Source organism: Loktanella salsilacus, assembly GCF_024206795.1.
Taxonomy (GTDB): Bacteria; Pseudomonadota; Alphaproteobacteria; order Rhodobacterales; family Rhodobacteraceae; genus Loktanella; species Loktanella salsilacus.
The window spans coordinates 290,514-348,184 of record NZ_CP072995.1 but is presented as its reverse complement, the minus strand read 5'-3'; the positions used below and the strand labels follow the sequence as shown (position 1 = coordinate 348,184).

At 58.7% G+C, this 57,671-nt stretch carries 44 protein-coding genes and 7 pseudogenes (2 of these 51 cut by a window edge); 22 read left to right on the top strand and 29 right to left on the bottom strand.

What is annotated here, in order from left to right:
• Nucleotides 1–40, bottom strand: partial view of a Gfo/Idh/MocA family protein gene (locus tag KBW81_RS18005; protein WP_254249145.1) — the 5' end (the start) only. 1,031 nt of this gene lie to the left of the window's left edge; the window shows 40 of its 1,071 coding nt (coding positions 1–40); the start codon lies at nt 38–40; the stop codon falls past the left edge of the window.
• A gap of 407 nt (nt 41–447) precedes the next feature.
• Between KBW81_RS18005 and KBW81_RS18000 the strand changes: the two genes are divergently transcribed.
• The 4 genes from KBW81_RS18000 to KBW81_RS17985 all read left to right on the top strand — a co-directional run bounded on the left by KBW81_RS18000 (nt 448) and on the right by KBW81_RS17985 (nt 4,554).
• Nucleotides 448–1,449: a TRAP transporter substrate-binding protein gene (locus tag KBW81_RS18000; protein ID WP_254249144.1), complete on the top strand. Its 1,002-nt coding sequence runs from the start codon at nt 448–450 to the stop codon at nt 1,447–1,449.
• Nucleotides 1,450–1,664: 215 nt separating this feature from the next.
• Nucleotides 1,665–2,036: a TRAP transporter small permease gene (locus KBW81_RS17995; RefSeq protein WP_254249143.1), complete on the top strand. Its 372-nt coding sequence runs from the start codon at nt 1,665–1,667 to the stop codon at nt 2,034–2,036.
• Nucleotides 2,033–3,343 (top strand): TRAP transporter large permease, encoded by a 1,311-nt coding sequence (locus tag KBW81_RS17990; protein WP_090191630.1) that lies wholly within the window; start codon nt 2,033–2,035, stop codon nt 3,341–3,343. The genes KBW81_RS17995 and KBW81_RS17990 overlap by 4 nt, the downstream gene beginning before the upstream one ends.
• Nucleotides 3,344–3,450: 107 nt before the next feature.
• Nucleotides 3,451–4,554, top strand: coding sequence for an AGE family epimerase/isomerase (locus KBW81_RS17985; protein ID WP_411914392.1), 1,104 nt, complete (start codon nt 3,451–3,453; stop codon nt 4,552–4,554).
• 4 nt (nt 4,555–4,558) lie between these two features.
• Here KBW81_RS17985 and KBW81_RS17980 read toward each other — a convergent pair.
• The 3 genes and pseudogenes from KBW81_RS17980 to pepT all read right to left on the bottom strand — a co-directional run.
• Nucleotides 4,559–4,660: pseudogene (locus KBW81_RS17980) on the bottom strand (transposase); the annotation flags it as partial.
• 356 nt (nt 4,661–5,016) lie between these two features.
• Complete coding sequence (gene yidD, locus KBW81_RS17975; protein ID WP_254249142.1) at nt 5,017–5,421, bottom strand: membrane protein insertion efficiency factor YidD; 405 nt, start codon at nt 5,419–5,421, stop codon at nt 5,017–5,019.
• Nucleotides 5,422–5,708: 287 nt separating this feature from the next.
• Nucleotides 5,709–6,965, bottom strand: coding sequence for a peptidase T (gene pepT, locus KBW81_RS17970; RefSeq protein WP_254249141.1), 1,257 nt, complete (start codon nt 6,963–6,965; stop codon nt 5,709–5,711).
• Nucleotides 6,966–7,343: 378 nt separating this feature from the next.
• Between pepT and KBW81_RS17965 the strand changes: the two genes are divergently transcribed.
• Nucleotides 7,344–8,099 (top strand): SDR family NAD(P)-dependent oxidoreductase, encoded by a 756-nt coding sequence (locus KBW81_RS17965; RefSeq protein ID WP_254249140.1) that lies wholly within the window; start codon nt 7,344–7,346, stop codon nt 8,097–8,099.
• Between the two features lie 89 nt (nt 8,100–8,188).
• Here KBW81_RS17965 and KBW81_RS18845 read toward each other — a convergent pair.
• Nucleotides 8,189–9,354 (bottom strand): annotated as a pseudogene (locus KBW81_RS18845) (transposase family protein).
• A gap of 112 nt (nt 9,355–9,466) precedes the next feature.
• On the bottom strand, nt 9,467–10,459 hold the full coding sequence (locus KBW81_RS17950; RefSeq protein ID WP_254248964.1) for an IS30 family transposase: 993 nt from the start codon (nt 10,457–10,459) through the stop codon (nt 9,467–9,469).
• Between the two features lie 272 nt (nt 10,460–10,731).
• Between KBW81_RS17950 and KBW81_RS17945 the strand changes: the two genes are divergently transcribed.
• The 4 genes from KBW81_RS17945 (at nt 10,732) to manD (ending at nt 15,568) form a co-directional block, all read left to right on the top strand.
• Nucleotides 10,732–11,487 (top strand): GntR family transcriptional regulator, encoded by a 756-nt coding sequence (locus KBW81_RS17945; protein ID WP_254249139.1) that lies wholly within the window; start codon nt 10,732–10,734, stop codon nt 11,485–11,487.
• Between the two features lie 83 nt (nt 11,488–11,570).
• Nucleotides 11,571–13,124: a type 2 periplasmic-binding domain-containing protein gene (locus KBW81_RS17940; RefSeq protein WP_254249138.1), complete on the top strand. Its 1,554-nt coding sequence runs from the start codon at nt 11,571–11,573 to the stop codon at nt 13,122–13,124.
• Nucleotides 13,125–13,189: 65 nt separating this feature from the next.
• On the top strand, nt 13,190–14,317 hold the full coding sequence (locus KBW81_RS17935) for a Gfo/Idh/MocA family protein (RefSeq protein WP_254249137.1): 1,128 nt from the start codon (nt 13,190–13,192) through the stop codon (nt 14,315–14,317).
• A gap of 24 nt (nt 14,318–14,341) precedes the next feature.
• A complete protein-coding gene (manD, locus tag KBW81_RS17930; protein ID WP_254249136.1) occupies nt 14,342–15,568 on the top strand; it encodes a D-mannonate dehydratase ManD in 1,227 nt (408 codons plus the stop codon).
• A gap of 96 nt (nt 15,569–15,664) precedes the next feature.
• Here manD and KBW81_RS17925 read toward each other — a convergent pair.
• Nucleotides 15,665–15,867 (bottom strand): annotated as a pseudogene (locus KBW81_RS17925) (class II aldolase/adducin family protein); the annotation flags it as partial.
• 12 nt (nt 15,868–15,879) lie between these two features.
• Nucleotides 15,880–16,357 (bottom strand): annotated as a pseudogene (locus KBW81_RS17920) (TauD/TfdA family dioxygenase); the annotation flags it as partial.
• A gap of 120 nt (nt 16,358–16,477) precedes the next feature.
• On the opposite strand from KBW81_RS17920, the pseudogene KBW81_RS17915 reads away from it, so the two are divergent.
• Together KBW81_RS17915 and KBW81_RS17910 are read left to right on the top strand one after the other, a co-directional pair.
• Nucleotides 16,478–16,675, top strand: a pseudogene (locus tag KBW81_RS17915) (ABC transporter); the annotation flags it as partial.
• A gap of 123 nt (nt 16,676–16,798) precedes the next feature.
• Nucleotides 16,799–17,785, top strand: a pseudogene (locus KBW81_RS17910) (NAD(P)-dependent oxidoreductase).
• Nucleotides 17,786–17,856: 71 nt separating this feature from the next.
• Here KBW81_RS17910 and KBW81_RS17905 read toward each other — a convergent pair.
• The 3 genes and pseudogenes from KBW81_RS17905 to KBW81_RS17895 form a co-directional block, all read right to left on the bottom strand.
• Nucleotides 17,857–19,299, bottom strand: coding sequence for an aldehyde dehydrogenase family protein (locus tag KBW81_RS17905; protein ID WP_254249135.1), 1,443 nt, complete (start codon nt 19,297–19,299; stop codon nt 17,857–17,859).
• Nucleotides 19,296–20,506: pseudogene (locus tag KBW81_RS17900) on the bottom strand (mandelate racemase/muconate lactonizing enzyme family protein). Before KBW81_RS17900 ends, KBW81_RS17905 begins: the two are co-directional and overlap by 4 nt.
• 27 nt (nt 20,507–20,533) lie before the next feature.
• Nucleotides 20,534–22,135, bottom strand: a complete 1,602-nt coding sequence (locus KBW81_RS17895) for a GMC family oxidoreductase (protein ID WP_254249134.1) — start codon at nt 22,133–22,135, stop codon at nt 20,534–20,536.
• Between the two features lie 162 nt (nt 22,136–22,297).
• Here KBW81_RS17895 and KBW81_RS17890 point away from each other — a divergent pair, with 162 nt between their 5' ends.
• A complete protein-coding gene (locus KBW81_RS17890) occupies nt 22,298–23,179 on the top strand; it encodes a LysR substrate-binding domain-containing protein (protein WP_254249133.1) in 882 nt (293 codons plus the stop codon).
• Between the two features lie 279 nt (nt 23,180–23,458).
• On the opposite strand, the gene KBW81_RS17885 is transcribed toward KBW81_RS17890, so the two are convergent.
• From KBW81_RS17885 to KBW81_RS17855, 7 genes are all read right to left on the bottom strand, one after another.
• The gene (locus KBW81_RS17885) at nt 23,459–23,935 is read right to left on the bottom strand and encodes a hypothetical protein (RefSeq protein WP_254249132.1); all 477 of its coding nucleotides are present in this window, start codon (nt 23,933–23,935) and stop codon (nt 23,459–23,461) included.
• Between the two features lie 54 nt (nt 23,936–23,989).
• The gene (locus KBW81_RS17880) at nt 23,990–24,997 is read right to left on the bottom strand and encodes a YHYH protein (RefSeq protein WP_254249131.1); all 1,008 of its coding nucleotides are present in this window, start codon (nt 24,995–24,997) and stop codon (nt 23,990–23,992) included.
• Between the two features lie 158 nt (nt 24,998–25,155).
• A complete protein-coding gene (locus tag KBW81_RS17875; RefSeq protein ID WP_254249130.1) occupies nt 25,156–25,803 on the bottom strand; it encodes a PEBP family protein in 648 nt (215 codons plus the stop codon).
• A gap of 32 nt (nt 25,804–25,835) precedes the next feature.
• Complete coding sequence (locus KBW81_RS17870; RefSeq protein WP_254249129.1) at nt 25,836–26,438, bottom strand: YbhB/YbcL family Raf kinase inhibitor-like protein; 603 nt, start codon at nt 26,436–26,438, stop codon at nt 25,836–25,838.
• On the bottom strand, nt 26,435–27,412 hold the full coding sequence (locus KBW81_RS17865; protein ID WP_254249128.1) for a YHYH protein: 978 nt from the start codon (nt 27,410–27,412) through the stop codon (nt 26,435–26,437). The genes KBW81_RS17870 and KBW81_RS17865 overlap by 4 nt, the downstream gene beginning before the upstream one ends.
• A gap of 260 nt (nt 27,413–27,672) precedes the next feature.
• The gene (locus KBW81_RS17860; protein WP_254249127.1) at nt 27,673–29,508 is read right to left on the bottom strand and encodes a sensor histidine kinase; all 1,836 of its coding nucleotides are present in this window, start codon (nt 29,506–29,508) and stop codon (nt 27,673–27,675) included.
• Between the two features lie 215 nt (nt 29,509–29,723).
• The gene (locus KBW81_RS17855) at nt 29,724–34,592 is read right to left on the bottom strand and encodes a GEVED domain-containing protein (RefSeq protein WP_254249126.1); all 4,869 of its coding nucleotides are present in this window, start codon (nt 34,590–34,592) and stop codon (nt 29,724–29,726) included.
• Nucleotides 34,593–35,137: 545 nt separating this feature from the next.
• Here KBW81_RS17855 and KBW81_RS17850 point away from each other — a divergent pair.
• From KBW81_RS17850 to KBW81_RS17815, 8 genes are all read left to right on the top strand, one after another.
• Nucleotides 35,138–36,109 (top strand): ABC transporter ATP-binding protein, encoded by a 972-nt coding sequence (locus tag KBW81_RS17850; RefSeq protein ID WP_335641987.1) that lies wholly within the window; start codon nt 35,138–35,140, stop codon nt 36,107–36,109.
• On the top strand, nt 36,106–37,215 hold the full coding sequence (locus KBW81_RS17845; protein ID WP_254249125.1) for an ABC transporter ATP-binding protein: 1,110 nt from the start codon (nt 36,106–36,108) through the stop codon (nt 37,213–37,215). The genes KBW81_RS17850 and KBW81_RS17845 overlap by 4 nt, the downstream gene beginning before the upstream one ends.
• Nucleotides 37,212–38,717 (top strand): ABC transporter substrate-binding protein, encoded by a 1,506-nt coding sequence (locus KBW81_RS17840; RefSeq protein WP_254249124.1) that lies wholly within the window; start codon nt 37,212–37,214, stop codon nt 38,715–38,717. Before KBW81_RS17845 ends, KBW81_RS17840 begins: the two co-directional genes overlap by 4 nt.
• A gap of 76 nt (nt 38,718–38,793) precedes the next feature.
• Nucleotides 38,794–39,738 (top strand): ABC transporter permease, encoded by a 945-nt coding sequence (locus KBW81_RS17835; RefSeq protein WP_254249123.1) that lies wholly within the window; start codon nt 38,794–38,796, stop codon nt 39,736–39,738.
• Nucleotides 39,738–40,625: an ABC transporter permease gene (locus KBW81_RS17830; protein WP_090188902.1), complete on the top strand. Its 888-nt coding sequence runs from the start codon at nt 39,738–39,740 to the stop codon at nt 40,623–40,625. Before KBW81_RS17835 ends, KBW81_RS17830 begins: the two co-directional genes overlap by 1 nt.
• A 12-nt stretch (nt 40,626–40,637) precedes the next feature.
• The gene (locus KBW81_RS17825) at nt 40,638–42,425 is read left to right on the top strand and encodes a gamma-glutamyltransferase family protein (RefSeq protein WP_254249122.1); all 1,788 of its coding nucleotides are present in this window, start codon (nt 40,638–40,640) and stop codon (nt 42,423–42,425) included.
• A 3-nt stretch (nt 42,426–42,428) separates the two neighbouring features.
• Nucleotides 42,429–43,163 carry a DUF1028 domain-containing protein gene (locus KBW81_RS17820; protein WP_254249121.1) on the top strand — a complete coding sequence of 245 codons (735 nt, stop codon included), beginning with the start codon at nt 42,429–42,431 and terminating at the stop codon, nt 43,161–43,163.
• Nucleotides 43,160–43,843 (top strand): FadR/GntR family transcriptional regulator, encoded by a 684-nt coding sequence (locus KBW81_RS17815; RefSeq protein ID WP_254249120.1) that lies wholly within the window; start codon nt 43,160–43,162, stop codon nt 43,841–43,843. Before KBW81_RS17820 ends, KBW81_RS17815 begins: the two co-directional genes overlap by 4 nt.
• A gap of 20 nt (nt 43,844–43,863) precedes the next feature.
• Here the strand turns inward: KBW81_RS17815 and KBW81_RS17810 are convergent, their stop codons facing one another.
• The 9 genes from KBW81_RS17810 to KBW81_RS17770 form a co-directional block, all read right to left on the bottom strand.
• Nucleotides 43,864–44,427, bottom strand: a complete 564-nt coding sequence (locus KBW81_RS17810; protein WP_254249119.1) for a TetR/AcrR family transcriptional regulator — start codon at nt 44,425–44,427, stop codon at nt 43,864–43,866.
• 6 nt (nt 44,428–44,433) lie between these two features.
• Nucleotides 44,434–45,528 (bottom strand): flavin monoamine oxidase family protein, encoded by a 1,095-nt coding sequence (locus KBW81_RS17805; protein WP_367305334.1) that lies wholly within the window; start codon nt 45,526–45,528, stop codon nt 44,434–44,436.
• Nucleotides 45,529–45,531: 3 nt separating this feature from the next.
• Nucleotides 45,532–46,200 carry a cupin domain-containing protein gene (locus KBW81_RS17800; RefSeq protein WP_254249118.1) on the bottom strand — a complete coding sequence of 223 codons (669 nt, stop codon included), beginning with the start codon at nt 46,198–46,200 and terminating at the stop codon, nt 45,532–45,534.
• Nucleotides 46,201–46,523: 323 nt separating this feature from the next.
• A complete protein-coding gene (locus KBW81_RS17795; RefSeq protein WP_090188915.1) occupies nt 46,524–47,852 on the bottom strand; it encodes a TRAP transporter large permease in 1,329 nt (442 codons plus the stop codon).
• Nucleotides 47,849–48,415, bottom strand: a complete 567-nt coding sequence (locus KBW81_RS17790) for a TRAP transporter small permease subunit (protein ID WP_254249117.1) — start codon at nt 48,413–48,415, stop codon at nt 47,849–47,851. The genes KBW81_RS17795 and KBW81_RS17790 overlap by 4 nt, the downstream gene beginning before the upstream one ends.
• An 86-nt stretch (nt 48,416–48,501) precedes the next feature.
• Entirely contained in the window at nt 48,502–49,554 is a 1,053-nt protein-coding gene (locus KBW81_RS17785; RefSeq protein WP_254249116.1) for a C4-dicarboxylate TRAP transporter substrate-binding protein, read from the bottom strand.
• Nucleotides 49,555–49,587: 33 nt separating this feature from the next.
• On the bottom strand, nt 49,588–51,969 hold the full coding sequence (locus tag KBW81_RS17780) for a xanthine dehydrogenase family protein molybdopterin-binding subunit (protein WP_254249115.1): 2,382 nt from the start codon (nt 51,967–51,969) through the stop codon (nt 49,588–49,590).
• Nucleotides 51,966–52,466, bottom strand: a complete 501-nt coding sequence (locus KBW81_RS17775; RefSeq protein ID WP_254249114.1) for a (2Fe-2S)-binding protein — start codon at nt 52,464–52,466, stop codon at nt 51,966–51,968. The genes KBW81_RS17780 and KBW81_RS17775 overlap by 4 nt, the downstream gene beginning before the upstream one ends.
• A complete protein-coding gene (locus KBW81_RS17770; RefSeq protein ID WP_254249113.1) occupies nt 52,463–53,296 on the bottom strand; it encodes an FAD binding domain-containing protein in 834 nt (277 codons plus the stop codon). The genes KBW81_RS17775 and KBW81_RS17770 overlap by 4 nt, the downstream gene beginning before the upstream one ends.
• 137 nt (nt 53,297–53,433) lie before the next feature.
• Between KBW81_RS17770 and KBW81_RS17765 the strand changes: the two genes are divergently transcribed.
• Nucleotides 53,434–54,042, top strand: a complete 609-nt coding sequence (locus tag KBW81_RS17765; protein ID WP_090188925.1) for a TetR/AcrR family transcriptional regulator — start codon at nt 53,434–53,436, stop codon at nt 54,040–54,042.
• Nucleotides 54,043–54,238: 196 nt separating this feature from the next.
• On the opposite strand, the gene KBW81_RS17760 is transcribed toward KBW81_RS17765, so the two are convergent.
• Nucleotides 54,239–55,441 carry a M24 family metallopeptidase gene (locus KBW81_RS17760; protein WP_254249112.1) on the bottom strand — a complete coding sequence of 401 codons (1,203 nt, stop codon included), beginning with the start codon at nt 55,439–55,441 and terminating at the stop codon, nt 54,239–54,241.
• Between the two features lie 294 nt (nt 55,442–55,735).
• Between KBW81_RS17760 and KBW81_RS17755 the strand changes: the two genes are divergently transcribed.
• A complete protein-coding gene (locus KBW81_RS17755) occupies nt 55,736–56,950 on the top strand; it encodes an AGE family epimerase/isomerase (RefSeq protein WP_254249111.1) in 1,215 nt (404 codons plus the stop codon).
• Nucleotides 56,951–57,036: 86 nt separating this feature from the next.
• Here KBW81_RS17755 and KBW81_RS17750 read toward each other — a convergent pair whose 3' ends face one another.
• Nucleotides 57,037–57,671: the 3' portion of an MFS transporter gene (locus KBW81_RS17750; protein WP_254249110.1), read on the bottom strand. Its footprint extends 598 nt past the window's final position; 635 of the gene's 1,233 nt are visible here — the last part of the coding sequence; the start codon falls outside the window, past its right edge — the gene reads right to left on this strand; it ends in the stop codon at nt 57,037–57,039.

Below are 57,671 nucleotides of genomic sequence, written 5' to 3'. Positions count from 1 at the left end.
GGGCGACACCTGCCCGATCCTGCTGAATGAACTTTGCCAAGGCTATCTCCTCATTCTCGATTGTTAGGCGGTACGAAACCTTGTGTTTGCGGCACCCAAACCGCGACTCTTATTGGGTGCAGGGTAGGGGCCTGATCGCATCTGCTCCACCATTTTTTCTTGGCACCTGTGGGGGCCGCCGCTCGCGTAGATCGTCTCTGGCAGGTTCCCGGGACCAGCTTCAATCCACTCCGTTGATTGCTCGGAACCAGTCGGTTTGCGCCGGGTTTTGCGGCCCAGATTCGCGGCCACCGGTCGCCAATTTCACCGTCTAGTATACTAGGATACAATCTGCTAGCGTCAGCTTCGGGAGATTCGACTATTACTACAACTTAAGCGCCGTCTCGGTGCGTGCTTTCATCATGCGCGCGGGAGCTATGCGCACTGAAATTGTTCGAGGAGGAACACATGAAAACTTTTAACACTGCGAAAACCTTTTTTAAGGGTGCTGGCGTTGCTGGCCTTTTGACAGCGGCGGCTTCGGCGGCCAGTGCGCAGGATATGACGTTACGCGGCGCAAGCATGTTTGACGAGGACCATGCGTTCACGAAAACAATGGTGCGGTTTGCCGAACTTGTAGACGAAAAATATGACGGTGATGTTACGTTCGATTTGCGGTTGAATGGCGAACTCGGTGTTGAAGCCGACTACGTCACGTTCCTGCAACAAGGCGTTGCCGTCGATTATACCATCATGGCACCTTCCAATATGGCAACCTTCGCGCCGTCTATTCCGCTGATGGATATGCCGTTCCTGTTCCGCGATCAGGCCCACTGGGAGGCCGTGCTGTCTAGCGATGTACTGGCCCCGCTCGAGGCAGAGTTGCTGGAAAAAGCCGACATCATGGTCGTCGGTTATACCGGTGGCGGTGTGCGTAACATCATTTCGAACGCACCGATCGCGAACCTAGAAGAGCTTAACGGCTTCAAGATGCGGGTGATGGGCGCGCCTATTCAGGCTCAGATTTTCTCTGCCTTGACAGCGGCCCCGTCGGCGATTGCCTATAACGAGGTGTATAATGCCATTCAGACCGGCGTGATCGCTGGATTTGAAAATGAAGCGGCCAGCATTCAGAACCTGAAGTTCTATGAGGTCGCGCCTTATCTGACGCTGACTCGCCATGCCATCACGGTGCGTCCAATCGTCATGAGCGGTAAAACCTTCCGCAAGCTGCCCGAAGATCTGCAGGCTGCGGTTCTTGCTGCCGGTGAAGAAGCCGGGACATTCGGCCGAGAGCTGGAATCCCGCGAAGATGCGCAAAAACTGCAGGAAATGGCAGACGCCGAACAGTTGACCGTTCTGGAATTCGAAGGTCGTGAGCAGCTGCTCGATATGGTTGTGCCTGTGCAGGACAGCTATGCCGAAAGCCTTGGCGCAGTCGAATTGCTGACAGCCATTCGCGACATGTGATCCCGAAAAAACATGAAGGCTGCGTTACCCGAAGGTATTTCGGGTAACGCAGCCCTTTTTTACTGACCTAAAGAAGCAACGAGCGGGGACTTATTGTGGGACGCATATTAGAAGCATTTTGCCAATGCCTGCGCATCCTGTTGGGCGTATTGACTGCGGCCTTGGCAATTCCCGTCGCGATGCAGGTTATCGCCCGGTATACAGGGATAATTCCTGTGTTTTTGTGGACCGAAGAGCTTGCGACGTTTATCTTCGTTTGGGTCGTGATGATCGGTTCTATGGTTGCCGTTTGGGAAGGCACCCATTTCGACGTTCAGGTTATTCCCACTGCGACAAAGCCACTGTCGATCTTACTACAGAATGGACTTGTTCTGGTGCTTATCGGCGGCTTTGCCGTCGTGTTCGCATGGTATGGTATCGAATACGCGAAGTTCGGCTATTTGCAGAATTCTGTTATGATGCAGGCGAATAAACTGATTACATTCATCTCTGTGCCGATTGCCGGTGCGGTCTGGGCGGTATTCGCCTCTTTCCGTTTGTACGAGGCAGTTACTCTATATCGCAAATCGCAAAAGGTCGCCTCATGATTATTTCTACAGGACTGGCCTGCGCCATTTTGGTCGGCGGCTTCCTCTTGCTCGTGCTGCTTCGGGTACCGGTGGCCTTTGCTTTGGGGATCGCAACAATTCCTGTCGTCGTTCTGGACATCCGGCTGACGCCGTTCATCGTGATCGACCGGATGTTTCAATCCTACAACTCGTTCATTCTGCTTGCGGTGCCATTCTTTCTGTTGGCCGCGAACCTCATGAACTCTGGCAAGATCACCGACAAACTGATCGAGCTGGCGCGCGTTTTGACAGGCTGGATGCCCGGGGGACTAGGCCACGTAAACGTGGCGGTCTCTATGCTATTCGCCGGTATTTCAGGGTCATCGACCGCCGACGCTGCCGGTTGCGGCAAAATCCTAATCCCGGCAATGGTCCGCGAAGGATACGACACGCGGTTCGCTATCGCGATCACAGCGTGTTCGTCCGTGATGGGCGTTATTATCCCGCCCAGCATTTTGATGGTGGTCTGGGGCGGCGTCATGCAAGTGTCTGTTGGTGCGTTGTTTTTGGCCGGTGCAATTCCGGGGCTACTGATCGGGCTTGCGCTGATGGCGACCGTCTATGGTTATGCCAAGGTCTATGATTACCCGACAGCAGGGCGGCCGAACTGGGCAGAATTCTGGCATGCGTTCAAAGGCGCGGCGCTGGCGATGCTGACGCCCGTGCTTGTGATCGGCGGTATTGTAGGTGGCATCGTGACACCGACGGAAAGCGCAATTATTGCAGCAGGTTATGCCTTAATCCTTGGTATGTTTGTCTACCGCACCGTGAGCCTACGCGATCTTGGCGGCATCTTCTATGACACGGGCCGGTTCGCATCGATCTCGCTTTTCGCAATTGGCACCGCTTCTGCCTTTGGCTGGATGCTGGCGTTCTTTAATGTGCCGCGCCTGATCGTCACCTTTATGACGAGTCTCGAGTTTGGCTACTATGGCACGGCGCTGGTCATCGCGGGGCTATTCTTGTTCTTCGGTTTGTTCATCGACGCAATCCCGACGATTATTATTCTAGGCACAGTCCTTTTACCTGTCGCGGCGGCTGCCGATATCCACCCGGTTGTGTTCGCAATCATCGGCATCGTCTCTTTGGCTTTTGGACTTGTCACACCGCCCTATGGATTGTGTTTGCTTATATCGGCGTCAATTGGCGGGATGAATGTCGTGCAGGTTATGCGTGATGTGGTGATTATCCTTATCCCGATGCTTTTGATCCTACTCCTGATCATTATTTTCCCCGAAATTGCGTTGTGGCTGCCAAAGACCTTGATGCCGACAACCTTTCGCTAAGGCCAATCACCGATCTACGGCCGCAATTCAGCGCTTTGCCGTGTATTGAAACACTATCACTTAGGTAACGTATGACCCGAAACGCGCCGTGGTTCGTGAATGACTTTATGCCCCGATGGCTTGATCATGTCATGACGCCTTGCGGCGCGGTGGTAGAAGCGCTGGATATTAAGGGCCAGGCCGATGCCGCGTCGCCATCGACCTTAACACAGGCCCGCACAATATTTGCTCTGGCGCAGCTTTATTTGGCGACGGGCGATGAACAATTTCGATCAGGTGCCTGCACCATATACGTGTTTATGGACGATGCGTTGCGCGATCCATCCGGCGGCTATTGGGCAAATTGTGACAACACGCTGCGGCGGACCTATGACCAGTCATTTGCGCTGCTGGCCCTGACGACATTGCGAAAAATTTCGCCGCAAACCGTTCCGGAATCCCGGACCAATGACCTGTGGAATTTTGTTCAGGGCACTTTGACCGATCCTGAAACGGGGGCGCTTTGGGAAGATAGCGCAATGGCGGCGCAGGGCGCGCGGGCAGGTGACCTGCGCGCGCAAAACCCGCATATGCACATGCTGGAAGCTGTGCTTCAGGCTTTTGAAATGACAGCCGATCCCGTTTGGATGGACCGTGCGACGCATTTGGTGCAGCTCGCCGCGCGCTACTTCGTTGACCCCCAGACCGGCGCGATAATGGAATTTGTCGGGCCGGATCTCGCCCCGCTTGCGACTACGGAGGGCGGGCGTCGAGAACCAGGTCACCAGTACGAATGGGCGTGGCTTTTGCACCGCTACGTTACTTTCGGCGGCGATGACATGGCCCGCGCAATGGCAGACCGTATGATACATTTCGTAGAGGCGACCGGGCTGCGCGGCGACGGAGTTTTGAAAGGGGCGCCGTTCGACGCCTTGGATGCTGCCGGATGTGTGACCGAAGCGAGCCACTTGCTATGGCCGCTGACCGAGGCCGGAAAATACGACGCGGCCACTGGCGCTGCGGACCGCGCCCGCGACATCGAGGCGATTATATTCGAGAGATACTTTGCCGCAGGGCCGGATCCAGTCTGGTGCAATCAACTGGACAGCGAATGCAGCATCCTTTGGCCCACCGCGCTTAGTCGCCTGATTTATCACATCGTGCTATTCGTCACGGAAGGGCAAAATGCGGGGCTGTGGCAACTAGGGCCAGGACCTATCAATCGGATTTAGGCTCTGCGGCCTGCATGCCGTTATACTTTGCGCGCCACTTATAGAAAGACGCCGTGCTCATGCGATGCTGACGGCACAGCTCAGCCATCGACATGCCTACGTCCATGTTGCGACCATTTAGAAATGTCACCCGCTGCGCAAGGCAGGAATGTCACTAGGAGCGCCGGCGGCAGCAAGGCTTAGCCGCCCGGAGACCTCAAATATCGCAGGGATGATAAGCCTTGCAGGATCGCTCAGCGGACGTTCGGGCGAGACGCGGCGAAGGTCCTGAAAGAGCCCTCTCTACCAAATTTCTGCAACGCAGCTAATGTCAGCTATCAGATGACGGTCAAAAACCTTCAACAACTGCTTGAGTTTTGAACAGGGTTTTTGGCAGTCGGAATTAGACCGTTTTTCAGCTGTGCCAAAAAGGAGGGTTTTTGGAACGCATGTTGTGGTGCTTTTTTTCCTAAAGACGGACATTCAACCGCAGCTACAAACGTCGCAATCCAAGTCGCAGTTCTTTGAGGCTTTGACTGTAGCACGGCCAAAGCAAGACGAGCCACAGTTGCAACCTTCGTAGATAGCGGCATCACAACAACCATCACGCATTTGCTTACTACAACTGTTTGATTTCTTACTTTTGTCTGATCGGTCTGGCTGGCTTTGATCACTGTGTAGGGTGTGGTACGCGATCTTACACTCTTTAAACCGCTGCCTAATTGAGGGTATTGCGTGAAAAAAACCTTGATTTCGAATCACATGTTTGGCGTATCCTGAGCAACCCGTTCCGTTATGTAAAACGGAATGCGCACAGCGGAGCCCTTTTCGAGGTGAGATATAAGTCTGGTATATCCAAATGCCACCAAGTGCTGCGCGAGTAATCATGATAGAATCTTTTGGTAGATTGTCGTCACAATGTTTGTGATAGGATCGTCAACTTAAAGCCGTGGACTTCGATTTTTGGTCAACTGGACGAAAATCCGCAAAGTTACTCACACAAGACCTGCGGGCCACTCCAAAAAGGACCGTTTTTGGGAGGGTTCGCTGAACGGAACTTTGATCCACCTGCAGCGAAGGTTCACTCTCTGCCCCTAATGTCCATCACGATGCTTTAAATTAAGCCTCGCGATATATGAAATGGAGCTTGTTTCACATCCGGATGAAATTGGTGATCATGCTGACGCGCCCAGTTCCACGGCGCCTGTTGCAAGGTTCAGCGCCACGTGTGTTGCCTTGGCCATATCCTGCACTGAGACCCATTCCAGCGGGCCATGCACGTTTTGCATGCCGCAGAAGATGTTGGGGCACGGGGTGCCGAATTCGGTCAGGCGCGACCCATCCGTTCCGCCCCGGATTGCGCCGGACACAGGTTCCATTCCGGCCTTGCGCACGGCAGCAGTGGCCAGATCGACGGGGGTCATGTCCTTTTCGAGCCAATAGCGCATGTTGCGATATTGGTGGGTGATGTCGCAGGTGATGCGAGCGCGGGGCTCTGTCGCTGCAACGGTGTCGCAGACCTGCCGCAAAAGCGCGCCTTTGGCTTCCAGCCCTTCCATTTCAAAGTCGCGCAGAATGAAATGCATCTCGACCTCGGCGGCGCTGCCGGTCATCGACACCGCGTGGATAAACCCTTCGCGGTCTTCCGTCGTTTCCGGGGTCATGGTCACATGGGGCAGTGTCATCAGCACCTTGGCCCCCAGATGCAGGGCGTTCACAAGCTCGTCTTTGGCCCAGCCGGGATGGATTGATACGCCTGTGATCTTGACCACGCCCGCGTCTGCAGAAAAGCTTTCGTATTCCACAACGCCCGGCATCGATCCGTCAAAAGTGTAGGCGAAGTCTGCTGCCAGATCAGCAGGCAGGTTTGGCGTCACGCCGCGTCCAATTTCCTCGTCTGGGACAAACGCCAGGCGGATCTTGCCATGTGCAATGTCAGGGTTTTCCAAAAGGTGCCGTGCGGCGGTCATGACCACGGCGACGCCGGCTTTGTCGTCAGCGCCCAGCAGGGTGGTGCCGCTGGCGGTAATGATATCCTCGCCGACCTTTTCAGCCAGAAATGGGTATTCCTCTGGCGATAGCCGCAGATCGGGCGCGTCGGCAAAGCTGATGTCGCCGCCGTTATAGCCACGATGCACCACTGGTTTCACGCCGCTTGCGTTGAACTGAGGGGCGGTATCGACATGGGCGAGCCAGCCCATGACCGGGGCACTGACCCCATCTGTCGCGGGGATCGTGGCCAGCACAACGCTGTCCTGGCTGAGGGTCACATCCTGCGCGCCCATCGCTGTCAGTTCTTCCATCAGCAGGCGCGACATATTCAGCTGGATCTGCGTGCTGGGAACGGTCGGGCTGTGCGCGTCGCTTTGGCTGTCGATCACGGCATAGCGGACCAGGCGATCTTCGAGCTCTGTATCAAATTCGGTGCGCATGGCGGCTGTCCTGTGTCGGAAGGGAATTTTGCCGCATCTGAGATTGCGACGACACGCAAGTCAAGAGACCTGGCCTGATGGGCGTGGGCCGTGCGACGTGACCTGTATTACCTTGGTGGCCGGGCGGGTTTGCCGGCTGCACGTCATGTGATGGTTCGCGTTATTTAAAACGGTCGTTCAGGCTGGGCGTAGCCGGCGGCCCGTAGCTGCCGTTCGTCCACGTTGCAACGCATGTCGTGTTTCGCGATTTTGAAAAGGAGTCTCAGTCCCGTTTTCATCTTCTTGAATTACGAACCTTAAAGGCTCTGACATAGATCAAGGCGCTGCAGTGCAAACTGTGCGACCTCTCGCGGTAGTCCATTTTGAGGAGCAATCGTCATGAATTTCGATTTCAACGATAAGACGGCCATCGTGACAGGTGCGGCGTCAGGCATTGGTGCCGCAATTGCGCGCGATCTGGCGCGCTTCGGGGCCAAGGTTGTCTTGGCCGATATGGACGAGGCCGGAATGTCCGCCGTGGCTGATGAGATCAAGGCATCCGGCGGCATAGCTTTCGTGCAAAAGACCGATACAAGCGTCGCCGCTGAAGTAGAGGCCCTTGTGGCGTTCGCCGTGGCGCAGACGGGCGCGCTCCATCTGCTTGTCAACAATGCAGGCATTGGCGGCCCGCCGAACCCGGTTGGCGAATATCCCTTGGATGGATGGCAAAAAGTTATCGATGTGAACCTAAGCGGCGTGTTTTATGGCATGCGCTTCGGTCTTCCTGAAATGGTCAAGGCGGGCGGCGGGGCGATCGTCAATATGGCGTCCATATTGGGCTCGGTCGGTTTCGCGACGGCCGGGGCCTACGTCGCTGCAAAACATGGCGTCGTCGGGCTGACAAAAGTTGCAGCGATCGAATACGCTAAGGCTGGAGTCCGGGTAAACTCGATCGGTCCGGGGTTCATCGCAACGCCGCTTTTGGAAAAGAACCTTGATGAGGCGGCGCTCGATGGCATCGCCGCGCTTCATCCGGTCGGGCGTCTTGGTGAGGCTGCCGAGGTCTCGGCGCTGACCTGTTTCCTGCTTTCGGATCAGGCCAGTTTCATCACTGGAAGCTACCACCTAGTCGACGGAGGCTATACCGCGCAGTAGACACAGGGCCGGCGTCCAATGCGATGCCGCCCTTTGGCATTCCCAAGGCGCGGGATCAATACGACAGTGCGGGCGTTAGGGTGCCAATGTCAAAACCGGGCATTGGCGCAACCGCAGCGACATGGCGCTTTGTCCGCATAGCCGCCCTCTGGCCAAATTATCCAACGTCGGCTTTCGGACCCGGTCTGTGCCGCCGTTGCGCGTTTTGCCGCGTAATGCAACTCCAGTTTGGACGGTCGGCCTGGTGAGCGACCATTCTTGGCGTAGCCGTTTTTGGCACTGACCGGTTTGACCTTCGGCTTTGGTGCAGCCTTGTCGTGCTCCGCCTTGATATGGGCCAGCACGGCGCTGAGGTGCTTGTTCTCGGTGATTGCGGTATGGGCGATCCGGCGCTTGGGGTTCATGATCGTGTAGGGCAGGGCGACACCTTTGGCGCGGACCTGAATGCGTCCGTCGGCCAGTTCGTAGACATCGACATATGTCCCGGCAAGGTCGCGTGTCAGATCGTTCACCGCCAGCTTGATCCGTTTGCGGTCGTATTTAAGCATCAGATCTTTGGTCACATGGCGTTTGTCGCGCAGGCAGTAGACTTCGTTCAACTGGTTAGGTGCAATGTTCAAAGCCCGGTGCAGATTGTCTGATCTGGCTGGGGCCTTTGCGAATTTGGCGTTGTAGCGCTCGAGGAAGCCCGGAAGAAATACGTTTCCGTCTTCGATTGAGGATACACCTGCGAGACGCAGCTCCTTGACCAGCCGATCCTGCAGGGAGCGATTGGCGCGTTCTACACGGTCCTTGACCTGGCTGCTGTTGGCGCACAGAATCTCGATGTTCAACTCACCAAAACATTCACGGCGTGATCTGGGCTGATGAAACGTGCGGCGCTGTTTGCGGGACAGCCACAGACCTGCGTCCTGCATCCATTTGCGCAATGTCTCACGCGAGACCTTGAACCCGTGGTGTTCCGCAGCATCTCGGCCGCCAGTGTCGGTCCGAAATCCTCATACTTTTCTTTGACCAAGGCTACGGCATAGTCGCGCTTGACGTCATGAATCTGGTTGTTAGGTGCCTTGCCGCGCGCCCTATACCGGATCCCGGCGCCGCCCTCGGTACGGTACGTCTTGAGCAACCGAAACATCTGCCGCCTGGTCACGCCCAACAGGTTCGGGCCGTTCTGGACACTTAGCCGTCCATCATCGACCTGCGCCAACACCTCGATCCGGTGGAAGTCGCGCTCGCTCATCATCACCCATCCCATGTCCGTTCTCTCTGTTTGCTTTCCTCTGCAGGGAGAGTGACATTCCTGAATTGCACATGGGTGACACTTTAGCTTTGCGGTGGAATCTCAAGGTACGTTGCGACAGGTCCCGCTATCTCAGTTTCATCAGTTCTTCCCTGAATGCTTCAGTTGGCGTTCTCCATCCAAGGCACTTTCTGGGCGTGCCATTCAAGCGGTCGCAAATCGACTTCATATCTCGATTTGAGAGTGCGGCCACGGGCGCGTCCCTTGGCAGATATCGCCGTGCGCGCTTGTTCAGATTCTCGACAGATCCCTTCTGCCACGGCGCCTGCGGATCACAGAACCATGCCTCCGTTCCGATCCCTGGCTTGAGTTTACGCCAGTTCCTAAACTCGATCCCACGGTCAAACGTGATCGATTTGCGCGCCAATTGGGGCAGGGGTTCGATCACGCTCATCAGCTTGTTCATCAGGTGCGTTGTGCTGCGGTCGTTGTTGCGGAACAACACGGCAAAGCGCGTCTTGCGTTCGACCAACGAAGCGACATTAGTCTTGCCCTGCGCGCGCTCAAAGATCATCAGATCGCCTTCCCAATCGCCAAATGTCTCACGCGTTTTAACGTAGTCTGGCCGTTCGTGGATTGACCGATCGGGCGGGAAAACAAGGCCACGCGGTGTGCGTCGGCGGCGTGGCTGCCGTTTCTTGCGCCGATGCGGAAGGTGACGAGCCAACTCTTCCGCCTGGCCATCCGGGCCGTAAACATAGGCATAGATCGTCTCGTGGCTCACACGCAATGGTTGGCCATCATATTGCAAACGACCGGCGATCTGTTCCGGTGACCATCCGGCCACCAGCTGCGTGATCACGTGCTTTCGCAAGTCCACAAACCGCACCAGCTTGCGACGCCGCGCACGCCGAGTCATTGCTGACCGCTGCGCATTCATTCCGTAGTAGCCATTCAGCTTCGGCAACTCATGATCGACGAACCTGTTCCGTTTGATCTCTCGGAACACGGTTGAACGATGCCTGCCGATCTCAGCAGCGATTTTGTCTACCGACATCTTCGCATTCAACATATCTTCAATTGTGCGTCTCTCACGCAAACCTAACTCTGTGTGGGCCATCTTCCGTTCTCCTTGCTTTCCAGCAAGATAGGGGATTTGTCGCAACCCAGTTTAGAATGTGCCCTGGCTACAGCCCATTGAGCGCATAATCAGAGTTATGTAATATTATTTATCATGATTTTCTTATCACGCTCTTTAGGTACCGACCAAACCCAACCTAACCCTGATCTTTTAAAATCCGTAATTGACATATCAATTCTAGTATACAAGTATCCCAGTAGCGCTGGCCACTTGGCTTGCTTGCAACTGGGGGCGATGTTTTGTTGATAGATATGACCAACACCGACGATCAGCCAACGGCAGAGTTGACGATCCTCCAGCTGTTGGCTGGTACTGTCTTAGACGCCAACCAAAACATCACGTTTCAGATCTTTGATATTCTGCGCGATCTGATCGTCTCGGTCAGGCTGCGCCCCGGACAACGGCTGTCGGAAAAGGAAATTGCGGCTGCGCTGTGCGCTAGCAAAACGCCAGTGCGTGAAGCGATGATCCGGCTGGACGAGATAAAACTGGTGCGGATCGTGCCACAAAGCGGCACCTATGTGACCAAAATCTCGGTGAGCCGCTACAGAACTGCGTGCTTTATTCGACTACAGCTTGAACTTGGCGCTGTGCGCGGCGCGGCTTTGACGCCCGATCCACACCAATCCATAGCGGTTCTTGATGGCATTTTATCCCAGACGGCCAAAGCGATTGCGCAAGAAGACGACGCCGCATTTTATGCCCTTGATGACGCCTTTCACCGCCAATTATTCATCATGGCCGGCTTTGAAGACGCATGGTCGACCGCCCGGCGCACCCAATTTGACGTCAACCGGGTCCGCCACATCCGCCGTATGCAGCGGATCATCGCAGGTCCCGCGCAGTTAGCCGACCATCAGGCCATCGTAGATGCCATTCGCGCGCAGGATGGTGCCCGCGCCGAGGACGCCTTGCGGGCGCATATCGGCGACCTGGATCGCCAAATCAGCGCACTGGTCAGAGATGACAAGATGCGCGGCTTCATTGCCCTTGAGGACCCAATTTAAACGCCGCGATTGAATGACCGCAATTCGGGCGGTGTCGCAGGCCTAAAACCAAATTTTGCAATTATTCTTTGGGAGGAGAAACAATGCAATTTAGAACAATGGCAACTGCGGCGCTGGCGACCTCGGCGCTGACAGCGATGGGCCCCGCTTGGGCTCAGGACAGCTTTCGGATCGTGGATGAACCGCTCGACCTGACCATCCACATGCACTGGGACCGCGCGCAAGGCTACCGCGAGGATTATCCGGTCGAGCTAAAAGCGCGCGAGCTGACGGGCATTAACCTGATCGATGCCACGTCTGGCAAGAATACGACGGACACTGCCGAGGCGATGAACCTGTTGCTGGCCGAAGGCGACATGCCCGATATCGTCGGCAGCCAGTTGATCAAGCAGCCGGTGAACGAATTTGGACCGCAAGGGGCATTCGTGCCGCTGAACGATCTGATCGACGAATATGCCCCCAATATCAAAGCCTTCTTTGACGCCCGGCCAGAGCTGCGTCAGGCGATTTCGGCCTATGACGGCAATATGTATTACATCCCATATCTGCCTGACGGCAAATATGGTCGCGCCTATTTCGTACGGCAGGACTGGCTGGATCAGCTGGGGCTGGACCAACCAGACAACGTGGACGCGCTGCACGACGTGCTGGTCGCGTTTCGCGATCAGGACCCCAATGGCAACGGCCTTAAGGACGAAATCCCGTTCTTTGTGCGCGATTGGGAGGAGGTCATTCGCCTTGTCACCCTGTGGGATGGCCGCTCTTCCGGGTCAGACACGCCGCATGATTTTCTTGTCACCGATGCGGGCGAAATCGCGCATCCTTACGCGCAGGACACCTATCGCATTGGCCTATCGCATGTCGCCGACTGGTATGCTGAGGGACTCATCGACAACGAAGTATTCACGCGCGGCGTATCTGCGCGGGACTACCTTTTGTCAGAAAACCTTGGCGGGATGACCCACGACTGGTTCGCGTCGACCTCTGGCTACAATGCAGCCTTGATCGATAAAATTGAAGGCTTCGACTTCATCCCCTTTTTGCCGCCCGCCTCTGTCAGTGGCAAACGGATCGAGGAGCACAGCCGTATTCCAATTAAGCCTGACGGCTGGGCCATCAGCCACACGAACCAGCACCCCATTGAGACGATCAAGTACTTCGACTTTTGGTTCACAGAAACGGGCCGCCTGCTGTCGAACTTTGGTGTCGAAGGCGAAACCTGGGACATGATCGACGGCGAGCCCGTCTTTAAGCCAGAGGTCCTGAACAGCGACCGCGCCGTCAACAGCCAGCTGTGGGAAGTCGGAGCCCAGATCAAGAAGGGGTACTGGCAGGACTACCGCTATGAATGGCAATGGACGGCAGAGGCCGCCCGCAAAGGGATAGAGCTTTACGATTCCGAGGACCTTTTGGTCGATCAATTCCTTGGCGTCGCTTTCAGCAAGGAAGAGCAGGAAGTCTATGATCGCTACTGGCCGTCCATTGGGACCTATATGCTGGAACGCCAGCAAGCTTGGGTGCTTGGGTCCGGCGATATCGATGCGGACTGGGATGACTACATCAGCACCCTGAATAAAATGGGCTATGACGACGTGATCAGCGTGATGAACGCCGCCTACACCCGCCAGTATAACTAATCGCAAAAGCAGTGCGGCTGTCATGGCCGCGCTGCGCCAACGATATCGCTAAAAAGGTAAGACACTTGAAGGTTCTCATTGCAGGAACTGGCTTTGCTGGCCAAGGACACGCCGATGCCTTTAGGGCTGCAGGCACCGATGTCGTTGGCATCGTCGGACGCACGCCGCACGTCGTGCAGGATGTCGCGGCCAAAATGGGCATCCCCTTTGCTGGTTGCGATTGGCAAGAGGCGCTGGATGCCTGCAAGCCTGACATCGTATCCATCGCAACCCCCGGCGGCGCGCATTACACGCCAATCAAACAAGCCATCGCCTTTGGCTGCCATGTTTTTTGCGACAAGCCGATGACGGACGACAGCGCCACGGCCATCGAACTGAACGCGCTTGCACAGGCCAAAGGCATCAAAACCGCCTATGCGGCTAGCTTTCGCTATGCGCCCAGCGTGCTGCACGCCAAACGGCTTGTCGCCGCCGGCGCCATTGGCGAGCCGACGGAAGTTGAGTGTATCTCTCACTTCAACCTAGAGCGCGAAATCCCCTTTGGCTGGTCACATCGCAAGAAAGACGGCGGCGGGCGGTTGAACAACAACTTCACCCATACGCTGTCGATTGTGGCCTCTGTGGTGGGCGAAAAGATCCTGAACATCATCGGCGAAGTGCGTGATGATCTGGGCCGCGCGCCCATCGTCGAAGGCGTGCATAACTTCGCCACCCGGCGCGATTTTATCCCAAAGGACCTGAACGATCCTGTGCTGAAATGGGGCATCAGCGATGTGGAATGGTCCTATACCGTGATGGCGCAACTCGAAAGCCCGCTGGCAGAAAAGCCCGTGTCGGTCCTGTTCAAGCACGGCGGTTTGGTGCCGCGCTTTCATGATGACCACATCGTATTCTATGGCGCCAAAGGCGCGATCTATATCAAGGGCCACTATGGCAGTGGCCAGTTGTCCCATTACGGCGACGATAAAACCTGGCGCGACCTGCCCCTGCCCGCTGATATTGCTGCCGCAGTTCCGGACGTCGCTGGCGAGACAGAGCAATGCTGGCACACGCTGGCACGTCTTTTCGTGCGCGATATTCGCGGCGAGGCAACAGAGCCCTACCCCACCTTCGCGGAAGGCAGCCAGTATCAGCAAATCATCGATCTGATCCGCAAGAACGACAATTGGACCGATGTGTCGGGCCTCGCCTGAAGCGCAGCAAAAAAGGTGTAAGCCATGAAAATTACTGATGCAAAAGTCTTCGTCGGCGGCCCCGGCAAGAATTACGTCACCCTGAAAATCATGACCGATCAGGGTGTCTATGGCCTTGGCGACGCGACGTTGAACAACCGCGAAACGCTGCCCGCCGCATATTTGCAGGACTATCTGATCCCGAACCTGATCGGCATGGACCCCCGCAACAGCGAGGATATCTGGCAGTTCTTTTATCGCGGCGCTTATTTCCGCCGCGGCCCCATCGCAATGGCGGCCTTTGGGGCCATCGACATGGCGCTATGGGACATCAAGGGCAAGCTTGCCAATATGCCGCTCTATCAGCTTTTTGGCGGCAAAAGCCGCGAGGGTGCGATGGTCTATGCCCATGCGACGGGCGCTGATCTAGAAGATCTGATGGACTCTATCGCCCATTATGTCTCGCTCGGATACAAGGCTGTGCGGGTGCAATGCGGCATCCCCGGCATGCCCACAGCCAGCTATGCCGTTCCTGAAACGAAGGGGCAAGGCAAGCATTACATCAGTGATTTCAGCGGCATACGGCCGAAAGTTGAAGTGTGGGACAGCGCCCGTTACATGCGCTACATGCCCGGCGCACTGATGGAAATCCGGGACAGGTTCGGCCCTGACCTGCACATCCTGCACGACGTGCACCACCGCCTGACCCCGCGCGAAGCCGCGCAATTTGCCAAAGCAGTAGAGCCAGCAAACTTGTTCTGGCTAGAAGACCCCACGCCCGCCGAGGATCAAAACGCGTTGAAACTGCTGCGCCAGCATTCCACCGTGCCCATCGCCATAGGCGAGGTGTTCAACTCTGTTTACGATTGCAACCGCCTGATCGAACAAGAGCTGATCGACTATATCCGCATCGCGGTGACCTACGGAGGCGGCATCACACCGGTCAAACGCATCGTTGATCTTGCCGGACTGCACAACGTGCGCACCGGATTTCACGGCGCCCCCAGTCACTCGCCTTTATGCATGGCGGCGCAGGCGCATTTGAACGCCTGGGCCCCAAACTTTGGCATTCAGGAATATCTGGTTCTTGGGACGCCCGCCTGCGATGCCATGTTTCCATCGGACCACAAAATGGAAAACGGTATGGTCTACGTCAGTGACGCCCCCGGACTTGGCGTCGATTTCGACGAAACAGAGGCCGCGCGCTACAGCTACGCCCCCGGCAGCCACCCCATTGTGCGGCTCGAAGATGGGACGATGTGGAACTACTGAACCGCAGTTGTCACCATCGGCCCACCTGCGGCGGATACCGCTATATCAGCGCTGGCAGCTGCGCCCTTGGGTAATCGAAATGCCGCGCCGCCATGCCGCGATCCCACCGAAGGCCAGATCATAGGCCGTGCGCCCGTAAAGCGCGCCGTGTTGTTGTCGATCGGTACAATCGCCGGGTCCTTCAGGCAGGCCAGCGCCGTTGCATAGGGCGAATGGCAATGCAGCACGACCTGCGCCTCTGGCAGGCGGCGGTGGATCGTGCCGTGGATACACCAAGCCGACGCATCGGGCGCATATGGCCCTGATGCTGCCGCCGCGAACCTGCCTTGGTCGACCCGCGCACGATAGGTCGACTGCATTTCGCCCCGGTCGGTGTAGCAGCCGCGCAGATAACGCGAGCCGCTATCGGCCGAATAGGCGCTGCGGCCATACACGATATGGTGGTTGTAAAAGACCATGCATTCGCCCGCCTTCATCAGGAAACCCATCATATAACGATCTTCTTGTAGCATTCGGCCAAAGCGGCAGAACGCGGGGTAGTAGGCGTCGAGCATGGTCTGATCCAGATCGAAAATATCCGCCATGTGCCGACTGATCGTCAAGCCCGTCACGTCGCCCCGCGCGTCAAGCGCGATCACGGTCTGACGCGACCGCATATCGTAGGTGCAGTGTTCACAATAGAACGGGATCGCGCTCGCGAAAGGCATTCGCAACGGCAACGCCGTCGCTATAGATGCTTTGTCCGCCAGCGACGGAATTTGCGCGGCAATACAGAAACTGGACGCCGGGGCGTGCTCTTCGGCGCTGGATGTGACCACCTAGATTGACGTGCTGTCGGCGATCAAAAAGGCCATTCAGGACACCGGCGTCGCCGCGCTTTACATCACCCACGACCTAGCCACCGTCAAAGCCACCGTCAAAGCCATCGCCGACTAAATCGCCGCCATGCACCGCGGCAAAGTCGTCCGATACGGCCCCAAATCAAAGGTCCTCGCGCCGCCCTTCGACGACTACACAGACCTGCTGCTTGCGTCCGTCCCAGAAATGAAAGTCGGATGGCTCGAAAACGTCGTCGCATCCCGCAAGATTGAGAGCGCGGGCAGGTAGGGGGGGGAAAGCCACCAATGGATACTGCCCCATTGGGCCAAATGCGGTTGCTTTACTGACATTTCGAACTGCCGCACCTTGGGCGCAATATCGATCAGAGTCTCAGATAAGGATACATACCGGATGAAAATCGGCTTCATTGGTCTTGGTAACGTGGGCGGTAAACTTGCGGGCAGTTTGCTGCGCAACAAATTCGACCTGACCGTGCATGACCTGAACCCCGCCCTTGTCGCGACTTTTGTCGGCCGCGGAGCCCATGTTGCGACTAGCCCGCTGCAGATGATGCAAGACTGTGACGCGGTCATTACCTGCTTGCCTTCCCCCGCCGCCTCTGCCGCCGTGGTCGAGTAAATGCTGCCTGCCGTCACCGCCGATAAAATCTGGATGGAGATGTCGACGACGGACGAAAGCGAGGTCAAACGCCTGGCCGCTTTGGTCAAGGCTGCGGGCGGCGCGGCGATGGAATGCCCGGTGTCAGGCGGCTGCCACCGGGCGGATACGGGCAATATTTCAATCTTTGCGGGCTGTGACCGCGCCACGTTTGAACGGATGCTGCCAACGTTGACGACACTGGGCCGCCGCGTGCTGCACACCGGCGATATCGGCACCGCGTCGATCCTGAAGGTCATGACGAACTATCTAGCGACCGCTAATCTGCTGACCTGCTGCGAGGCGCTGGTCACGATGAAGGCCGCCGGTCTGGATATGAATACGACCTATGAGGCGATGAAGATTTCCTCTGGCACGTCTTTTGTGCACGAGACGGAAAGCCAGTTGATCCTGAACGGATCGCGCGATGTGTCGTTCACCATGGACCTTGTGAAAAAGGATATAGGCCTGTTCCAGAAGATCGCCGATCAAGCTGGCGTGCCGTTGGAAATCAGCCCGCTCCTGGTCGAAATCTTTAACGACGGCATCGCGCGGTTCGGTGAACGGGAGTTGTCGCCCAACATCATCCGCCGTCTGGAAGAGGCGACCGGCCTCGATATCCGCGGCCCCGGTTTCCCAGCAGAGCTGACAGATGATGAGCCCGAAGAACAAGGCTATGAGGTCATCCCGACCGGCCTGACCGCCCCGGCGGGTGCGGCAAAGCCTGTTCCGGCTGAATAGACCGGACATCTGAAACGGATAAGGGCCGCCTGCATAGCGCTGGCGGCCCTTTTCATGCGCTAAGCATAACGTCAGAGCGCGAAGGGCGGGCGCACTTTGATTTCCAGATAATCGTCTAGCCCGAATTTTCCGCCTTCGCGGCCATTGCCGGACTGTTTGAACCCGCCAAACGGGGAGCCATAGCCAGAGGCGCGGCCATTGATGTGGATGCCGCCTGCCCGTAGGCGCCGCGCGACGCGCAGCGCGCGCGCTTCGTTGCCAGTCCACAGGTATGCATCAAGGCCGTACTCTGTGTCATTGGCCAAGGCGATCGCCTCTTCCTCGGTGTCGAAGGGCGCAATGATCAGGACAGGGCCAAAGATTTCCTTTTGCCAAACCGTCATGTCGGGCGTCACGTCACAGAACACGGTTGGCCGTGCGAACCAACCTGTTTGCAGCGCAGGCGGCAGGTTGTCCGGGCGACCAAGGCCGCCAGCCAAAAGGCGCGAGCCTTCATTGATGCCGGTCCCGATCATCTCTTGCACGCGGTCATACTGGATCTGGTCGAACAGCGGGCCGATGTGATCACCCTCTAGCGCCGGATCGCCGACGGCTTGCGCATCTGCGGCAGCGCGGGCGATGGACAGCGCCCGATCATAGACGCTGCGTTCAACCAGCATCTTGGTCGGTGCGTTGCAGGACTGGCCGGTGTTATAAAAACATTCCGCCACACCGCCCGCGACGGCAGCCGCGACATCGGCGTCGGCAAAGATCACGTTGGGGGATTTGCCGCCCAGTTCTAGTGTCACGCGCTTGATCGTTGCTGCCGCATCCACCGACACCGCGCTGCCTGCGCGGGTTGATCCGGTAAAGGACATCATCGCCACATCCGGATGCCGCGACAGCGCTGCCCCGACCGAAGGGCCATCGCCGTAAACCAGATTGAACACACCTGCAGGGTAGCCCGCTGCGTGGATCAGTTCGGTATAGATCTGGGCGGACAACGGCGTGTGTTCGGACGGCTTCAGCACACAGGTCGACCCCGTCGCAAGCGCCGGAATGACCTTCAGCGCGATCTGGTTGATGGGCCAGTTCCACGGCGTGATCAGGCCGCAAACGCCGATTGGCTCGCGGCTGACGATATCGCCATTGGGCAGGATTTCTTCTTCGTCATGCGCCTCGAGTGCGGCAATGAAAGCCTCCAGATGGCCAAGGCCCGCATCGGCCTGCGCGTCGCGCGACATGGTGGCAGGGGCACCCATTTCCATCGTGATCGCCGCCGCCAGATCGCCCAACCGTGCGCGCGTCAGCTCTGCCAGCTTGCGCAGCAGGGCAAGGCGTTCGTCCTTTGTGGTCAGGGAAAACGTCTCGAACGCTGTCTTGGCGGCAGCGACGGCGCGGTCCACGTCAACGGCATTCCCAAGCGATACCGTGCCGACCTGCGCATTGGTGGACGGCGTCAGGATCGGCATGGTTTTGGGCGCGTCGGGGGCAACCCATGCGCCATTGATATAGAATTTATCAAGCGTAATCATTGTATTCCTCCACGAGGGGTCACATGAAACTGATCCATCGTCAGATGCAGTTCGGTATCGGTATAGGGCATGTTTGCAATCGCGGCGTCGTCCAGTTCCAACCCCAGACCCGGCGCTTTGGACGGGATGACATAGCCGTTGTCCCATTCAATCGTGCCTTTGACCGCGCTCATGTAAGGCCCGTCAAAGGTGCCGATGCTTTCGAGGATCAAGAAGTTCGGCGAACAGGTGGCGATCTGGATATTGGCGGCGGCGACGATGGGGCCGCAGTACAGGTGCGGCGCAATCTGGACCTGCCGCGTTTCGGCCATACCAGCGATTTTCTTCGCTTCTAGCAGGCCGCCGACGCGGCCAAGGTTCATTTGCAGGATCGACGCCGCCCCGGTTTCCAGCAGGCGGGCGAATTCGTATTTGGTGCACAACCGCTCGCCCGCCGCCACGGGGATCGAGGTGAAGGCCGCGACACTGGCCATGTCGGCGGGGCTTTCAGGGGGCACGGGTTCTTCGAACCACAGCGGATCGAAAGGTTCCAGCGCACGGGCCATCCGCTTGGCCCCCGACACGGTGAACTGACCATGCGTGCCAAGCAGCAGATCGGCGCGATCGCCAACCGCGGCGCGGATTTCGCGGCAGAACGCGACGCTTAGACTGATATCCTCCAGTCGGGGTTGGTGGCCGAGGGCCCTGCGGGGTCGAATTTCAGGGCAGTAAAGCCCTGATTGACCATATCCAGTGCCACCTGCGCTGCGATATGCGGGTCGTTGTAAGCGTTGGGCAAGGAAGGGTCAGGATAGACGTCGCCGCTGGCGGGATAGATATAGGAATAGCTGCGCAGCTTGTCGTGCACGCGCCCGCCCAGCAGTTCATAGACCGGCTTATCCGCCGCCTTGCCGACGATATCCCAGCAGGCCATCTCTAGCCCGCTGAACACGCCCATCACGCTGACATCAGGGCGCTGGGTGAACCCGGCGCTATAGGCCTTGCGAAACAGCAGTTCGATGTGATGGGGATCGGCCCCTTCAAATTGCCGCGCAAACATATCCTGCGCCATCGCGCAGCAAACCTGCGGCCCGAAGGTCGCGTTGTAAATTTCGCCCACGCCAGTGATGCCGCAAGCCGTCGTCAGGCGCACAAAGATGAAATAGCGCCCGCCATGACGCGGCGGCGGATTTCCGACGATAAACGTCTCTAACTTTTCGAGGCGCATGTGCCCCTCCTTTTGAATGGCAGCAGGTTATCCTGCATCTTGTAAAATCAGATCAGCCGCACGCATGGCGAGCATCATCGTTGGCGCATTGGTATTCCCCGACGTGATATTCGGAAAGGCCGAGGCATCGGCAACCCGCAATCCCGCCACGCCGTGCACCTGCAGGCGCGCATTCAGCACGGAGTCCGCCGCGCTTTGCCCCATCCGGCAAGTACAGGTGGGATGATACACCGTGCCTGCGCGGTTGCGAAATTCGGCCAGTAGCGCGTCGTCGTCCATGGTGTCGAACCCCTCAAGCTTGGACGCCGCCGTCACCGCTTGCAACGCCGGGGTGCGCGACAAGGCGCGAATGATCCGGCTGGCGCGGACGGCGGCGTCGCAGTCTTCGTTCGTGGATAGCGAATTGGCCTGTATTGTTGGCGCATCGCGGTAGTCTGCAGAGTTAATCTGCACCGATCCCCGGCTGGTCGGACGGCATTGCTGCGCCGACAAAAGGTAGCCCGGATCGCGGTCCACAATCACCTTTCCCGCGGGGGTTACCTCGTAAGACGCGGGGTTGCAGAACAGCTGGATGTCAGGCGCGTCAAGGTCCGCGTCGGACCGCACAAAGCCGCCGACTTGATTGACCGGCACCGCAAGCGGTCCGCGCCGCGTCATCACATACCGCGCCCCGGCAGCCAGACGCCCAAGGCGGTGGCCAAGGATGTTATTCAGCGTCTTTTGCGAGGCGCGGAACTGGTAGGACACAGCCAGATGGTCCTGCAATCCCTGCCCCACCTGCGGCAGGTCATGGCGCACTGTTATCCCTTGCGATTGCAGCAGCGCCGCTGGCCCGATGCCGGACAGTTGCAAAAGCTGCGGCGAATTGATGGTGCCCGCGCTAAGGATCACCTCTTTGCGGGCAACCACACGGTGCGTTTGGCCGCCGCGCGTATAACTCAGGCCGTCGACGCGGGTGCCAGAGAATTCTAGTTGCGTGACATGGGCGCGCGAAATAAGCGCCACATTAGGTCGCTTTAGCGCCGGGCGCAGAAACGCATCTGCCGCAGACCAGCGCATCCCGCGTTTCACATTACTGCGGTAAAAACTGACGCCGTCAGCGCCGGGGGCGTTCATGTCATCGATATTGGCAAACCCTGCCTGCTGCGCAGCCGTCAGGAAGTTGCGCGAAAACGGGTTCATCTGATCGCTCAGGTTCTGCACCCAGACTGGTCCACCCTGCCCCGGTGCATCCGACTGCGTTTCCATCGCATCATAGATGCCGCGCACAGCGTCCCAGCCCCAGCCCCGCGCGCCCGCAGCGGCCCAATCGTCGAAATCCCGCGCCTGTCCGCGCACATAGGCCATCGCGTTGATAGAGCTTGATCCGCCAATCACCTTGCCGCGCGGCCAATAGCTTTTGCGCCCGTTCAAGGCCGTGTCGGCGTCGGTGTGATAGCCCCAGTTCAGCGCGGGCTTTGCGTAGTTGACGGCATAGCCGACGGGGATCTTGATCCAGAACTGGCGGTCGCTGCCGCCCGCCTCTAGCACCAGCACACGGTGCTTGCCGCTTGCGGACAGCCGGTCCGCCAGCACACAGCCTGCAGAGCCTGCGCCGACGATCACGAAATCGAACTCTTTGGCGGTCATGCCAGCCTGCCTCTTGACGGTTGAATACATAGCACAAATCATTCGCGCCCTCTTTGCACAAGCAACGGCTATGACCGCTAAGCCCCCATAAATTTTAGGCTTATCGCGTTGCATGATTGGCGTAAGCTGCCCAAACAGTGCGGGACAGAACATGGACACAATATGCGCAGGTTGCCTCACGTCACATGGCTCCGCTCGTTCGAGGCGGCAGCGCGGCACAGCTCTTTCAGCTCTGCCGCAGAAGAGCTGAACCTGACGCCCGCCGCTGTCAGCCAACAGATCCGGCTGCTGGAACAACATCTGGACATCCAGCTATTCCGCCGCCTTGCGAAAGGGGTGGAACTGACGGACCTTGGGCTTGCCTATGCGGTGCCGGTGCGCAAATCCTTTCAGGAAATGCAGGCGGCCACCGATGGTCTGTTTCGCGACCAACAGAAATCCGTCATTCGCCTGCGCTGCTCTATTTCCTTTGCCGCGCTGATCGTCGCCCCCCTGCTGCGCGATTTCTGCGCCCTGCATCCGCAGATCGAGGTTGAGCTGTCGACGACAGTTTGGGCTGACCGGATGAACGGCGCGCATATCGATCTGGATATCCGTTACGGCGAAGGCGGCTGGACAGAGCGTCACATCCACCCAATGCCCGTCGATAGCGCCGTCATCGTCTGCCATCCGGACTACGCGGCGACCTTGGGCCAGACCCCAATCGAGGCGGTGCTCGCCAAGGACGCGATTGTGCAGATTGGCGGCTCGGAAACCGACTGGGACCGCCTTTTCCAAATTTGCGGCTTTCATGGCCCGCGGCCGGCGCATTGGATCAGGGCGGATTCATCTTTGATCGCCTTGCAAATCCTGTCGGCGGGCCACGGCTGCGCCATCATCAGCAAAAGCTTTGCCCGCCGGCATTTAGAGGATGGGCGCCTTGTCGCGCCATTTGACCTGGAAATTCCGATGGGGGCGAACTTCAAATTGGTCGAACACGACGACGCGGCCGGACGCGCCGATGTGAAGGCGCTTGTCGACTGGTTGCTGCGCCAGACGTTGTAAATCCGTACCTGTGCAAGGCCGCAAAGATTCTACCGAAACGCAGCAGCAAATGCCCGGATGCGCGCCGCATTGACGCCGCGAGCCGAAGGTCCGTGTCGTTCTGGGCCGCCCGCGCCCATCCCCTGCCATCCGCGATATCCGGGTAGGCTTGCGTTTGCTGGGCCGCCGTTTCGCGGCCGCTGTAGAGCAAGCTATTTTGGGCAACGGGTCGGTCTGTTCTTGCGGTGATGGCCACACTGCCCTGCAAAGACGTCATCGGCAACGGGCCTGACTCTCACATTACTCTGGCACAACGACGCTTACGGTCGATGAAATGGGGATGTCGTCCACAGACCATTCGCTGTGATTATTGGCGTTCAACGTGACTTTGACTTGGTTTTCACCCGGCAAGAGTGCCGAAGCTGGCAGATTAAACCAATCGCTGTAAACTCGGGCATATTTCACGTCGTTAATATAGATATGCGCATGACCTTCGTTGTCCTGCGGGTCGCGATTGATATTCGCGGGTGTGAACTGGAAATTACGCGTCAAGATTTGAACATTGTACCCACCCATAGGATCAGGAAAGACAAGATGGGTTACGGTTGGTACCGGCGCATCCTGCGACACAGCCAACGGCGGATGCTGGTGCAGCATCCCCATATCTACTTGTGACATAGGCATGTCTGCAGATGCTGTGACCGCAGCCGTGTCCTGCATTACCATACCTTCCGGCATGGTGATGTGCACGGTTTGCAAGATGACGGTCAGGACCACGCCAATGGCCCCGCCAATCACAATATATGCAATCTTTTCAAAGACCTAAGTCCCTTACTGACCTGGGCCAGGCATAGCGATGCGCAAAGCGTCATTGTCGATCCCAAGCGATTGGGCAGCAGCGTCAAAATCGGGCGGCATGGTGTCGCCAAGTGCGTCGCGCAGCGCCGCCTCTTCAACGCCAAGCTCTTCTGCGATGGCAGCGAAATCAGGGCCGCCGCCGCCCATGTTCGCGGCCACTTCGACTTTGCCGTGGTAGCAATCGATCATATAAGGCGCTTCATCGGCCGTCAGGTGGTAGTGATAAATACCGTCCGGGAATTCAGGCGTGACATCTACGTGGCCACTGCAGGCGTCCAGATCGTCGTTTGTGATGATAGCGCCCCCTTGCCCGTGGTTTCCGTAGACTGGGAAGCCGTCTTCGAGCACGCCGATCATCACCGAATGCTCATCCGCCTTATCAAGGGTGTCGGTGATACACACCGGAATGCCGTGATAATGATAGTCGGTGCCGCTGACCAAAGTGTGTCCGTTGCATTGATCCAAGAAGGCGACGTGGTCATGAATAACCTGATCGTCTTGGGCCACGACGGTACGTTCAAAGTTCTCGTAATCATTGAAGATTTGCGCGCCGGTAATCGCAACGCCGATGCGGCCAAGGGATGTTTCGGTCACCTCTTTTGTATACGCGGGCAAGGTCGTGATGGTCGTATCAACCGGCGTTTCTTTGAAATAGGTCGCCGACTCTTCAACGTTGAAAAACTCGGCTGGTTTGTCGGCAAAGGGTTGGTCGCTGGGGTCGGTCGGGATCAGATACTTTTCGGCAAAACCATGGCTGGGCATGCCATTCGATTCAAAGCGAAAGGTGTTTGCATCCGCGTCGATGGTGATCGTGACGTTGTCGCTCCAATGCGCGGCCTGAACTGCTGCGGACGTATCGACAAGGCCAACGGCGGTCGTCGTGTCTTGCGCGTCCGCTGTGTCGGGCATGGCGACATTCAACGCAATGGCGGCGATGATCACGCCAAAGGCTGCGGTGGCATACAGGGTCTTATTTTTCACGTTTTAACCTTTGTTTCACGGGTCATCAATTGCAGTGCCGGGCACTCGCCCACCAAAACCGCGACGGATTGCAATGGTCAGCTCGGCCAATAGCGCCGCAATCTGTGCACGGTTGTGTTTCAAGCGTCAGCCGCCACACCCTTCAGATATCAATTGACCTATTCAGTGATCGTCAAACGGCATAGCAGGGTGTTGTCCTGCTTCAGGCTTTCGCCCCAAACCAGCTCTGCGCTGTCGTCCCACGTGACTTCGTCATAGCCGTCCTTCGGGCCGACGTCGGCGGCGGAATGGACGATTGCGGCGGGCCAATCGCTGTCATCGAAATCGGGTGCAGTCCAGTCTGCCGGAATGTCCGTGGCAACAAATCCGCAAGCCCCTTCCCCTGCGACAGGGTTTGCCTCTTCAGCGCAAGACGGCTCTACCGGCGCGAACTGCACGACAAGGCACTTCATATCCGCATCAGTCACGGCGCGCGTTTCGCCCGACACCGCATCCTTAAACTGGGCAATCATGCCGCCGTCGCCCATTTGCTGACGATCCGTGCCGATATATTCTAGACCAGTATCGTTTTCCTTAAAGTCCTTTGCCTCAATCGCGATCACTGCTGGCAGCTCGACCGTGAAGGTCGCCGTTTCTTTGTTGAAAGACCGCTCTGTCGTGATCGGCACCGAGTCTTCAAGGACCACCTCGCCGTTGGCAGACATAGAGAACCAATTGTCGACCCAGACGTCGGCGGTGATGTCGCGGGTTTCGGCCTGAGCGGCGCAGGTTGTCAGGGCTGCTACTGTCGCGAATATAAAGCGCATAATGTGTCCAATCGTGTCAAAGGTGTCGTGATTTAGTTCAGGAAAGTGATGGAGTCGCCGGCAAGGACATGACCCTTCAGCGCGGCCATGACGTCAGTCCAACCGGTGCCGATGTCGTCTTGTTCCGGCAGATCAGCCAGCGGCGCATCAACGGCATAGACCCAGATCGTGTATTCATGGGTACCCGCACCAGATGGCGAACAGGGCGGCGTATAGCCAGTCGTGCGCAGGTCCTTATCGCTGCCCTCTACCCCCAACGACTCCGGATTGCCCCGCGCCACGCCGTCGGCACCTGCGGGAATATTCCAGACCAACCAATAGTGGCTCGGCTCGTTTACACCGGGATAGGCACCATTCGGATAATGCTGCATGACGATGGCATAGGCCTGCGTCTCTGCAGGCGCGTTTTCCCATGACAGCGGCGGCGATACACCGTCCCCGCCGCTGCGCGTGCAGCGCAGATCATCAGGCAAGGCCGCGCCGTCGACCAGCGCGGAACTTGATAAGGTGAACCTCGGCCCCTGTGGCGCAGTTGCATCTGTGCCGGACTTTGGCGGCGGCGTTTGCTGCGCGGCGGCTGGCAATGCGGCCGTGCAGCACAGCAATGCGATGGCGAGTGCGGGAAAGCGGGTCATTCGCGGCACAGCTCCTGCTCGAATAACTCCCCGCCGTTCGTCACGGTGCGGGTTTCGAAGTTGTAGCAATTCTCAGTCTCGGACGGGGCATATTTGATGTAATAGTCGCCGCCCTGATAACTGTAGGTCATGGTCCGGGTGCCGTCGTCGTCCTGCACGAATACCAGATCATCAACCCCGCCGCGCGGTGGCTGACCTGCCTCTGGCCCACGGCCGCCTTCTGATGCGCCCAAGGGACGCACACGCGGCAGGGCGTCGATGTCGGGCACTTCGCCCATCAGGCACTGGATGATGTAGGGCGCACCTTCGGACGTGTGGTAGCGATAGCCAAAGACATCATCGGCCTGCCCGTTACACACGTCCAGAACACCTGCGGCGATGGCGGTGCCGTCGGGATTGGTATCTGCGTAGATCGGAAAACCGTCAAACGCCCAGCCGATGATCGCATCCGGACCCTTGTTTGCCATCTGGTCAATCATGCAGGTCGGTGCGGCATGATAGTGGTAATCGTCGCCGCGCCCCGCATGACCGCCGCAGGCATCAAGCTGACCCGTCGCGACGGTGTCCAAATTGGCCTGATAGGTCGCCAGATCCGATTGCGACATCTCTCCTCCAGCCGTGTAGTCATAGATTGGCACGCCGTTCACCGCGACACCAAGGGCGGCATCGCGAGTATGCGGTTCTGTCCCGCTCACGGGCACCAATGTGATGGGTGAGGCATAATTCACCGCAGGCACTGGCACCTGTTCGTTCGTGCCGATGATACCGGTCATCATCTCGTGGTCGGGATAGGTATCGCCTGCGATCAAAGCTTGATTGTCGGTGCAGGTCACCGTGACCACATCGTCAAAGCCCGCCTCGGCGACCGACTCCGTCACCGCCTCGCAGTGAATGGAGTCTTCATGCGCTTGCCCTGTGGTGGCGTAAAGGCAGGCAAGCACGGCTAAGCCGGGCGGAAGAAGCAAATGACGCATGGGGATGCCTTTTATAGAATGACAGACGGTATGCGGGGTTATACGCGGCTGCTGAATTCTTCCGTCGTTGTTGAGCTATAAAAATGACGGGGAGGGGTGCGCTTGGCAGTTTTGGCCCGTTTAAGTTCCAAAAACTGCAGCCGGGGTGACCCTTTACGAGCACCCGTACGCCTTACTTATCGCTCGACGGGAAAACGCCCGGAAACGGTTCACACAAACCGAACCACCCTTATCCTAGACACACAGGTGAACCCAGAGCGCTAAAACGTAAAGCGAGTGCGGCCCGGCATCGGTTTTGCAATAGGGCCACTGGTTTTAAGTGGAATACCGATCGGGTCCGCTATTTTCAGGACAGTAAACCAAAAAGTTGTTTTATCGCCGACGACACTGTCGAAACCTATCTGGCCACCGGACAGCTCGACAATTTGCTTTGAGATGACCAAACCCAAACCTGTGCCGCCCCGTGACCGCGTATCCGCCTCTTTCGCCTGTGAGAACGGCGAGAAGATATGATCCCGGAAGGAAAGCGGGACGCCCTCTCCTTGGTTGGTTACACAGACCTTGAGGAACTCACCGTGTTCTTCAGTATGAATTTTTATTTCGGTATTCGGATATGCGAATTTCGCAGCATTGGTGAGCAGGTTTGTCATGACTTGCTGAAACCTTCTGGGATCCATTTTCCCATACAGAGGCCTGTCATTTTCGTATGATTTAAATGCCACGTTGAAGTTGTCGGCGGTGTTTGTATTTGCCAGCACAGCTTCTTCAATCTGTGCCACCACGTCGTGGCACCCGATTGAAAGTTCCATCTGGTTTACCGAGAATTTTTCAAAGTCTAGGATGTCATTGATCAGCACATAAAGTCGGTCACCGTTTTGATGCGCGATCGACAGCAGGCGCCGAACCTTTTCGGACAGGTTTTCGCTCTTCATCGCCATGAGCAACCGAAGAGAGCCAAGCACGGATGTCAGCGGCGTCCTGAGTTCGTGACTGATTGTCGCGACAAACTCGCCTTTCATGGCGGCAAGGCGACGTTGCTCCGTCATGTCCATCACTTGGCAAAGGATATGATTGGGTTTGCCAACGGCGTCGCGGACTAAACTGACAGTCACCTGGGCCCACATCGTAGAGCCATCCCGGCGAATATAGCGCCGATCTTCAACATAATTGTCGATTTCGCCCGCAGATAATCTGGTGAATTGTTCAGAGGCCATCTGGATACTATCCGGGTGGGTAATATTTTCAGCTGGCCGGCTGATGAGCTCGTCTTCGGTATACCCAAGAGATTCACACAATGCTTTGTTTACACGCCACCAATTGCCGTCGATCCCGAAGATAACATGCCCGATCGGAGAGTTTTCAAATGCGGAACGAAACTGCTCGTTGCTGCTACGCAAAGAGATTTCCATATTTTTGCGCTCAGTCACATCCCTCATAGAGCCAACGATTGACGTAACTCTGCCAGAGCTGTCTTTGCTGATACCCGCGACGTTTACTTGCACCCAAAGCCATCTCGCACCATCTTTTGAAAGCAGCCGATATTCGCTTGATGCCTTTTCCTGCTCGCCATCCACACAAATCCGGATCGCTTCCTCTGCGACAAATAAATCATCCGGATGGACGCGAGAGCGCCACTCTTCCAATGTGTCAACAGGAACGCCTTTGGGGAGTTCTAAGATCTTGCGCCACATGCCCGAAACAACAACGCGGTCTTCGATCGGGAAATACTCAAAGACGCCAATCCGGGCTGAGTTGATCGCAATGTTTGCTCGCTTAAGATCTGCGCTAGAAGCCTTTTCTGCCCTCAGCACTTCCGTCAGGTTTCGTAGGATCATTGCATGCTGCAATCCGTCTTCATCTGACCAGGACGTCAAATGTATGGACAGGGGTACCTCGTCACCGGACTTCTTTCTTCCCATCATCAACTGAATGTTCGCATCAATCTCAGGAGGATGGATGTAGCTATGAAGCGCAGCAACGGATTGAACATCCAGAACGTCTGAAACCGTCTGACCGATCAGCGTTTCATCGTAGCCAAATAGTTTGTCTGCTGCCGCATTGCTGTGTGAAATTCTGCCATCCGCAGCGACCGTCATCACTGGCACCCTGATGTGCCTGAACGCTTTTAGGACTGGCTCGTTGGACATTAAATTTGCTTTCACTTCAAACGCTGCTGCGTCCGCACTTACTCGCTACAGTTTTTGTCAAATAGAAGGCAGCCTAAATTCTGATTGATGTGATCCAACGGCACAATTTTTGATAGGCTATCACATGGCCCCTTCGGTTCGCTGCAAAGAAGGCTAGGTTTCAGTTAGGGCGCAATACTGACGTTGAACGTCACCGACCCACTGGCACCAGGCGGATAAGTTCCACTGCATTCCCAGCGCAAGTCGCCTGCATAGCCGGGACTGGCCGCACCCGATATCGCGTTGACGCATGTCACCCCGTCGCCGATGTCGATTGGGCTGGGGACAGCCGTCGCAAGTACGGTATACGGCGGTGTCGCATCGTAGACGATGATGTCTGACGAGGGCAAAGTGCCGGTATTTTCCAGATAGATCCGGTATTCCAACACGTCTCCTACCCCGCCCCCGTTGGCGACACCTTCGGGGGTGCCTTGGGTGACATTGCGCACGGTCTTGGACAGCTTCAGCGCGCCTTGCGACGATTCCACCGTCACAAGGTCGGTGTTGCGATCCTCTTCGACGAGGCCAGTGCTGCCGTAGGTCGTATCCGCAACAATATCAATGCTATAGGATGCTCCTGGACCGGCGGCGGCAGAGGCAGAAACCCGCGCAACAAGGCAAAGCGTTGTCCCTGCCGAGATGGCGACCGGACCGGTGATCGGCGTATCAGCCGTGCCGTCACAACCGTTATCTATAAACAAACCGGTGGCAAAGGCATCGGGGGTCGCGCTGGTCTGTGCATCAAGCGTAAAGAGCAAGCTGCCGGTCGCATCTGCGATATATTCATGGCGAAGCGACACCACTTGACCGGGGCGGATTGCGGCCTGTTGGTCAAGGTTTAGCCGTGCCGCGACGATCAGGCCAAAGTTCAAATCGGCGTAGGACGTGCCTGCCGCGGGCGTGAAGGTGAACGCCCCGTCGCGCGGGTCGGCGTTCACGATAGCGGGCAGGCCAAGTGCGCTTTCCGATACGGTGCGCAGCAAGGCGTCAGGCACCACAGACACCGTGACGGTATTCGTGTAGCCATCAGGCAGGGTCAGGCTCCAGCTGCCGTCTGCCGCTACGGCGGGTGTGCCGATCACGACGCCAGCGCTGTCTAGCACCTGAACTACGGCGCTGTCCGTGCCGACCTCTGTGCCGCCTTGGACGCCGTCAAAGGCTGTGGCCCCTGCCCCGTTGTCCAAAAACACCAGACCGGATAGTGTTGCGCCGGTGCCGATGAACGCGACGGTGACGCTTGCCTCGTCATCGTCAGCCAAACCGTCCGATAGATCGTCAACCAAAGCGCCGACCGACGGGTCACTGTCGGGGTCGGACAACGAACTGGCGACGATTTCTGCGGTATTGGTATGCGTGCCGCTGTCCAACATGGTGACGCGAATTGTTAGCACATGGCTGCTGCCAGAGGGCACATCGCCAAGCGTCCAGATACCGGTACCCGTATCATAGGTATCCCCCTGCCCCGCCGCATCATCAGAGACATAGGCGAAACCCTTGGGCAGCAAATCACGCACCCGCATGTCGGCCGCAGTGCCCGGTCCATCATTGGACACGGTCAGGATGAAATCGATCGCCTCGCCCGCTGTCGCTTGGGTGATTGGCACGCCATCTGACGCGCGCAGCGCGCTTTTGGTCAGCGACAGATCGGCGGCCGTCGGTGCCGTGGCAAAGCCAAAGCTTTGATCAGCCGTGTCGGCCCCCGTGGTGACGGTTACGCCAGTCAGCGGATTGACCGTTGATAGGGTTAGGGCAGCGGGGATGTCGGGATCTGCGGTATCCACCTCTATCCGGTAGGTCAGCGTCGCGTTGACGGTGCCAAAGGCATAGCTGCCGTCAGCAATCGTTTCCGCCGCGGATACCAGCGTATCGTCGGCAGGATCAGACGGCGTTCCATTGTCGTCATATAGGTTGACGGTGATGCCCGCGGGCAGCCCGGTATCGCCAGCGTTAAGCGTGCTGGACCCGTCAGCATCCTGATAGAGGGTGCCAGAGATTGACCCGCTTTGGAAAACCGTCGACACGAACGGCCCCGGTGCGCGGCAGGACGCACCATCGTTGCCCTGATACGTCAGATTGCTAACGGTGCCCTGCACTTCGATGAGGTCGTATGTCGCGGGGCGATTGCCGTCAGACCCGACCTCGATCGCAAAGACTTGGCGGGACTGGTTATCAAAGGCGTACATGAAACCGCTGCCATCGAACCAGACCGAGTCAATATCGATCGAGAAATATCCGGCAGCCAGCGGGACGTTGGCAATCAGATCAATGGTAATAGGTCCCGGCACGCCATTGTTCGGATCAAAGGCATAAAGATTGCGCGCGGGATCAAAGAAATAGATCAGGCCGTCGCGCGGATTATAGGCCATATCACGGCCATAGGGCGACCCTGCCGCAGCCGTCAAAACGCCCACCGCCACTGGATTTGTCGGATCGCTGATATCCAGCAGTTGATAGCGGCTGACATCGCTACCCGACATATAGATCATGATGCCATTTGGCAGGATGTCTGAATTGGTGTCCGGCGTTTCAATGGTCAACCCAGACACATCAGCCACCTCTTGCACAGCGCCAGCCGCGTTGATCCGCATCAACGTCCGAGGGCTTTGGCGCACACCGTAGATATAGCCGTCCAGCTCATTATAGCCCCAGCCGGTCACAAGATAGTTGCCGGTATAATTTGGCGGCAAAGCAGTCTGGCTTAGCGTGTAAAGGCCACCGCTTTCGCTGACTGTCAGCTGGCTGAGTGAAGGCAAGTTAAATGCTGTTTCCGTTGCGACCATGAAAAACGTCGATGAACAGGTCAGCGGCGCGCCCGGATTGGACAGGGTCACAAGGTAATCCTCGACCTCGCCGTCTAGGTTTATTCCGTCGAAAGGATCGGCCGCAACGCCGCTGGTAGTCGACCAACGCAAGCGCGCATAGGTGGCACCGTTACCGATATCTGCAGGCACAGGAATATTCAGCACAATCTGATTGTTAAAGGTGCCGTCAGTGTCGCCTGTGCCGCCATCACGGTAATCAATCGCCACATGTTCATCAGCCTCGAACGCGCCGTTCTGATCATAGTCGATCCAAAGCTGAAGGTTCGTGATACCGGGCACCAGCACCGGCAGCCCCAAATCGAATTGCGCACTCAGGGTCTCGTGGGTTCGCACTGTCAGCGGTACTGTCGTGCCTGCAACAATCTGCGGAAACGTCGTCGCGTCTTCGTCGTCGATGCCGTCGATATCGTCGCCATCGGCGTTGGCAGAAAACTTCGTCGAGGTTTCAGTGTCCGGCTCTGCCGTACCAAGATAGATCAGCGGCACGACCACATGACGCGGATCGCCATAGCTGCCGGGCGCGTCGCCACGGTCAACCAAATCCGCAGCCGCGATGATGAAGGAGTAATCCTCAACCTCTCCGTCCAGCGTCGGGTCTGATATGCCTAGCCCAGCCTGCGATGCCCAGCGAAAGCGGCCAAAGGTCCGCGATGTTGTCGCATCATCCGGCACTGTGACGTTGATCTGAATTTGTCCGTCCCCAGCAGTCACATCATCGCCAGTCCCGTCATCGCGCAGGTCCGTCGCAAAACGTTCGACAGCCGTATTTTCAAACAACCCGTTGCCGTTGAAATCAATCCACGCCTGGAGGTATCCGTTGCCAGCGACCCTAACGGTCAACGTGACAATTGAACCTTGCGTTAATAGCGGCAGCGTCACGCCGTCCTCGTCGTCACTGCCCGTCAGGTCGTCGCCAGTGGCCGTCAGGTCCGACTGGGTAAAGGCCTCTGCATCGGGTGCCGTTGTTCCCAAATAAACTGTGGGCGCGGCGACGATCGCATGCTTGGGTGCCAAATAGGTGATGGGCGCATCGCCAAAATCAAAACCAAGCGCATAAAGCAGGGTCAGCGTGTCCGGGTTAGACTGAAGGCGGTTGGGAAACGTCTGACCTATGGGGCCAATGCCCGCAGTGGCCGTCGCCGTTAGCCCGCCGTTCAAAATATCAGCAGCCGTCACGGTGTATGCGGCCGTACAGGTAAATGTGCCGCCTGCAGGCACCTCTGTTGTGATCGCGGGACAGGTCACCGTGCCGACCGAGTCGTCCTGGATTACGATATCCTGCCCGACATTGAACGGCAGGGTGCCGTCGTTGGTGACGGTATAGGTGTAGTTGATCGTCGCCCCTAGCGCGACCAAATCGCCCGGGTTCGTCGTTTTGACCAAGGAAATGCTTTGACCGACCGCAAATTCAGTGTCTGCCAAAACACTCAAGCCCCGTGGGGCGGGATCGTAAGGACCCACGTTTCGGACGTTTCCAATGGATTCGTCATAATAGAAGACTGCCCACGACGTGGCGTCAGGAAAAACAGACCGTAACGTGCCCGTGTCATCATTGTCAGAGGTTGGTGAAACGGCAGGACCGTCTAGATAAATACACTGCGCTTGGTTAGCCCCGATAAGGCCCGTCGCCCCAGCGCCCGATCCGGGCCCGATAATAAACGTCGGGGTCGCAGAAACGGCCGACAGGGCCGGATTACCATTGCTTCCGAAAACGGTGATAAAATCGCAGCGGTCGTTGGTGGCATTGTTATCGCTGGCATCAAGGTCCGTGGTGTCAATCTTTAGGCCGTCAACCGGAAGGGCCACACTGTTGGACGAAAAACTAAGTTGGACCCCCGCCCTTGAATCGCCGACCCGGCCCGAATTGGGCGGCGCATCCACGATAAACGTCAGCGCCTCCATCCCGCCGCCGAAAATCGCGACATCATCAGGCGACACGATGCCGCCCCCCGCCACAAAGTTGCCCACGACGTCGATCCTTGTATCGACTTCAAAACCATACTGGTCTTTCAGGGTGAAGCTTAGCGGCGCGGTCGATCCCGCAGGCCAATCGATCTGCGCCCAATCAAGTGTAAAGTCGCCTGCGTAAAGCTTGGGTGTTGCCAGCATCGCGATTGCAACAACACTGCTGAATGATGCACGCATAAACCGGGTTGCGACGGACTTGGGCACTTCATTCACCTATTACTTAGACACGTGGTCAGTCGTTTGGGATGCGGTGGTGACGACCGGACCCAAACACTTCAATGCGCCAGCCCTAAGCGTCCCCCGACAATAATCGATCCCGTCCACTGTCGCAGGCTGCGCCGCGTCAAGCAAAAGCGCAGAGAGGCAGAAACATCGCCGTCTTGGATAGGGCGCTATGCTTTCGAATAGCGCGAGGCTGATCGGTGCATGGGGGATCGCAGCGCAAACAATGTTTTCCGGCGGTGGCGCTGCCGCGTGAACCGGATGACGAATTGGTGCCAATAATTCAAAACGTCAGGCGATCTGCGTCGGGGAACAGCTTTCACCCGCCGAATACGGCCTTGTCTTCATCGCCCACGAAAGCGGATGCTTAAAAATTAGGCTCAATGCCTAGCATTGATCAAACGCGCCGGTTTTCAAAGCGACTGCGGCAAAAATGAATTGACTCGGCGCAGGGTCATGATGAACCAATAGGTAATTGGTTCACACTTGCCGCAAGGACGCCTCTTCTGTCTCAGCATCTTCCCCTTTTGTCGCTGCGCGACTTCAGCCTGAAATTCAAAGGGCAGTCGGCCTGCGTTGTCGAAAATGTTGACCTGACCGTCGCAGAAGGAGAGATCCTGTGCATCGTCGGCGAGTCCGGTTGCGGCAAGAGCGTGACCGCGATGGCGCTGATGGGACTGCTTCCGCAAGACGCCGCCAAAATTCCCAGCGGCACTATGGTTTTCAACGGTAAAACGATAGATATGACGTGCGAACGTATCCCCGCGACCATGCGCGGCGGGGACGTGGCGATGATCTTTCAAGAGCCGATGACCTCGCTCAATCCCGCTTTTCGGATCGGCGATCAGATCGCCGAAGCGGTGCAGCAGCACAAGGGGTGCACCCGTGCGCAGGGACGCGCCCGTGCGCTGGAAATGTTGATCCGGGTGGGACTCCCCTCTCCTGAACAGCGGCTGGATCAGTATCCGCACCAATTGTCAGGTGGTCAGCGCCAACGCGTTATGATTGCCATGGCCCTTGCCAATGACCCCAAGCTTTTGATCGCAGACGAGCCAACAACCGCGCTTGATGTCACGATCCAAGCGCAAATTTTGGAACTGATCCGCGATTTGCAGCGCGACACGGGCATGGGCACGATCATGATTACCCATGACCTAGGTGTTGTCGCGGAAATCGCCGACACGGTCGCTGTTATGTATGGCGGCCAAGTGGTTGAACGCGGCCCAATGGCCGAAGTGTTTGAGGATCCCCAGCACCCCTACACCATCGGCCTTATGGACTCGGTCCCGCGGTTATCGGGCCCCCGCGCCCGGCTCACGACGATCGAAGGTACAGTGCCGTCGATTGATACGATGCCGCAAGGTTGCCGGTTCCGGACACGCTGCCCCTTTGCGGCCCCGATCTGCAGTGCGCGTCCCGCGCTTGCAAACGTCAGCGAAACCCACGCGGTGGCATGCCATTTCGCCCCCTTGGAACAGAACCTGAAGGTGGCGCAATGACACCGATCCTAGAAGCACAGAACGTCAAAAAGCATTTCCCGACGGGCGGCGGTTTGTTTCAGAAAAAGGGCCTCGTTAAGGCTGTCGATGGCGTGTCGCTGTCCATCACCCCGGGCGAAACCTTTGCTATTGTTGGCGAATCTGGCTGCGGTAAATCTACGCTTGCCCGCCTTTTGATGCGTCTGCTGGACCCGACCAGCGGCGACGTGGTGTTTGACGGCAAGCAGGTCACAGCGGCCAAGGGCGTTGCACTGTCCGCCCTGCGCCGGGACATGCAGTTCATTTTTCAAGACCCCTTTTCATCCCTGAACCCGCGCATGACAGTCGGTAAACTGGTGGGCGAGCCGCTAGAGGTGCACGCACCAGAACTGTCCAAAACTGACCGCCGCGCCAAGGTTGCAGAGCTGTTGGCAAAGGTCGGTTTGCGGCCAGAGCACGCGGACCGCTACGCGCATGAGTTTTCTGGCGGCCAGCGCCAGCGCATCGGGATCGCCCGCGCGCTTGCCTCTGGTCCGCGGCTGATTATCGGCGACGAACCCGTCAGCGCGCTGGATGTGTCGGTGCAGGCGCAGGTGGTAAACCTGCTGGGCGATCTGGGCCGTGATTTGGGCCTGACGCTGGTGCTGATCGCGCATGATCTGGCTGTCATCCGGCACATGTCGGACCGCGTGGCCGTCATGTACTTGGGTAAAATCGTTGAACAGGGCACAACGGACGATGTGTTCGAACAGCCGCGCCATCCCTACACCCGCGCTTTGCTGGACGCGATCCCGGACCTTGATGATCAATCTGGCGCCTCGCGCGCCCGGATCGAGGGCGAGATGCCCTCACCCTCTGCCCCGCCGCCGGGCTGCGCGTTCCATACCCGCTGCCCCCACGCGACGGCACTGTGCCGCGAAGCTGTCCCGCAACCAGTGGAGACACCAAACGGCCACATGACCGCCTGTCACCATTGGCAGGACATTCCCGCCGCGCCCCGGCAAACGACACCCCGCAGCAAAAGCCCCGCCACCTTGGCGCGGCTCGCGCTTTACCGCCAAGCGACGCGGGGGGCGCAGATCATCCCCGTCGCATCCCAAAACCCTGACAGAGAGGCCACCACATGAAAAATCTGACCCTCACGACAGCGGCCCTTGCCCTGATGGCAAGCGGCGCAATGGCACAGGATTTGCGCATCGCGTTGCAGTCCGACGCTGACATTCTGGACCCGGACCAGTCGCGGACCTTTGTGGGCCGCATCATCTATACCGCCCTATGCGACAAGCTGGTCGACATTACGCCTGATCTGGAAATCATTCCCCAGCTTGCGACCGCATGGACCGTGGCAGAGGATGGCATGTCCATCGACATGACCGTGCGCGAAGATGTCGTTTTCCACGACGGCACCGCGTTCAACGCGCAGGCTGTCGCTGACAACATCACCCGGTCGCAGACCATGGACGGCAGCATGCGCAAGTCAGAGCTTGCCTCGATCGCATCCGTTGACGTGACGGGCGACTACACGTTGACGCTGAACCTGACCGGTCCCGATGCCACCGTGATCGCCCAACTGGCTGACCGCGCCGGCATGATGGTATCCCCGACGGCCGCCGCCGCGATGGGCGACGATTTTGGCCTCGCGCCAGTCTGCTCTGGTCCGTTCGCATTTGAAGAGCGGGTCGCGCAGGACAAGATCGTGCTGAAGAAATTCGCAGACTATTGGAATGCGGACGAAATCCACTTTGATAGCGTCACATACCTGCCAATCCCCGACACGACTGTCCGTCTTGCCAACCTGCAATCCGGCGATATTCACATCCTAGAACGTCTGGCCCCCACCGACTTGGCGCAGGTCAATGCGGATGACAGCATCAACGTTCTGTCCGCCGTATCGATGGGCTATCAGGGCATCACTTTTAATGTGGGCAATGGCGAACAAGCCGACAATCCGTTTGGCACCGATCCGCGTCTGCGGCAGGCATTCAGCTATGCCATTGACCGCGACGCCATCAATCAGGTCGTGTTCGAGGGCGCATTTGCCGCTGGCAACCAGCCCTTCCCGCCAACATCGCCTTGGTATGATGCCGATTATCCCGTTGAAGGCCGCGATGTCGAAAAGGCCAAAGCACTGCTGGCAGAGGCAGGCTATCCCGACGGCATCGACCTTGTCGTGCAGGTGCCGAACACGACCATCCCCTTGCAGCTGATGCAGGTGATCCAGTCGATGACCGCCGAAGCGGGCATCAACATCGAGATCGTGTCCAAAGAGTTCGCCACGCTGCTGTCTGACCAGACCGCAGGCGACTATCAGGCAAGCCAGATCGGCTGGTCTGGCCGCGTCGATCCAGATGGCAACATCCACCAGTTCGTCACGACGGATGGCGGCATCAATGATGCGGGCTATTCCAACGCTGCTGTCGACGATGCACTGAATGCGGCGCGCACACAGGCCGATGTTGCATCACGCAAGGCGCAGTATGACGCAGCCCGTGACGTGCTGATCAATGATGCGCCGCTGGTGTACCTCTACCACGAAAGCTGGATCACAGCGCTTGACGCCAATATCGAAGGCTACACCGCCTATCCCGACGGCATGATCCGCCTAGAAGGTGTGACCCTGTCCGAATGATCCCGGTCCGCCCCCAGCCCAACCGGGCCGGGGGCGGCCACCCTTAACCGCATTTCACCCATGCAAGGGGCAGCCCATGCTCTCGTTCTTCCTGCGCCGACTTGTCATCGCGATCCCGACGATCATTTTGATCTCGGTCTTCGTCTTTGGCTTGCAGAAAATCCTACCCGGCGATCCGCTGCTTGTCCTTGCAGGCGAGGAACGCGATCCTGCTGTGCTGGAATTCCTGCGCGAGAAATATCGCCTGAATGATCCTATTCCGGTGCAGTATATGACCTGGGCAGGTAACGCGCTTGGCGGCGATCTGGGTACATCTTTTCGCACCAATCAGCCAGTGACGGAACTGATAGGGCAAAAGCTGCCTGTCACGATCCAACTGGCATTGATGTCGCTGATCTTTGCCGTCTTCATTGGCATTCCCGCAGGCATCATGTCCGCCTATCGCAAGGGAACGGTCACCGATTATATCGCCAACATCGTCGCCCTGTCCGGTCTGTCGATCCCGAACTTCTGGCTGGGGATCATGCTGATCCTTCTGGTGTCCGTGAAATGGCAACTGCTGCCCGCGTCCGGATATGTGCCGCTTAGCGAAGATTTCTGGTTGTCGATCAAAACCATGTTGATGCCTGCCTTCGTGCTGGGCACCGCGCTGGCCGCAACCTTGATGCGGCACACCCGGTCGGCGATGCTGGGCGTGTTGACCTCTGACTATGTGCGCACCGCCCGCGCCAAGGGACTGTCCGAACGCAAGGTCGTGCTGAAACATGCCTTTCGCAATGCCCTGACGCCGATCGTCACCCTGACCGCGCTGCTGTTCGGTGAATTGATCGCAGGCGCCGTCCTGACAGAGCAGATCTTTACCATCCCCGGCTTTGGCAAGCTGGTCGTCGATGCCGTCTTTAACCGCGATTACGCTGTGGTGCAGGGCATCGTTCTGGTCACCGCCGTTGGGTTTATCGTCATGAACCTGCTCGCCGATATGGCCTATTTCCTTCTTAACCCCCGGCTAAGGAGCAACTGATGGCTGCCGCTGATACAAACGTTGCCAAGACGGCACCGGCAATGGACCTTGCCCCGTCTGAAAACCGCGTCTGGAAGAAATTCCGCAGCCATAAATCAGCGATGCTGGGCGGTTTCCTTGTGCTGTTCTTCATCACTCTTGCGCTGCTGGCCCCCGTCCTGCCGATCCCCGATCCGGCGGCGACGGACTGGGGCGCGATCCGCAAAGCGCCATCCGCTGCGCATTGGATGGGCACGGACGATCTGGGCCGGGACGTGCTGTCGCGGATGATCTGGGGGGCGCAGGCATCCTTGCTGGCGGGTGTCATTTCCGTCGCAATTGCGATGGCTGTTGGCGTACCTTTGGGGATCGTCGCGGGCTACTTCGGCGGTTGGCCCGACGCGATCATTTCGCGCTGCACCGAAGCGCTGCTCGCTGCGCCCTTCCTGATCCTTGCCATCGCGCTGGCCGCCTTCCTTGGGCCGTCGCTGAGCAATGCGATGATCGCGATCGGCATCTCGGCCACGCCGCTCTTCATCCGCCTGACGCGCGGCCAAGTGCTGAACGTCAAGGTCGAGGATTACGTCGACTCCGCCCGTGCCATTGGCCTGCCGACGCGGCTGATCTTGTCGCGCTACATTCTGCCTAACGTGCTGCCCCCGATCCTTGTGCAGGCAACGCTGACCATCGCCACTGCGATCATCGCCGAAGCCTCGCTGTCTTTCCTCGGCCTTGGCCAGCAACCGCCCGCGCCCTCTTGGGGCTCGATGCTGAACACGGCTAAGAACTTCTTGAACCAAGCGCCTTGGATGGCGCTTTGGCCCGGCATCTCGATCTTTCTTGTGGTGCTTGGCTTTAACCTTTTGGGCGACGGTCTGCGCGACGCCCTTGACCCTCGCGAACACTAAAGGGACGACTCCATGACCTTCACCACCCGCCCGGAAATCCGCGGCACCTTCGGCGTTGCAACCTCGACCCATTGGATCGCCTCTGCCGTTGGCATGTCGATATTGGAACGCGGCGGCAATGCCTTTGACGCCGCTGTCGCCACCGCGATCACGCTGCAAGTGGTAGAGCCGCATTTGAACGGCCCCGCCGGCGATATGCCTGCGATCTTTCAAAAAGCGGGCGAGGATGTGCAGGTGGTCTGCGCGCAAGCCCCTGCCCCCGCAGGTGCCACGTTGGAGCACTACCGCGCGCAGAACTTAACACTTATCCCCGGCTCTGGCTTGCTGGCGACTGTAATCCCCGGCGCCTTTGACGGCTGGATGCTGATGCTGCGCGATCACGGCACCATGAGCCTGCGCGACGTGCTGACACCTGCGATTGACTACGCCCGCGACGGTCATCCCATGTTGCCCCGCGTTGCCAATACCATCGCTGGGCTGGCCGACTATTTTGCTGAACATTGGCCCACCAGCGCCGCGGTCTGGACGCCGAACGGCAAAGCCCCCGCGGCGAACGCCTTGTTCAAAAACCCCGATCTTGCAGACACTTACGACCGCCTTGTGACCGAAGGTGAAGCCGCAGGCGATGACCGTATCGCCCAGATCGATGCCGCCCGCCGCGCGTGGTCGGAGGGTTTTGTCGCCGACGCAATCGACGCCTATGTCCAGACCGCCAACGTCATGGATGTCTCAAACGAAAAGCACATGGGTGTGCTGACCAAAGCTGACATGGCAGGCTGGTCTGCCACCTACGAGCCGTCGCTGTCCTATGACTACCACGGCTGGACCGTCCACAAGACCGGCCCGTGGTCGCAAGGTCCGGTGCTGCTGCAAGCCCTGGCAATCCTCAAGCATTTCGACCTTGCCGCAATGGACCCGATGGGCGCCGAATTCACCCATACGGTGATCGAGGCGATGAAACTCGCCTATGCAGACCGCGAAGCTTATTATGGCGATCCGCTGCACAGCGAGATCCCGATGGAATACCTGCTGTCGGATGCCTACAACGCAGAGCGCGCAAAGATGATCAGCGCACGGGCCAGCACCGAACAACGCCCAGGCCGCGTGCCGGGGTTCGAACATCAGGCCGACGCCTATATCGCCCGTGCCGCGCATGATTTCGGTGCCGCCGACGCCGCCCCGCAAGAGCCCACTATGGCGCATCTGACCGAAAAGCGCGGCGACACCGTGCATCTGGATATCATCGACCGCTGGGGCAATATGGTTGCGGCAACGCCCTCGGGCGGGTGGCTCCAGTCGAACCCCGTCGTGCCCGGCCTTGGCTTTCCGCTGAATTCCCGCGCGCAGATGTTCTGGCTCGAGGACGGCTTGCCCACAACGCTGGCCCCCGGCCGGCGCCCGCGCACAACGCTGACGCCGTCGCTTGCAACACACGAGGACGGCCGCCGCATGGTCTTTGGCACGCCGGGCGGTGACCAGCAGGACCAGTGGCAACTGGTGTGGTTCTTGCGCTTTGTGCACTGGGACATGGAACTGCAGGCCTGCATGGACGCGCCTTTGTTTCATTCCATGCACTTCCAAGGCAGCTTTTACCCCCGCGAAGCCAAACCCGGAGAGATGATGCTAGAGCCCGCCTTTGGCGAAGACACCATTGCCGATCTGCGGGCCCGCGGTCACATCGTGCACGTGGCAGAACCGTGGTCCGTTGGCCGCCTGACAGCCGCCTTGCGCGACCCGGACGGCATCATGCGCGCCGCCGCTACGCCGCGTCTGATGCAAGCCTATGCGGTGGGGCGCTAAGCCATGACATGGAGCCTGATCGCGCGTGACGGGGACGATATCGGCCTGATTGTCGCGTCAAAGTTCTTTGCCTGCGGCGCGGTTGTCCCTTACGTGGGTGCCCGCACCGCCGTCGCATCGCAGGCCTTTTGCAACCCCATCTGGGGCACAGAAGGACGCACCCGGTTAGAGACGCAAAGCGCGCAAAGTGTGATGGCTGATTTTGTGTCACGCGACGCAGGTCAAGGCATTCGCCAAGCGCATATGATCGACGCGCAGGGCAATTTTGCAGCCCACACGGGCGGCGATTGCACCGATTGGGCGGGGCATCTGATCCGCGACGACCACTCCGTCGCGGGGAATATGTTGGCGGGGCCAGAGGTGATCCACGCCACCTCTGCTGCCTTTGCCGCGTCCACCGGCCCCTTTGCGCAGCGCTTGATTGCCGCCATGCAAGCAGGAGAGGCCGCAGGCGGCGACAAACGCGGGCGGCAAGCGGCAGGGCTGACGATTCACAAAGGCGAGGACCATGCTTGGCTGTCGCTGCGCGCCGACGATCACGCCGATCCGCTGGGCGAACTTGACCGTTTGTGGCGGGTTGCGCAGGAACGCTATGTGCCCTTTACCCTTGGCATGCCGACCGCCGCGGCCTTTTCCGGCAGCCCCACGCGCGAACATATCGACGCGGCCATTGCGCAAGCCGAGGCGCAGCGCGTAGAATCCGGCCAGCCGAGTTCTTCTTTTGCCGTGGATACATGACCCAGCCACTTAAACAGCGCGTGATGACCCTGATCGAGGCTGAGCTGCCCGCCGACGGGCGCCTGCCAACCGAACGCGCGCTTGCCGAACGCTTTGACACCTCTCGGCGGTTGATCCGGCAGGTGCTGGACGAGTTGGAAATCGAAGGGCTGGTCTGGCGCAAACAAGGCTCTGGCACCTTTGCGGGCCATCCGCAGGATCCGACCGGCGACCTGGCTGCCCGCATCGCAGGCGAGAGCGACCCCATTCAGGTGATGGAAGCGCGGCTATGCATCGAGCCAGAGCTGGCCGCGCTGTGTGCCACGCGGATGACGGACGCGGAAATTCTGCGATTGCGGACCCTTGCCACGCGGCAAGTCGCCGCCGATGCCCAAACGATAGAGCTGTGGGACGGCGCGCTGCACCGGCTGATTGCGCAATGCGCCCGCAACAGACCCCTGCTGACGGCCTTTTCCCTGCTGGACCGTATCCGGTCCAATCCCGATTGGGTTCAAGTCCGCGCCAAGGCCCGCAGCCGGTCGTCGATTGCTGTGCCGCAAAGCGAACACGAGGTCCTGATAGCCGCCATCGCCGCCCGCAACCCTGCTGCCGCCCGCCAAGCGATGCACGATCACCTGTCCGCCCGCTTTGACGCGTTGATGGTTGAATTCACTATGCCCGTCACTGATGTGGCAGAATAGGGCAGGCCGGATTTAACCGATTAGCAGCGCGATTTCAAAACGCGCACCGCGTCGTCGAACGTGCCCACATTTTCTGCCGCGCGTGCGGTCAAATGGGCCCCTTCCAGCAAGGCAAGCGTGGCGCAAGCTTCTGATGCCGGGTCCGATACATATCTGATGGTGCTGTCCTTTTGCCCTGCAGAAAAAACAGCTGCGAGGCGCGCAAGCATCATGGCGCGGAATGCCTTGATCTGTTCAATCGCAGCATCAGGCAGGCTTGCGCGGCTGCCCGTCAAAGCCACGCAAAGGCACAACGTTTTGCCGCCCTGCAGTGCATCACGGTATAGCGCGATCAATGCCAGCAGGCGTGCGCCTCCGGTCTGATGACGGGCCGTGATCTGGTCGCACGCCGCGCCAAGGTCCGTTCCATAGCGATCCATCATCGCGGCGCACAGGTCGGCTTTGGTTGCGAAATGATAGTGAACAGAGGCTTTTCGGATCCCGACGCTGTCTGCCAAATCTGCATAGCTGAACCCGTCAAAACCGCGCGCGCGGGCGGCGTATTCTGCGGCATCCAGCAGGGCCGTTCTTGTATCAACCGTCATGCGCCATCACGCCTTTGCTGCTTTGATCCGGTCAAAGGTCTGCTCTGCCGCCTCGAGCGCACCTTCAAGGTATCCGCCAAACTGAGCGGCGACTTCGGTTCCGCCAAAGATCAAGCGGCCGTCCCAAAGCCCGTCCAATGCGGCGGGCAAGCCATAGGTTGGATGCGCGTAAAGTGGCTTTTGGTCGGCTGCCGTGGCGGTAAAGGGATCAAAGGCCCAATCCTTGATATATCGCTGGGTCGGCTGACTGGCCTGCGGCCCAAACAGACGCGTCAATTGCTGCAGCACCGCAGACCACAAGTGATCGTGGTCTTGCCGCGCTTGCGGCGGGATGCCCAGAAAACCAAACAGCGCATAGGGGCCGCCCCTCGCTGGCGATGCGTCGTGAACTTCTGCCAGCGGACCGCGCTGGCTCATCGCGTCGCCCGACAGGCCTGCTTCGCGCCAAAACGGGCGGTCATAGGTCACAACGACCTTGGCCTGTCCGGCCATCCACGTCGCAATCCCATCCATTGCGGTATGGGCGGACGCGGGCAAGTCAGGGGCGTAGGTGATGCCGCCCGCGATGCGCGGCGGCAGGGCCAGCACGACCCGCTTGGCGTCAATTTGCTGGCCCGATTGCGTCGTTGCCGTGATGCCGCCTGCACTTTGCGCCAGCGCCGCGATCTGCGTCGATAGCATCACGCGCGTTGCGGGCAAGCGGGCCATGAGCCCGTCCGTCAGGGCCGCCATTCCGCCCTGCACCCGAAACGAGCCTTGCATCGACGCAAACCCTTTGCCGCGTTGCACATGCCCGCTGGCGTCCTCAAAGCTAAGCTCGCCTGCGTAATGCTGCTCTGTTTCCTTTAGCCCCAAGGAGGCCATTAGCGCAGCAATGCGCGGCTGGCCGGGCCAGAACCACGTTGGGCCCAGATCGAAAGCGCCAGCCCCGAACTGTTCTGTCAGGATCCGCCCACCCGTGCGGCTACGCGCCTCAACCAGCAGAAAGTCATGGCCGACAGCGTTCAGCCGCGCCGCAAGCGCAAGGCCGGACAGGCCCGCACCGATGATCAACGTCTGCGTTTGCATCACTTCGTTTGCAGCCGTGGCAGCGGACCCCATCGATCAAATCACCGGCGGCTTGGCAAAAGGCAGATGGCCAGTCTTTATCCAAATCTGCGCGCCGTCCGGACCAGCCACGACCGACAACGGATCGCCCTCTGGCAGGCGCAGCCAATCGTGGCGCTGCAATACGTCGCCGCCAATGCTGAGTGATCCGCCGATCACCAAAGCCTCTATCCCGCCGGGGGCCTGCGACGTCATGTGCGCGCCAGCCTCTAGCTGGCTGTAGGTTACGACCTCTCGGGTATCCTCGTGCAACACCGCTGTTGCGACGCCGCCAACCGGTTCCGGCAGCGTATCGGCCATCGTTTTGCGAAACTGGACCCGGTCCTGCGGATCGAACTGCCACAGCTTGACGAAGATGGTGCAGCCGTCCTGCGATCCCGGCGTGTGCTGGCTGGTCGGCGGATTGCGCACATAGGTGCCCGCCGGATAATCGCCATGTTCATCCTGAAATACGCCGTCCAAAACGATAAACTCTTCGCCGCCGGTGTGGGTGTGCGCTGAAAAGCTGCTGCCGGGCGCGTAGCGCACGATACTGGTAGCACGGGCGACTTCGCCGCCAATCCGGTCAAGCATACGCCGATCAACACCCTTCATCGGCGAGGCCTGCCAATCAATATCATCACTATGCATCAGGACGCGGGCCGAGAAATCAGAGTTGAGGGTCATCGGAGCTCTTCTTTTTTAGAATATCTACCGCGGCGCCCTGTGGAGGCAACGCTTTGAGGTCTGCCTACCTACCTACCGAAAGGTAGGCTGCTTGAAAAGCCCCAAAGAGCCCGTACCGCCCAGCTCAAGCTTTCAAAGGCCGCGAGAGGATGGGCGGGGATCTGCGGCGGTGGCCCGCAGAAAATTTCCAACGGCATTCAAAAGACATAGCAATAATGAATATTAACTCAGGCCCAAGTTCGACACTAAATCAATTTAAAACGCTAAATCCGACCCTAAGGTTCGACGAAAATCAGACGCCAACTGTGAAGCTGCGCCTTCCTTTACAGCAGTGCGGTTGCAGTGCTTGGGACAAGCGCCACGACGAGCAAAACGAGCAACATAACCCCAATGAAAGGCAACGTCGCGGCGAAGATCTGCTCGACCGTCACGTTGGGATCGTCCAGCGTATTATGCACCGTAAAGACCGAGATCCCAAAAGGCGGCGTCAGCAAACCAATTTCCACCGCGAGGACGGTGATGATGCCAAAGTGGCTTAGGTCGATACCAAGCCCCTGTGCGATAGGGGCCGCAATCGGCACCATGATCAGCAGGATTGAGGTGCTATCAAGGATCATCCCCATGAGCAGGATAATGACGGAATAGAACATCAAAAACCCCAACGGCGAAAAACCCCCAGCCCGCACCAGATCGGCGATGGCATTGGGCAGGCCCGCGATGGATAGCATCCGCGAATAATAGCTGGCCGCGATCAGCAGCACGAGGATTGCGACCGATATCGCCCCCGTCTGCTTCATCACCTGCCACATCTTGCCGCCGCCCAGACTGCGGCGCCACAGCGCGATGATCAGCGCGCCGAACGCCCCGATCCCGCCCGCTTCTGTCGGGGTAAAGAACCCGGAATAAAGGCCGCCGAGCACCAAGAACACCAACAGGATAATCGGGATCAGCTTGCCCAGCATCGTCGCGGCTGACATCTTGGGGCCGCTACGGTCCAATCGCTTGACGCGGGCCGCTTGGGGATCGGTGTAGACAAAGCCGGGGAAAAGCACGGAAATGCCCATCAACATGGCGACAAATCCGATTGCAAGCAGCATGCCGGGGATCAGGCCCGCGATAAACATGCCGCCAATCGACACCTCGGCCAGCACGCCATAGATGATCAAAAGCAGGCTCGGCGGGATCAGCATACCCAGCACCGAACTGCCTGCGACAGTCCCTGCGGCAAAGGCCGGGCGATAGCCATGGCGCGTCATTTCCGGCACCGCGACGCGGGTGAACACCGCGGCAGAGGCGATGGAGACGCCCGTGACAGCGGCAAAAATCGTGTTGGCGGCGACGGTCGCGACGCCAAGACCGCACAAGACGCGGCGCAATAGCTCTTCTGCCACCTCGAAGGTATCGCGCCCGACGTTGGACACGCTGACCAGCAAACCCATCAGCACAAACAGCGGGATCGTCGCGAACAGGTAATCCGCGATGCCGCTATAGGCCGTCAGTTCCATCATGCGAAACGCAAGGTCGATATTGCCGCGGATAATCCAGATGCCCAAAAAACCCACGGCAAACAGGGCATAAGCGATCTGAAGTCCAAGCAACACGAGGCCGACCAGGAGTGCGATCAGCACAAATCCTATTGCTAGGGTCGTCATAATGCAGCCTCGGTGTTGCGGCGCAGGGTCATCGTCGCGCGGTAAAGGCAGGCCAGCAGTGCCGCTGTGCAGCCGATCACGGTGATGACGCGAAACGGAAAGGTCGGGATGGTAAACACGCCTTGCACGCCAAAGAACTCGGCGGTGGTCCATGCTTTGATCATGTTTGGCCATGACGCCCACAGGATCAGGGCAAATACCAATGCGCCCATAAGGGCAAACAGCGCATTTAAAAGCTGCGCGCTGGCAGGGCTAGCGCGCTCTATCCTGCGGATCAGGAAATCGGCGCGGGTCAGACGGCCTTGCATCACGGCGGCAGAGATTTGCAAAAAGACGATGGCAACGACCGACCGACCCGCAATTTCAGCCACCCCGGTAATGGGAGCGTTCAGGAAATTGCGCCCGATCACATCCAGCACGATCATCACCATCATCAGGCCAATCCAGACCGTGCCGATAGCCGACAACAGGTTCGCGGTACTGCCTAGAACGGCACCCACGGGGGCAGTCGCAAAGGCAGGAACGGCCCCCGCGTCTGCTGTCATTTCGATATCATCCGCCATGGCTGCCCCGCTGTGTGTGATTGGGCCGCCCGATTGCGCGGGGGCGGCCCATGTTTGCTTTGGCTCGTTTTGTGCTGGCGCTAGTCTTAGCGGCCAGCGTCCCAGTCGCGGCCGGGTGTCACGCCGTTTTCGCGCAGCGCGTCGAAATAGGCGGCCAGAACGATCTTTCCGTCCTCGCCGGTCTGTTCCAACCAAGGTGCGACGATGTCAGGAAGACCTTCGGTCCACTTGGCTTTTTCCTCGGCCGACAGCTCGTGCACGGTCAGGCCAGCGGCCTGCATTTCCGTCATCGCCTTTTCGGCCAGCATGCTGACGTAGTCGCCATGCGCGGTCGACGTGACGGACGCAGCGGCGGTAAATGCCTCTTGGACCGGGGCAGGCAGACCGTCAAAGAAGTCCTTGTTCGCTGCAATCGCACCAAAATACATCGACCCGATGCCGACGCGGGTTAGCTCTGGCGCGACCTCGTAAACACGCGTGGGCAGAATGCCGGATGCAAAGGACAAAGTCCCCTCGGTCACGCCGGTTTGGATGTTGGTGTAATAGGTCGTCAGGGCGCCATCGACGGGCGTGGCCCCGGTGCCTTGCAGCCAGTTGGCGGAGGTGCCCGGCGCGTTCAGCTTGCGGTTTTGCAGGTCTTCCATCGTGTTGACGGGAAAGTTGGCATAGATGTCATAGCTGTCGGTGATCAGCGACGACAGCGGCACCATGTTTTGTGCGGTCCAGCTATCATGCAACGCTGGCAGATTGGCGGACAGATCGTCAAAAATCTTGATCAGCAGCTTGTGGTCTTCTGTCGCGAAGGGCGTGAAATAGGTCACGTTCTGCAGCGGCATCGCCGCGCCTTCCCAGACTGTGCCGACCATGCCTACGTCCACGATGCCGTCACTGACTGCGGCGCGGGTGTCGGTGAATTTATACAGCGTGCCGCCATAGGCCTCGTTCCAATCGACCTTGTATTCGCCCTTTTCTGCAAGGATGCGGTCAACCTCTGGCTGGAATGCGTTCTTCATCGCATAGACCCAGATGTTCGCCTCTGGATGGCTGGACCCGATGTTGACAGTAACGCTTTCCTGCGCAAAGGCCGTTCCGGCCAGCAGCGTCAGCGCCGTGGTGGTGAAGAGTGTCCTGATCGTCATGGTATTCCTCCCTTATGGGCCGATTGGCCCGGTTTAGTCCTGTAGCTTTCCAAGTCCCCGCAGCACCCGTTCTGGTGTGAACGGCATCGCCGTCACCTCCCCCCCGAACGGCCGCAGCGCGTCGTTGATCGCGTTCATAACAGCCGCCGCTGCGCCAGCTGTGCCGGCCTCTCCTGCGCCTTTTGCACCCAGCTCGCTTTCGAGCGTGGGCGTTTCGACGTGGGCGATGATCATGTCGGGCATCTCGCCCGCCATGGGGACAAGGTAATCCGCCATAGAGCCGTTCAGCAGCTGGCCTTCGGCGTCGTAATGCAATTCCTCGAACAGGGCAGCGCCCAACCCCTGCACGATGCCGCCGCGAATTTGTTCATCAACCAGCTGTGGGTTGATGACACGGCCGCAATCCTCGACGCACCAATGCTTGAGCAGTTTGACGTGGCCTGTATCGGTGTCCACCTCGACATAAGACGCCTGCACGCCGTTGGTGAAGGCAAAAGGATAGTCAGCGGGCGTATAATGCCGGGTCTGAACCAGCTCTCTTGGCAGTCCCTTGGGCAACGTGTCGCCGCGGAAATAGACGATACGGCCCAGTTCAGACAGCGGCATGCGGTCCGCGCCGTCCGACATATCCACTACCGCGCCATCACGAATATCCAGCGTATCGGGCGGGCATTGCAGCATCGCGCCTGCAACCTCTAGGATCGCATTTCGCAGCGCCTTTGCGGCCTGCAAAGCCGCCTCTCCGCCGATGCCTGCGCCGCGTGATGCCCATGTGCCGCCGCCGTAAGGTGTGGATTGCGTGTCACCGGTGACAATACGGACCTGCGTTGGCAGCACGCCTACGCCTTCGGCGACGATCTGGGACAGCATCGCCTCGGTCCCCTGCCCTTGTTCGGTGACGGACGATGCCGCGACGATGCTGCCGTCCGGATCCATGCGCACAGTGCAGCCGTCCTGCGCCGAAATGCGGGCGCCGCCAATGCCGTACATCATGGGCGACGGGTTGGTGAGTTCGATAAAGCTGGCGATGCCGATGCCGCGCACAACCCCGCGCGCCTTTGCCGCGGCCTGATCCGCGCGCAGGGCGTCGTAGTCCATCAGGTCCACCAACTTGGTCAGGCTGGCATGGTGCGACAATCCTTCGAACCGCATCTTTGCAGGTGACGTCGCTGGATAGGCGTCATCAGCAAACAAGTTACGGCGCCGGATCGCGACCGGGTCCATGCCAAGCGCGGCGGCGGCCATATCGACCAGACCTTCGGTCACGGTGACCGCGATAGGATGGCCCACCGCGCGGTACTGGCTAGTGGGCGTTTTATTCTGGAACACCACTGTCGTCTTGGCGCGGTAGTTCTTGAAATCATAAGGCCCGCCGCACAGGTTCACGACCTGGTTACCCTCAATCGCCGAGGTCCGCGGATAAACCGAATAGGCACCAATCGCCGTCCAGTCGTCGATGTCAAAGGCAAGGATCTCGCCGTCCTCTGCCACCGCAATCCGGCCCCAGATTTCATGATCGCGGGCGTGGATATCGGTGGTGAAACTCTCGAGCCGATCAGCGATAAACTTGACCGGACGCGCCATGATTTTGGCGATCGCCGCTGTCGCGACCTCGTCTGGATAGATGTGAACTTTGATCCCGTACGACCCGCCAACATCGCCGCAAATCACCCGCACGCGGGATTCCGGCATGCCAAGGTGTTCTGCCAACACGACCTGAACCATATGCGGGGCTTGCGTCGCGTGCCACGCAGTCATCTGACCTTCGCCCGGATTCCAATCCACAAGGATAGAACGCGGTTCTAGCGTAACGCCAGTATGGCGACCTGTCTTGAAATGCGCCTCAATCACCTTGTGCGCGCTGGCAAAGGCGGCATCGATGTCGCCCTCGACGTGAGTGCGTTCAAACGCCAGATTGTCGCCCATGTCGGGGTGCAAAACGGGTGTGGCATCGTCCAGCGCGGTCATCATATCGGTGACCTCTGGCAGCGGGTCATAGTCGACATCGACCAGCGCGGCGGCTTCTTCTGCGGCTAGGCGCGTGCTTGCGACGACGGCCGCGACGGGCTCTCCGACCCATGCGGCGCGGTCCACGGCGATGGCATATTCGGGGGGCGATTTCAGCCCCTTTAGGTGCGCCAACACGCCAACCCACGGCGTGCAAACCGCTGCGATGTCAGCGCCGGTAAAGACCCGTAGCACCCCTTTGACCGCAAGCGCCTCGGACGCGTCGATACCGATTATTTTCGCATGGGCGTAGGGACTGCGGACAAAGACAACATGCACCATGCGCGGCAGCACGATGTCATCCACATATTGGCCCCGCCCCTGCACCAGACGCCCCGCATTCGGGCGCGGCACGGTCTTGCCGATATAACTGTTGGGCCGGTCAGGATTGCCGAAACGCATGGTCATGCCACCCCCCGATCCGCACGCGCCTGCGCGGTGCTTTCGATTGCATCAACGATCGCCTCGTAGCCGGTGCAGCGGCAGTAGTTACCGGACAAATGTTCGCGAATGGCGTGGCGACTTGGAATACCGGGCTGCGCCAGCAGTTCCTGTGCTGCAACCAACATCCCCGGCGTGCAAAAACCGCACTGCAGCGCGTTGCGCGCAACAAAAGCCGCTTGCAGGTCGGACAGGTCGCCAGTGTCGCTCAGGCCTTCAACGGTCCAGACGTCGGCACCATCGGCCTGCGCAGCAAGCATCAAGCAGCCCCGGATCGCTTGGCCGTCCACCTTGACTGTGCAGGCGCCGCAAACACCGTGTTCGCAGCTAGCGTGTGCCCCGGTTAGGCCCAGATCAAGGCGTAGAAAATCAACCAAATGTCGCCCGGCTGGGACGCGGGCATCAACCTCTTCGCCATTGACGCGCAGGGCGATATCGATGCGATCGGAAAAGACGGCGGTCATTGGGGCTCTCCATTCAGGTCAGCGGCGGCGCGCTGCAACAAGACGCCAATGAGGTGGCGGCGATAAGCGGCGCTGGCCTGCGTGTCGGACGGCGGATCGATCGCCGCGCGCAGGGCGGCAACGGCGCCGTCGATATCGCCTGCATCCATCCGCGCCATGGCATCCGGTGCCAATTCGGGGTGCGATCCGACCGAAATGCAGACGATCCGGTGCCCGGCCCTGCGCCGCACAACACAAAGCCCCGCCAGCGCATAATCGCCAGAGCGGCGTGCAAGTTCATGGATCACTTGCCGTTCGCCGTCTTCGGCAATTGGAAGGCTGATGGCCGTCAGAATTTCGCCCTCTTGGATCGTGGTTTCAAACAGGCCTTCAAAGAAATCCGCAGCGGGAATATCGCGCGGCCCGTCCGGCCCGTCCACATGAATGGTGGCATCAAGGGCCAGCGCGCAGGCGGGAAATTCAGCCGCCGGATCGGCGTGGGCAATCGCCCCGCCGATGGTGCCGCGATTGCGAATGGCCGCGTGGGCAATCAGGTCTGTGGCGCGGCGCAGCAGGGGGGCGTGCCGTGCGATCAGCGGGTCTGTTGCGACCTCTGCATGGCGGGTCAGCGCGCCAATCCGCAGACGGTCGCCGTCAAGGGTGACACCCTTCAGCGCTGCAATCTGATTGATATCCACCAGCAGATCGCCGGTACTAAGACGCATATTCATTGCGGCAATCAGGCTTTGACCGCCCGCTAGAACGCGCCCCATCCCGTCACTTTGCGCCAGCAGATCAAGCGCATGACGCAGATCCGTAGCGCGGGCATACCCGCCAACTGATGCTTTCACGGCATCTCTCCTCCCATTTCATCGCGCCCTCCAGCACGATTGTTGATCAATCGATCAACCTTATTGATCATACGATCATTAGTTGGCACACTATTGCAAGTGGTATTTTCAGACCACCTCGTATTAAGAAGCACGCTATGGACACCCAGCCCGCCCCAGACCGCCGCCGCCTGCCGCCCGACGAACGTCGCCGCCAGATCGTTGAAGGCGCCGTCGCGTTCTTTGCCGATGTCGGGCTAGAGGGAAACACGCGCGATTTGGCCAAGCGTTTGGGCGTCACGCAGTCGCTGCTGTTCAACTATTTCGCGGCGAAATCCGACCTGCTGGAAGCCGTCTACGAGCATGTGTATCTGAACCGCCTATCCGATGATTGGCCGACGCTATTGACGGATCGGAACCGGTCCATTCGCGACCGCGTGCTGCATTTCTACGACGACTACAGCAAGTTGATTTTTCAATACGAATGGATGCGCATCTTTATGTTTTCGGGCCTCGCGGGGGCTGAATTGAACCGTCGCTACCTTGACCATTTAGGCCGCGTGATCTTTGGTCCGCTCCTTGCGGAAATGCAGGCAGCTGCACCTGATCCACAAAGTATCGAGATTGAGGATCTATGGAATTTGCACGGCGGCATTGTCTACATCGGCATCCGCCAGCACATCTATCAGGTGCCCTGCCCTGACGATCCGACCAAAGCCATCACCCGCGCGGTTGACCGCTTTCTGGCAGCCTTCGATATCACTTGAGCCTTTGTCATAAAGCCTCACGCGGCGGCAAAACTTCGCAAGTGGCAAGCTGGCCCCAAGGTGTTGGGTGTCGTTCTGCACGGGGCCAACTTAGTTAGAGGATTCTATCGCGCGCATGCGACCCTGAATGCTCGTTTTAAATATTAGCATTGCGTCTGAAAGCAGAAGGCCATGCAGCCTTCTGCTTATCGTGCACCTAACCGATGACGTTGAATTCAGGCCCGAAGGGGAAGCCGGTAATATTTTCGTTGCCGTCCTCGGTTATAATCAAGATATCATGCTCTCGGTAACCGCCCGCACCGGGCGTCCCCTCTGGCACTGTCAGCATCGGCTCCATCGAAATGACCATGCCCGGCTCTAGGACAGTGTCGATATCTTCGCGCAGTTCCAGACCCGCTTCGCGGCCATAATAGTGCGACAGCACGCCGAACGAATGGCCGTAGCCAAAGGTGCGGTATTGCAGCAGGCCGCGATCCGCGAGGAATGCATTGATCTGCGCGGTGACGTCGGAACAGCGCGCACCCGGTTTCAGCAGGCTCATCCCAAAGGTATGCGCTGCGACATTGGCCTCCCAAATCTTCAGACTTGCCGGGTCAACTGCTTCGACAAAAAGCGTCCGTTCCAGCGCCGTATAATAGGCGCTGATCATCGGAAAAGTATTGAGGCTAAGAATATCGCCCCGTTCCAGCCTGCGGCTTGTCACCGGATTATGTGCGCCATCTGTATTGATGCCCGATTGAAACCAGACCCATGTATCGCGGTATTCCGCGTCCGGGAAACGCGTTGCGATCTCAAGCTCCATCGCGTCTCGGCCTGCCATCGCCACATCAATTTCGCGGATGCCTGCCTTGATAGCGTCCCTGACAGCATAGCCCCCGACATCAGCCACTTGCGCGCAGGACCGGATCAGGTCAATTTCCGCTGCTGATTTATGCATGCGCTGCAACATGGTGATGGGTGCCATATCCACGACATCCTTGGGGGCCAAAAATCGGTCCAGCAAGGCACGTTGGGTGATGGTCAGGTGATCGAACTCGCAGCCGATCACCTTGTTTGGTCCGGTAACCGAAAGCACGGCGCGCCAATAATTATCCCGCTGCCAATCCGTATAGGTGATGTTGTCGCCATGACTGCGCCGCCACGGCTGGGCCGCATCAATGCCAGCGCTGATCGTCACATCCACGCTTTGCGTTACGACCAGCGCATAGGGGCGACCAAAGGCGCAATACAGAAACCCCGAATAATACGCGACATTGTGCATAGAGGTGAAAACGCAAGCCTCCACACCATTGGCCTGCATGTCGCGGCGCAAATGCGCAAGGCGCGCTTGGTATTCCGCAGGCGCAAAGGGCAGCGTTTTTTCACCTTGATGAAAACGGTAGAACTCTGGACGATCCATATGACTGGCTCCTTCATCAACTTGCCGCAGCGCGCGTGAAAGAGTGACCTCTCTACCCGCAAAGCAGCAAAGAAAAATCCCGGCGTTCAGGAATTAGGGTTCCGGGCGCGCATATAAATGCTGGCGACGCCATCGCCGACCCGTGCATCAAACTGGTCCGAAATTACAGACGAAAGCAAGCTTTTTGACAGCCCCCCGGCGCTCCTGACAAATTGCGCTACACATCTGCCGCCGCGGCGCCCCATAAGTGTGCCCATGACCGGGCGTGCATCCGCAGCCCGCGAGGGGGGCACCATGCAGATAGGCCAAGATACCGATACCGGATTCTGGATCGACAACACCGCACACCGCGCGTTTTTGCGCCACGACGCGCAGCGTCAACTCGATGTGTTTCGCCAGATGCTCCGCGCTGATGGTGGTTTTAACCTTCCCAGCTGGGACGGCACGCCGATGCCAGATGCCCCGCAAGAGTTGCATACAACGACGCGTATGGTTCATTCCTTTGCGCTGGCGAAATGTTTCGGTTTTGCCGATTGCGACGCGGTCATCGATGCGGGCATGGCCTATCTCTGGCAAGCGCACCGCGACACCCAGCACGGCGGCTATCTGTGGTCCGTCGCCCGTGATGGCAGCCCCGCGGATGCCAGCAAACTGGCCTACGGGCATATGTTTGTCCTTCTCGCTGCATCCACAGCAAAAGAGGCGGGGCACCCCGACGCTGACCGCTTGCTGGCCGATGTGACCAAAGTGCTGGACACCCACTTTTGGGAAGAGGCGCGCGGCCTTTACGCGGACGAGTTCAACCGCGACTGGACGCCGTTTTCCACCTACCGCGGCATGAACGCAAATATGCACGGGGTAGAGGCCCACCTCGCTGCGTTCGAGGCGACGGGAGAGGCGCGCTATCTGGACCGCGCCGGCCGGATCATTGATTTTTTCGTCCACCAAATGGCCCCTGCAAATGGCTGGCGGTTGCCAGAACACTACACCCAAGACTGGTCCGTTGATCCGGCTTACGAGGGCAATCCCATGTTCCGCCCCGCTGGTACGACCCCAGGTCATAGCATGGAACTGGGCCGCCTGACGTTGCAACATTGGGATTTGGCCGGGCGCAAAGGCGACACCGCCCCCAAAGCCGCGCGCCATCTGATCCTGCAGGCCATCACCGACGCTTGGCGCCCCGACGGCGGTTTCGCTTATACGCTCAAAGACGGGCAGATTGACCGCCCCGACCGTTATTGGTGGCCCGTGACAGAGGCGATCGGTGCCCTTGCCGCGCTCGTCAAACTCGACCGTAATCCTCAGGACGAAGCGCTTTATCGCTCGTTCTGGCAATTTGCCCAGTCGCACCTCATTGACCCAGATCATGGCGGCTGGTTTCCCGAACTGGACGACGCCGGCAAACCTGCACAGCACCAATTCATCGGAAAACCCGACATCTACCACGCGTTGCAAGCGGATCTGCTGCCCCTTATCCCGCACTTGTCTTGCGCGGCCGCATCAGCCTAACCAACCCTTCTTCTGGTCAAAAATATCTTGGGGGGTGCGGGGGGCAAAGCCCCCCGCGGATCGGCGCGGCAAAGCCGCGTCGATCCCTACCGCCGGCCCCCGGCCAAGGCCGCAGCCTCTGGCAGGCGGCGCAGCCACATCATCGCAAAAGCACCGATCGCCGGACCGGGCACCAGCACGGCAAAGGCCCACTGCCAACCGCCCAACCACTCTGCCACGATCGGCATGATCGAGATGGCAACCACGGTAAGCGCAAAACCAAAGCCAAGCTGCAAGGTCACAGCCGTACCGACAAATCGTTGATCAGCCAGCTCGGTCACCGCAGCTGAAAACTGCGCGCTATCACCGATGACGGAAATGCCCCAGATAATCGCGACAAGAGCCAGCAACCACCCCGGCCCGTCAAAGGTGAACCCGATCAGCAGCGCACAGACCGCCGACACGGCCATCATCCCCGCCGTCGTCAGGCAGCGTCCGATCCGGTCCGACAGCACGCCGCCCAAGATGCATCCGATCACGCCTGACCCGACGACGACAAAACTCAGCATCGACGCAGAGCCGAACGGGAACGGTGTCATGCCGCCCTGCGCCGCAGCCGTCCCAAAGGCCAAAAACCACGCCCACATGGCATAAAGCTCCCACATGTGGCCAAAATAGCCGAGGTTTACCAACATTAACGGCTTTTGCGTAAACACTCGCAGGCACTGGCGTGGATCGAATG

What these genes read in the sequence shown, in the direction of transcription:
- KBW81_RS18000 (WP_254249144.1), top strand. Translation starts at nt 448, where the DNA reads ATGAAAACTTTTAACACTGCGAAAACCTTTTTTAAGGGTGCTGGCGTT.
- KBW81_RS17990 (WP_090191630.1), top strand. Translation starts at nt 2,033, where the DNA reads ATGATTATTTCTACAGGACTGGCCTGCGCCATTTTGGTCGGCGGCTTC.
- KBW81_RS17985 (WP_411914392.1), top strand. Translation starts at nt 3,451, where the DNA reads ATGCCCCGATGGCTTGATCATGTCATGACGCCTTGCGGCGCGGTGGTA.
- yidD (WP_254249142.1), bottom strand. Translation starts at nt 5,421, where the DNA reads ATGATTACTCGCGCAGCACTTGGTGGCATTTGGATATACCAGACTTAT.
- pepT (WP_254249141.1), bottom strand. Translation starts at nt 6,965, where the DNA reads ATGCGCACCGAATTTGATACAGAGCTCGAAGATCGCCTGGTCCGCTAT.
- KBW81_RS17965 (WP_254249140.1), top strand. Translation starts at nt 7,344, where the DNA reads ATGAATTTCGATTTCAACGATAAGACGGCCATCGTGACAGGTGCGGCG.
- KBW81_RS17950 (WP_254248964.1), bottom strand. Translation starts at nt 10,459, where the DNA reads ATGGCCCACACAGAGTTAGGTTTGCGTGAGAGACGCACAATTGAAGAT.
- KBW81_RS17945 (WP_254249139.1), top strand. Translation starts at nt 10,732, where the DNA reads ATGACCAACACCGACGATCAGCCAACGGCAGAGTTGACGATCCTCCAG.
- KBW81_RS17940 (WP_254249138.1), top strand. Translation starts at nt 11,571, where the DNA reads ATGCAATTTAGAACAATGGCAACTGCGGCGCTGGCGACCTCGGCGCTG.
- manD (WP_254249136.1), top strand. Translation starts at nt 14,342, where the DNA reads ATGAAAATTACTGATGCAAAAGTCTTCGTCGGCGGCCCCGGCAAGAAT.
- KBW81_RS17905 (WP_254249135.1), bottom strand. Translation starts at nt 19,299, where the DNA reads ATGATTACGCTTGATAAATTCTATATCAATGGCGCATGGGTTGCCCCC.
- KBW81_RS17895 (WP_254249134.1), bottom strand. Translation starts at nt 22,135, where the DNA reads ATGACCGCCAAAGAGTTCGATTTCGTGATCGTCGGCGCAGGCTCTGCA.
- KBW81_RS17890 (WP_254249133.1), top strand. Translation starts at nt 22,298, where the DNA reads ATGCGCAGGTTGCCTCACGTCACATGGCTCCGCTCGTTCGAGGCGGCA.
- KBW81_RS17875 (WP_254249130.1), bottom strand. Translation starts at nt 25,803, where the DNA reads ATGCGCTTTATATTCGCGACAGTAGCAGCCCTGACAACCTGCGCCGCT.
- KBW81_RS17870 (WP_254249129.1), bottom strand. Translation starts at nt 26,438, where the DNA reads ATGACCCGCTTTCCCGCACTCGCCATCGCATTGCTGTGCTGCACGGCC.
- KBW81_RS17865 (WP_254249128.1), bottom strand. Translation starts at nt 27,412, where the DNA reads ATGCGTCATTTGCTTCTTCCGCCCGGCTTAGCCGTGCTTGCCTGCCTT.
- KBW81_RS17860 (WP_254249127.1), bottom strand. Translation starts at nt 29,508, where the DNA reads ATGACGGTCGCTGCGGATGGCAGAATTTCACACAGCAATGCGGCAGCA.
- KBW81_RS17845 (WP_254249125.1), top strand. Translation starts at nt 36,106, where the DNA reads ATGACACCGATCCTAGAAGCACAGAACGTCAAAAAGCATTTCCCGACG.
- KBW81_RS17840 (WP_254249124.1), top strand. Translation starts at nt 37,212, where the DNA reads ATGAAAAATCTGACCCTCACGACAGCGGCCCTTGCCCTGATGGCAAGC.
- KBW81_RS17835 (WP_254249123.1), top strand. Translation starts at nt 38,794, where the DNA reads ATGCTCTCGTTCTTCCTGCGCCGACTTGTCATCGCGATCCCGACGATC.
- KBW81_RS17830 (WP_090188902.1), top strand. Translation starts at nt 39,738, where the DNA reads ATGGCTGCCGCTGATACAAACGTTGCCAAGACGGCACCGGCAATGGAC.
- KBW81_RS17825 (WP_254249122.1), top strand. Translation starts at nt 40,638, where the DNA reads ATGACCTTCACCACCCGCCCGGAAATCCGCGGCACCTTCGGCGTTGCA.
- KBW81_RS17820 (WP_254249121.1), top strand. Translation starts at nt 42,429, where the DNA reads ATGACATGGAGCCTGATCGCGCGTGACGGGGACGATATCGGCCTGATT.
- KBW81_RS17815 (WP_254249120.1), top strand. Translation starts at nt 43,160, where the DNA reads ATGACCCAGCCACTTAAACAGCGCGTGATGACCCTGATCGAGGCTGAG.
- KBW81_RS17810 (WP_254249119.1), bottom strand. Translation starts at nt 44,427, where the DNA reads ATGACGGTTGATACAAGAACGGCCCTGCTGGATGCCGCAGAATACGCC.
- KBW81_RS17805 (WP_367305334.1), bottom strand. Translation starts at nt 45,528, where the DNA reads ATGGGGTCCGCTGCCACGGCTGCAAACGAAGTGATGCAAACGCAGACG.
- KBW81_RS17800 (WP_254249118.1), bottom strand. Translation starts at nt 46,200, where the DNA reads ATGACCCTCAACTCTGATTTCTCGGCCCGCGTCCTGATGCATAGTGAT.
- KBW81_RS17795 (WP_090188915.1), bottom strand. Translation starts at nt 47,852, where the DNA reads ATGACGACCCTAGCAATAGGATTTGTGCTGATCGCACTCCTGGTCGGC.
- KBW81_RS17790 (WP_254249117.1), bottom strand. Translation starts at nt 48,415, where the DNA reads ATGGCGGATGATATCGAAATGACAGCAGACGCGGGGGCCGTTCCTGCC.
- KBW81_RS17785 (WP_254249116.1), bottom strand. Translation starts at nt 49,554, where the DNA reads ATGACGATCAGGACACTCTTCACCACCACGGCGCTGACGCTGCTGGCC.
- KBW81_RS17780 (WP_254249115.1), bottom strand. Translation starts at nt 51,969, where the DNA reads ATGACCATGCGTTTCGGCAATCCTGACCGGCCCAACAGTTATATCGGC.
- KBW81_RS17775 (WP_254249114.1), bottom strand. Translation starts at nt 52,466, where the DNA reads ATGACCGCCGTCTTTTCCGATCGCATCGATATCGCCCTGCGCGTCAAT.
- KBW81_RS17765 (WP_090188925.1), top strand. Translation starts at nt 53,434, where the DNA reads ATGGACACCCAGCCCGCCCCAGACCGCCGCCGCCTGCCGCCCGACGAA.
- KBW81_RS17760 (WP_254249112.1), bottom strand. Translation starts at nt 55,441, where the DNA reads ATGGATCGTCCAGAGTTCTACCGTTTTCATCAAGGTGAAAAAACGCTG.
- KBW81_RS17755 (WP_254249111.1), top strand. Translation starts at nt 55,736, where the DNA reads ATGCAGATAGGCCAAGATACCGATACCGGATTCTGGATCGACAACACC.